General features: G+C 61.3%; 52 protein-coding genes and 2 tRNA genes (1 of these 54 cut by a window edge). 36 read left to right on the top strand and 18 right to left on the bottom strand.

Annotated features, from left to right (window positions below; translation table 11 throughout):
• The 3 genes in view from carB to ACF8FG_RS06480 are tightly spaced (at most 2 nt apart) and all read left to right on the top strand, a layout consistent with a single transcriptional unit that may run on beyond the window.
• Positions 1-926 carry the 3' portion of a carbamoyl-phosphate synthase large subunit gene (gene carB, locus ACF8FG_RS06490; RefSeq protein WP_010955363.1) on the top strand. It extends 2296 nt beyond the left edge of the window, so only the last 926 of its 3222 coding nucleotides appear in the window; its start codon lies off the left edge, out of view; it ends in the stop codon at positions 924-926.
• 2 nt (positions 927-928) lie between these two features.
• Positions 929-1405: a transcription elongation factor GreA gene (gene greA / locus ACF8FG_RS06485; protein WP_024717413.1), complete on the top strand. Its 477-nt coding sequence runs from the start codon at positions 929-931 to the stop codon at positions 1403-1405.
• Positions 1383-1832 carry a hypothetical protein gene (locus ACF8FG_RS06480; RefSeq protein WP_012053750.1) on the top strand — a complete coding sequence of 150 codons (450 nt, stop codon included), beginning with the start codon at positions 1383-1385 and terminating at the stop codon, positions 1830-1832. The genes greA and ACF8FG_RS06480 overlap by 23 nt, the downstream gene beginning before the upstream one ends.
• A gap of 12 nt (positions 1833-1844) precedes the next feature.
• On the opposite strand, the gene yhbY is transcribed toward ACF8FG_RS06480, so the two are convergent.
• Positions 1845-2153, bottom strand: a complete 309-nt coding sequence (yhbY, locus tag ACF8FG_RS06475) for a ribosome assembly RNA-binding protein YhbY (RefSeq protein ID WP_119713283.1) — start codon at positions 2151-2153, stop codon at positions 1845-1847.
• A 102-nt stretch (positions 2154-2255) separates the two neighbouring features.
• Between yhbY and rlmE the strand changes: the two genes are divergently transcribed.
• From rlmE to ACF8FG_RS06395, 16 genes are all read left to right on the top strand, one after another.
• On the top strand, positions 2256-2879 hold the full coding sequence (gene rlmE / locus ACF8FG_RS06470; protein WP_003249947.1) for a 23S rRNA (uridine(2552)-2'-O)-methyltransferase RlmE: 624 nt from the start codon (positions 2256-2258) through the stop codon (positions 2877-2879).
• Positions 2880-3085: 206 nt separating this feature from the next.
• Positions 3086-4990: an ATP-dependent zinc metalloprotease FtsH gene (gene ftsH / locus ACF8FG_RS06465; RefSeq protein ID WP_012053749.1), complete on the top strand. Its 1905-nt coding sequence runs from the start codon at positions 3086-3088 to the stop codon at positions 4988-4990.
• A gap of 8 nt (positions 4991-4998) precedes the next feature.
• Positions 4999-5850 carry a dihydropteroate synthase gene (gene folP, locus ACF8FG_RS06460; RefSeq protein ID WP_019438969.1) on the top strand — a complete coding sequence of 284 codons (852 nt, stop codon included), beginning with the start codon at positions 4999-5001 and terminating at the stop codon, positions 5848-5850.
• A gap of 16 nt (positions 5851-5866) precedes the next feature.
• Entirely contained in the window at positions 5867-7207 is a 1341-nt protein-coding gene (glmM, locus tag ACF8FG_RS06455; RefSeq protein ID WP_014592408.1) for a phosphoglucosamine mutase, read from the top strand.
• A 65-nt stretch (positions 7208-7272) separates the two neighbouring features.
• Entirely contained in the window at positions 7273-8028 is a 756-nt protein-coding gene (gene tpiA / locus ACF8FG_RS06450) for a triose-phosphate isomerase (RefSeq protein WP_019438970.1), read from the top strand.
• 4 nt (positions 8029-8032) lie between these two features.
• Positions 8033-8431 (top strand): preprotein translocase subunit SecG, encoded by a 399-nt coding sequence (gene secG / locus ACF8FG_RS06445; protein WP_020193781.1) that lies wholly within the window; start codon positions 8033-8035, stop codon positions 8429-8431.
• A 21-nt stretch (positions 8432-8452) separates the two neighbouring features.
• A tRNA-Leu gene (locus ACF8FG_RS06440) sits at positions 8453-8538 on the top strand.
• A gap of 100 nt (positions 8539-8638) precedes the next feature.
• Positions 8639-8715, top strand: a tRNA-Met gene (locus ACF8FG_RS06435).
• Between the two features lie 129 nt (positions 8716-8844).
• On the top strand, positions 8845-9303 hold the full coding sequence (rimP, locus tag ACF8FG_RS06430) for a ribosome maturation factor RimP (RefSeq protein WP_003249960.1): 459 nt from the start codon (positions 8845-8847) through the stop codon (positions 9301-9303).
• 59 nt (positions 9304-9362) lie between these two features.
• Positions 9363-10844, top strand: a complete 1482-nt coding sequence (nusA, locus tag ACF8FG_RS06425) for a transcription termination factor NusA (protein WP_003249963.1) — start codon at positions 9363-9365, stop codon at positions 10842-10844.
• 27 nt (positions 10845-10871) lie between these two features.
• Complete coding sequence (infB, locus tag ACF8FG_RS06420; protein ID WP_014592405.1) at positions 10872-13400, top strand: translation initiation factor IF-2; 2529 nt, start codon at positions 10872-10874, stop codon at positions 13398-13400.
• A gap of 116 nt (positions 13401-13516) precedes the next feature.
• Complete coding sequence (gene rbfA / locus ACF8FG_RS06415; protein ID WP_003249967.1) at positions 13517-13915, top strand: 30S ribosome-binding factor RbfA; 399 nt, start codon at positions 13517-13519, stop codon at positions 13913-13915.
• A 3-nt stretch (positions 13916-13918) separates the two neighbouring features.
• On the top strand, positions 13919-14836 hold the full coding sequence (gene truB / locus ACF8FG_RS06410) for a tRNA pseudouridine(55) synthase TruB (RefSeq protein ID WP_003249968.1): 918 nt from the start codon (positions 13919-13921) through the stop codon (positions 14834-14836).
• A 147-nt stretch (positions 14837-14983) separates the two neighbouring features.
• Positions 14984-15253: a 30S ribosomal protein S15 gene (gene rpsO / locus ACF8FG_RS06405; RefSeq protein ID WP_003249971.1), complete on the top strand. Its 270-nt coding sequence runs from the start codon at positions 14984-14986 to the stop codon at positions 15251-15253.
• A gap of 250 nt (positions 15254-15503) precedes the next feature.
• The gene (pnp, locus tag ACF8FG_RS06400; protein WP_004575780.1) at positions 15504-17609 is read left to right on the top strand and encodes a polyribonucleotide nucleotidyltransferase; all 2106 of its coding nucleotides are present in this window, start codon (positions 15504-15506) and stop codon (positions 17607-17609) included.
• Positions 17610-17870: 261 nt separating this feature from the next.
• Complete coding sequence (locus ACF8FG_RS06395; RefSeq protein WP_003249976.1) at positions 17871-18221, top strand: BON domain-containing protein; 351 nt, start codon at positions 17871-17873, stop codon at positions 18219-18221.
• A gap of 76 nt (positions 18222-18297) precedes the next feature.
• Here the strand turns inward: ACF8FG_RS06395 and ACF8FG_RS06390 are convergent, their stop codons facing one another.
• A complete protein-coding gene (locus ACF8FG_RS06390) occupies positions 18298-18600 on the bottom strand; it encodes a putative quinol monooxygenase (RefSeq protein WP_014592403.1) in 303 nt (100 codons plus the stop codon).
• 60 nt (positions 18601-18660) lie between these two features.
• On the opposite strand from ACF8FG_RS06390, the gene ACF8FG_RS06385 reads away from it, so the two are divergent.
• Positions 18661-19074: a VOC family protein gene (locus ACF8FG_RS06385; protein WP_010955354.1), complete on the top strand. Its 414-nt coding sequence runs from the start codon at positions 18661-18663 to the stop codon at positions 19072-19074.
• A 103-nt stretch (positions 19075-19177) separates the two neighbouring features.
• Here the strand turns inward: ACF8FG_RS06385 and ACF8FG_RS06380 are convergent, their stop codons facing one another.
• From ACF8FG_RS06380 to dksA, 13 genes are all read right to left on the bottom strand, one after another.
• Entirely contained in the window at positions 19178-22114 is a 2937-nt protein-coding gene (locus ACF8FG_RS06380; RefSeq protein ID WP_070384357.1) for a DUF748 domain-containing protein, read from the bottom strand.
• A 78-nt stretch (positions 22115-22192) separates the two neighbouring features.
• Positions 22193-23062, bottom strand: coding sequence for an oxygenase MpaB family protein (locus tag ACF8FG_RS06375; protein WP_318077633.1), 870 nt, complete (start codon positions 23060-23062; stop codon positions 22193-22195).
• 42 nt (positions 23063-23104) lie between these two features.
• Complete coding sequence (gene acs, locus ACF8FG_RS06370; RefSeq protein WP_014592400.1) at positions 23105-25039, bottom strand: acetate--CoA ligase; 1935 nt, start codon at positions 25037-25039, stop codon at positions 23105-23107.
• 180 nt (positions 25040-25219) lie between these two features.
• Positions 25220-26884: a glucose-6-phosphate isomerase gene (gene pgi, locus ACF8FG_RS06365; protein WP_014592399.1), complete on the bottom strand. Its 1665-nt coding sequence runs from the start codon at positions 26882-26884 to the stop codon at positions 25220-25222.
• 208 nt (positions 26885-27092) lie between these two features.
• Positions 27093-27956, bottom strand: a complete 864-nt coding sequence (gene panC, locus ACF8FG_RS06360; RefSeq protein WP_014592398.1) for a pantoate--beta-alanine ligase — start codon at positions 27954-27956, stop codon at positions 27093-27095.
• Entirely contained in the window at positions 27953-28753 is an 801-nt protein-coding gene (gene panB / locus ACF8FG_RS06355) for a 3-methyl-2-oxobutanoate hydroxymethyltransferase (protein WP_070384356.1), read from the bottom strand. The genes panC and panB overlap by 4 nt, the downstream gene beginning before the upstream one ends.
• Positions 28754-29015: 262 nt before the next feature.
• Positions 29016-29495, bottom strand: coding sequence for a 2-amino-4-hydroxy-6-hydroxymethyldihydropteridine diphosphokinase (folK, locus tag ACF8FG_RS06350; RefSeq protein WP_010955348.1), 480 nt, complete (start codon positions 29493-29495; stop codon positions 29016-29018).
• Positions 29492-30874 (bottom strand): polynucleotide adenylyltransferase PcnB, encoded by a 1383-nt coding sequence (locus ACF8FG_RS06345; RefSeq protein ID WP_014592396.1) that lies wholly within the window; start codon positions 30872-30874, stop codon positions 29492-29494. The genes folK and ACF8FG_RS06345 overlap by 4 nt, the downstream gene beginning before the upstream one ends.
• 968 nt (positions 30875-31842) lie before the next feature.
• Positions 31843-33285, bottom strand: a complete 1443-nt coding sequence (locus ACF8FG_RS06340; RefSeq protein ID WP_003249998.1) for a sigma-54 dependent transcriptional regulator — start codon at positions 33283-33285, stop codon at positions 31843-31845.
• Positions 33286-33289: 4 nt separating this feature from the next.
• A complete protein-coding gene (locus tag ACF8FG_RS06335; RefSeq protein ID WP_019437283.1) occupies positions 33290-36265 on the bottom strand; it encodes a sensor histidine kinase in 2976 nt (991 codons plus the stop codon).
• Positions 36249-36425, bottom strand: coding sequence for a hypothetical protein (locus ACF8FG_RS06330; RefSeq protein ID WP_003250005.1), 177 nt, complete (start codon positions 36423-36425; stop codon positions 36249-36251). The genes ACF8FG_RS06335 and ACF8FG_RS06330 overlap by 17 nt, the downstream gene beginning before the upstream one ends.
• Before the next feature lie 245 nt (positions 36426-36670).
• A complete protein-coding gene (gluQRS, locus tag ACF8FG_RS06325) occupies positions 36671-37558 on the bottom strand; it encodes a tRNA glutamyl-Q(34) synthetase GluQRS (protein ID WP_162912024.1) in 888 nt (295 codons plus the stop codon).
• Positions 37559-37621: 63 nt separating this feature from the next.
• Positions 37622-38068 carry an RNA polymerase-binding protein DksA gene (dksA, locus tag ACF8FG_RS06320; protein ID WP_003250009.1) on the bottom strand — a complete coding sequence of 149 codons (447 nt, stop codon included), beginning with the start codon at positions 38066-38068 and terminating at the stop codon, positions 37622-37624.
• A 210-nt stretch (positions 38069-38278) separates the two neighbouring features.
• Between dksA and ACF8FG_RS06315 the strand changes: the two genes are divergently transcribed.
• Both ACF8FG_RS06315 and sfsA read left to right on the top strand, forming a co-directional pair.
• Positions 38279-39451 carry a pyridoxal phosphate-dependent aminotransferase gene (locus tag ACF8FG_RS06315; protein ID WP_119713285.1) on the top strand — a complete coding sequence of 391 codons (1173 nt, stop codon included), beginning with the start codon at positions 38279-38281 and terminating at the stop codon, positions 39449-39451.
• Positions 39451-40164, top strand: coding sequence for a DNA/RNA nuclease SfsA (gene sfsA / locus ACF8FG_RS06310; RefSeq protein WP_014592392.1), 714 nt, complete (start codon positions 39451-39453; stop codon positions 40162-40164). Before ACF8FG_RS06315 ends, sfsA begins: the two co-directional genes overlap by 1 nt.
• Here sfsA and ACF8FG_RS06305 read toward each other — a convergent pair.
• Positions 40154-40471 (bottom strand): Rieske (2Fe-2S) protein, encoded by a 318-nt coding sequence (locus tag ACF8FG_RS06305; RefSeq protein ID WP_110159875.1) that lies wholly within the window; start codon positions 40469-40471, stop codon positions 40154-40156. The genes sfsA and ACF8FG_RS06305 overlap by 11 nt on opposite strands.
• A 148-nt stretch (positions 40472-40619) precedes the next feature.
• Here ACF8FG_RS06305 and ACF8FG_RS06300 point away from each other — a divergent pair, with 148 nt between their 5' ends.
• From ACF8FG_RS06300 to ACF8FG_RS06285, 4 genes are all read left to right on the top strand, one after another.
• On the top strand, positions 40620-41504 hold the full coding sequence (locus ACF8FG_RS06300) for a hemin ABC transporter substrate-binding protein (RefSeq protein ID WP_070384353.1): 885 nt from the start codon (positions 40620-40622) through the stop codon (positions 41502-41504).
• A gap of 50 nt (positions 41505-41554) precedes the next feature.
• Positions 41555-42538 (top strand): iron ABC transporter permease, encoded by a 984-nt coding sequence (locus ACF8FG_RS06295; protein WP_318079968.1) that lies wholly within the window; start codon positions 41555-41557, stop codon positions 42536-42538.
• Complete coding sequence (locus ACF8FG_RS06290; protein ID WP_014592388.1) at positions 42538-43305, top strand: heme ABC transporter ATP-binding protein; 768 nt, start codon at positions 42538-42540, stop codon at positions 43303-43305. The genes ACF8FG_RS06295 and ACF8FG_RS06290 overlap by 1 nt, the downstream gene beginning before the upstream one ends.
• A 102-nt stretch (positions 43306-43407) precedes the next feature.
• Positions 43408-44292, top strand: a complete 885-nt coding sequence (locus tag ACF8FG_RS06285; RefSeq protein WP_318079956.1) for a ChaN family lipoprotein — start codon at positions 43408-43410, stop codon at positions 44290-44292.
• Positions 44293-44472: 180 nt separating this feature from the next.
• On the opposite strand, the gene ACF8FG_RS06280 is transcribed toward ACF8FG_RS06285, so the two are convergent.
• Both ACF8FG_RS06280 and ACF8FG_RS06275 read right to left on the bottom strand, forming a co-directional pair.
• Entirely contained in the window at positions 44473-44751 is a 279-nt protein-coding gene (locus tag ACF8FG_RS06280; RefSeq protein ID WP_010955337.1) for a TfoX/Sxy family protein, read from the bottom strand.
• A 157-nt stretch (positions 44752-44908) separates the two neighbouring features.
• Entirely contained in the window at positions 44909-46471 is a 1563-nt protein-coding gene (locus ACF8FG_RS06275) for a bifunctional aminoglycoside phosphotransferase/ATP-binding protein (protein WP_076402267.1), read from the bottom strand.
• A 115-nt stretch (positions 46472-46586) separates the two neighbouring features.
• Here ACF8FG_RS06275 and mrcB point away from each other — a divergent pair, with 115 nt between their 5' ends.
• The 10 genes from mrcB to ACF8FG_RS06225 form a co-directional block, all read left to right on the top strand.
• Positions 46587-48908 carry a penicillin-binding protein 1B gene (gene mrcB, locus ACF8FG_RS06270; protein WP_010955335.1) on the top strand — a complete coding sequence of 774 codons (2322 nt, stop codon included), beginning with the start codon at positions 46587-46589 and terminating at the stop codon, positions 48906-48908.
• Positions 48909-48923: 15 nt separating this feature from the next.
• Positions 48924-49709 carry a M48 family metallopeptidase gene (locus ACF8FG_RS06265; RefSeq protein ID WP_019437276.1) on the top strand — a complete coding sequence of 262 codons (786 nt, stop codon included), beginning with the start codon at positions 48924-48926 and terminating at the stop codon, positions 49707-49709.
• Positions 49709-50041 (top strand): YqcC family protein, encoded by a 333-nt coding sequence (locus ACF8FG_RS06260; RefSeq protein ID WP_003250034.1) that lies wholly within the window; start codon positions 49709-49711, stop codon positions 50039-50041. The genes ACF8FG_RS06265 and ACF8FG_RS06260 overlap by 1 nt, the downstream gene beginning before the upstream one ends.
• A 408-nt stretch (positions 50042-50449) precedes the next feature.
• Entirely contained in the window at positions 50450-52174 is a 1725-nt protein-coding gene (locus ACF8FG_RS06255; RefSeq protein ID WP_318079953.1) for an acetolactate synthase 3 large subunit, read from the top strand.
• Position 52175: 1 nt separating this feature from the next.
• Positions 52176-52667, top strand: coding sequence for an acetolactate synthase small subunit (gene ilvN, locus ACF8FG_RS06250; RefSeq protein ID WP_003250040.1), 492 nt, complete (start codon positions 52176-52178; stop codon positions 52665-52667).
• A 56-nt stretch (positions 52668-52723) separates the two neighbouring features.
• Positions 52724-53740, top strand: coding sequence for a ketol-acid reductoisomerase (ilvC, locus tag ACF8FG_RS06245; protein ID WP_003250043.1), 1017 nt, complete (start codon positions 52724-52726; stop codon positions 53738-53740).
• 150 nt (positions 53741-53890) lie between these two features.
• Positions 53891-54742 carry a CDP-diacylglycerol--serine O-phosphatidyltransferase gene (gene pssA / locus ACF8FG_RS06240; RefSeq protein WP_003250045.1) on the top strand — a complete coding sequence of 284 codons (852 nt, stop codon included), beginning with the start codon at positions 53891-53893 and terminating at the stop codon, positions 54740-54742.
• 79 nt (positions 54743-54821) lie between these two features.
• Positions 54822-55835, top strand: coding sequence for a protein-methionine-sulfoxide reductase catalytic subunit MsrP (gene msrP / locus ACF8FG_RS06235; protein WP_014592381.1), 1014 nt, complete (start codon positions 54822-54824; stop codon positions 55833-55835).
• Entirely contained in the window at positions 55835-56446 is a 612-nt protein-coding gene (gene msrQ / locus ACF8FG_RS06230) for a protein-methionine-sulfoxide reductase heme-binding subunit MsrQ (RefSeq protein ID WP_392518639.1), read from the top strand. The genes msrP and msrQ overlap by 1 nt, the downstream gene beginning before the upstream one ends.
• 575 nt (positions 56447-57021) lie before the next feature.
• The coding region (locus tag ACF8FG_RS06225; RefSeq protein ID WP_392518638.1) for a hypothetical protein at positions 57022-57289 on the top strand (268 nt) is incomplete at its 3' end.

The raw sequence follows: 57289 nt of genomic DNA, 5'->3' as shown, positions 1-57289 counted from the left end.
TGTGCGACGGCACCGACGTGGTCATCGGCGCGATCATGCAGCACATCGAGCAGGCTGGCGTACACTCCGGCGACTCGGCGTGCTCGCTGCCACCTTACTCGCTGAGCAAGGAAGTGCAGGACGAAGTCCGCGTTCAGGTCAAGAAAATGGCGCTGGAGCTGGGCGTAGTCGGCCTGATGAACGTGCAGCTGGCCCTGCAGGGCGACAAGATCTACGTGATCGAAGTCAATCCGCGTGCCTCGCGTACCGTACCGTTCGTGTCCAAGTGCATCGGCACGTCCCTGGCGATGATCGCAGCCCGTGTCATGGCGGGTAAAACCCTGAAAGAGCTGGGCTTCACCCAGGAAATCATCCCGAACTTCTACAGCGTGAAGGAAGCCGTCTTCCCGTTCGCCAAGTTCCCAGGGGTTGACCCGATCCTCGGCCCTGAGATGAAATCGACCGGTGAAGTGATGGGTGTCGGTGACAGCTTCGGTGAAGCCTTCGCCAAAGCCCAGATGGGTGCCAGCGAAGTGCTGCCGACGGGCGGTACCGCGTTCATCAGCGTACGCGACGACGACAAGCCACAAGTGGCCGGCGTTGCCCGCGACCTGATCGCCCTGGGCTTCGAAGTGGTTGCCACTGCCGGCACCGCCAAGGTTATCGAGGCGGCTGGCCTGAAAGTGCGCCGTGTGAACAAAGTGACCGAAGGTCGCCCTCACGTGGTCGACATGATCAAGAACGACGAAGTGTCGCTGATCATCAATACCACCGAAGGTCGCCAGTCGATCGCCGACTCCTACTCGATTCGTCGCAATGCGCTGCAGCACAAGATTTACTGCACCACTACCATTGCGGCTGGTGAAGCCATCTGCGAAGCGCTGAAATTCGGTCCGGAAAAGACCGTTCGTCGCTTGCAGGATCTGCATGCAGGACTGAAAGCATGAGCATTACCAAATACCCGATGACCGTCCAGGGCGCTCGCGCCCTGGAAGAAGAGCACCTGTTCCTGAGCAAGACCGAGCGTCCGCGCCTGAGTCAGGCCATTGGTGAAGCGCGTGAGCTGGGTGACCTCAAGGAAAACGCCGAATACCATGCCGCCCGTGAGGAGCAGGGCATGGTCGAAGCGCGTATCCGTGATATCGAAGGCCGCCTGCAGAATTCGGTGGTCATCGATGTGACCACCATTCCTCACACCGGCAAGGTGATTTTCGGTACCACCGTGGTACTGGCCAACACCGAAACCGATGAAGAGGTGACCTACCAGATCGTTGGCGAGGATGAAGCTGACGTGAAGCAGGGCAAGCTGTCGAGCGGCGCACCCATTGCCCGTGCCATCATCGGCAAGGAAGAAGGTGATACTGTCGTCGTCAAGACGCCTAGTGGCACGGTCGAGTACGAGATTGTCGAAGTCAAGCACATCTGACCGACGCCTGCGGGCGCCGTCCCTCGAGGGGATCCTCTGGCAACTGGCCCAGGTTTTCTGGGTCGGTGGCCTGTGGGTGTTCCATGTCGGGCTGGTGCCTGCGCTCAAGGTCAGTGGCCTGGCCCCGCTGCTGGTACAGGATATCGCCGGGCAGATCGACCGCTGGTTGATCGGCGTGGCGTTGCTTGGCTTGTTGACCCAGCTGGCAGTGCTGGCGAGGGTGGACGGCCTGGCGGCCTGGTGGCGGCAGTTCCGCGGCCAGATGCTGTTGCTCGGCTTCGGGGCCTGCGTGGGGTATTACACCTTGCGCTACGGTATTTCCGTGGGCGAGCGCTGGCAGATGTTCTGCTTCCTGGTGCTGGGCTTTTCCGGCATCGTGCTGGTGGCCCAGCCGGTACCGGTCAGGGCGCGTTCACCGCGCCACTGATCGGAGCTACCGTTACTTGTAACGGTGGATGTTGGACAGCTGCTTGTTCGGCTGTGGGTTCTTGCGGTAGATCAGGGCTTTCTTGCCGATGGTCTGCACCAGCTCGGCGCGGCCGGCCTTGCACAGCTCGGCGATGGTCTCGGCGCGTTCTTCGCGGTCTTCCGAGCGAATTTCGACCTTGATCAGCTCATGGTCGAGCAGAGCGCGCTCCAGTTCGGCGATCACGCCTTCATTCAAACCGTTGCCAGCAACGATCAGGACCGGCTTCAGGTCATGACCAATGGACTTGTATTGCTTCTTCTGCTCGTTATTGAGCGGCATAATCTGACCCTTTCCGTCTGATTCTGTAAAATTGACCGGCATTTTACCCGAGGGCCACCGGCTCCGCCCAGTCAATCACGACGCATATCATCGAGGTGCCCCGTGGTACAACGTTCCAAAAGCAGCGCAAACTGGCTGCGAGAGCATTTCAACGACCCTTTTGTGAAGCAGGCGCAGAAGGATGGGTATCGCTCGCGTGCGAGCTACAAACTGCTGGAGATCCAGGAGAAGGACCGCCTTATCCGCCCAGGCATGAGCGTGATCGACCTCGGCGCGGCCCCTGGTGGCTGGTCTCAGGTGACCAGTCGTCTGATTGGTGGCCAGGGTCGCCTGATCGCTTCCGACATTCTGGAAATGGACTCGATCGCCGACGTGACCTTCATTCAGGGTGACTTCACCCACGACGAAGTGCTGCAGCGCATTCTCGAAGCGGTGGGCGATTCGCATGTAGACCTTGTGATTTCCGACATGGCCCCCAATATGAGTGGTACGCCCGCGGTGGACATTCCGCGTGCCATGTTCCTCTGCGAGCTGGCCCTCGATCTGGCGACCCGCGTACTCAAGCCCGGGGGCGACTTCCTGATCAAGATTTTCCAGGGCGAAGGTTTTGACGTGTACCTGAAGGACGTGCGCAGCAAGTTCGACAAGGTACAAATGCGCAAGCCATCGTCGTCACGGGACCGTTCCCGCGAGCAATACCTGTTGGGCAGGGGCTTCAAAGGGTAATGAAAGGTGTGAAGCGGGGTGGTCGATAGTTAATTCCAATCGGCCACTGCGTCAGGATCGTCCGAACTTCGTGTAGTCTAGCTTTCACAAAGGGTTACAGACGGTGCCTGCGGCTGCGTAGGTAATGTAGTAAGTTAGGGCGATGAATATCATGCGAGGCACGGCTGCGTCGTGCGCCGGCCTCAGAGGGTAGCTAATTGAACGACATGGCAAAGAATCTGATCCTGTGGTTGATCATCGCAGCTGTCCTGGTGACAGTGATGAACAACTTCTCCAGCCCTAACGAGCCGCAGACCCTCAACTACTCCGACTTCATCCAGCAGGTCAAGGATGGCAAGGTCGAGCGTGTGACCGTCGATGGCTACATCATTACCGGCAAGCGCACCGACGGCGACAACTTCAAGACTGTGCGCCCGGCCATTACCGACAATGGCCTGATCGGCGACCTGGTCGACAACCACGTGGTCGTCGAAGGCAAGCAGCCTGAGCAGCAGAGCATCTGGACGCAGTTGCTGGTGGCGAGCTTCCCGATCCTGGTGATCATTGCCGTGTTCATGTTCTTCATGCGCCAGATGCAAGGGGGCGCGGGCGGCAAGGGCGGGCCGATGAGCTTCGGCAAGAGCAAGGCACGCCTGTTGTCCGAAGACCAGGTCAAGACCACGCTGGCTGACGTTGCGGGCTGCGACGAGGCCAAGGAAGAGGTTGGTGAGCTGGTCGAGTTCCTGCGCGATCCGGGCAAGTTCCAGCGCCTGGGCGGCCGTATCCCGCGCGGTGTGCTGATGGTTGGCCCGCCCGGTACCGGTAAGACCCTGCTGGCCAAGGCCATTGCGGGCGAAGCGAAAGTACCGTTCTTCACCATTTCCGGTTCGGACTTCGTGGAAATGTTCGTGGGTGTCGGTGCCAGCCGTGTGCGCGACATGTTCGAGCAGGCCAAGAAGCACGCCCCGTGCATCATCTTCATCGACGAGATCGACGCCGTTGGTCGCCATCGTGGCGCCGGCATGGGCGGCGGTCACGACGAGCGTGAGCAAACCCTCAACCAGTTGCTGGTGGAGATGGACGGCTTCGAGATGAACGATGGCATCATCGTCATCGCCGCCACCAACCGTCCGGATGTGCTCGACCCTGCGCTGCTGCGCCCCGGCCGCTTCGACCGCCAGGTGGTGGTGGGCCTGCCGGACATTCGTGGTCGCGAGCAGATCCTCAAGGTGCACATGCGCAAGGTGCCGATCGGCGAGAACGTCAACCCGGCGGTCATCGCGCGTGGTACCCCAGGCTTCTCCGGCGCCGACCTGGCCAACCTGGTCAACGAGGCTTCGCTGTTTGCCGCGCGTTCCAACAAGCGCCTGGTCGAAATGAAAGAGTTCGAGCTGGCCAAGGACAAGATCATGATGGGCGCTGAGCGCAAGACCATGGTCATGTCCGAAAAGGAAAAGAGAAACACTGCCTATCACGAGGCTGGCCACGCCATTGTCGGTCGCCTGGTGCCTGAGCACGACCCGGTCTACAAGGTTTCGATCATCCCGCGTGGTCGTGCCTTGGGTGTGACCATGTTCCTGCCGGAAGAAGACCGCTACAGCCTCTCCAAGCGTGCGCTGATCAGCCAGATCTGCTCGCTGTATGGCGGCCGTATCGCCGAGGAGATGACCTTGGGCTTCGATGGCGTGACCACTGGCGCGTCCAACGACATCATGCGCGCCAGCCAGCTCGCTCGTAACATGGTGACCAAATGGGGCCTGTCCGAGAAGCTCGGCCCGCTGATGTATGCAGAGGAAGAGGGCGAGGTGTTCCTCGGCCGCAGTGCCGGTAGCCAGCATGCCAGCGTGTCCGGCGAGACTGCCAAATTGATCGACTCCGAGGTGCGCAGCATCATCGATCAGTGCTATGCCACTGCCAAGCAGTTGCTGATCGACAACCGCGACAAGCTCGAGGCGATGACCGAAGCGCTGATGAAGTACGAGACCATCGATGCCGATCAGATTGACGACATCATGGCTGGGCGCACACCACGTGAGCCACGTGATTGGGACGATGACAAGCACTCGGGCACGCCTGCGGCCCAGGATGAGCGTCCGGAATCGCCAATCGGCGGCCCAGCGGCTGAACACTAAGGGCATCTATGAGCTCAGTGCAGTACCCCACCCGGTTGCCTTGCGGCAACCGGGTTCTTGATTTGTCGCATACCCATGTCATGGGTATTCTCAATATCACCCCCGATTCCTTCTCCGATGGCGGTCGTTTCAGTCAGCGCGACGAGGCCCTGCGCCACGCCGAAGCGATGGTTGCCGCCGGCGCAACGCTGATCGACATCGGTGGCGAGTCCACGCGCCCGGGTGCGCGTGCAGTCTCGGTGACCGAGGAGCTGGAGCGTGTGGCGCCAATGGTCGAGGCCATCAACAGTCGCCTCGACGTGGTCATTTCGGTCGATACCTCCACGCCTGCTGTCATGCGTGAAGCAGCACGCCTGGGTGCCGGGCTGATCAACGACGTGCGGGCCCTGGAGCGCGACGGCGCCCTGGACGCTGCGGCGGATACCGGTCTGCCGGTGTGCCTCATGCACATGCGTGGCGAGCCAGGCAACATGCAGGACGATCCGCAGTACCAGGACGTGACCGCCGACGTCACCCGTTATCTTGAACAGCGGATGGCCGCCTGCGCAGCAGCGGGCATCGACGCTGATAGAATCATCCTTGACCCGGGCTTCGGTTTCGCCAAGACACTGGCGCACAACCTGAGCCTGTTCAAGCACATGGAAGCGCTCTATCGCCTTGGGCGCCCACTGCTGGTGGGCGTTTCACGAAAGAGCATGATCGGCCTGACGCTGGAACGTCCGGTCGGCGAGCGCTTGTACGGCAGCCTTGCGCTGGCGGCGTTGGCCATGACCAAAGGGGCGAGCATCCTTCGGGTACATGACGTGGCCGAAACCGTTGATGTGGTACGCATGATCGCTGCGGTGCAAAACGCCGAATAAGAACATTGGAGTCCCTATGAGCAGAAAATACTTTGGTACCGACGGCATTCGTGGCCGCGTCGGCGAATACCCGATCACGCCTGACTTCATGCTGAAGCTTGGCTGGGCGGCCGGCATGGCCTTCCGCAAGCAAGGCCATTGCCGCGTGCTGGTGGGCAAGGACACGCGCATCTCCGGCTACATGTTCGAGTCCGCACTCGAAGCCGGCCTGTCCGCGGCAGGTGCCGATGTGATGCTGCTCGGGCCGATGCCGACACCGGCCATCGCTTACCTCACGCGTACCTTCCACGCCGAAGCCGGCATCGTCATCAGTGCCTCGCACAACCCGCACGATGACAACGGCATCAAGTTCTTCTCGGGCCAGGGCACCAAGCTGCCGGACGAGGTCGAGCTGATGATCGAAGAGCTGCTCGACCAACCGATGACCGTTGTCGAGTCGGGCAAGCTGGGCAAGGTTTCGCGTATCAACGATGCCGCCGGCCGCTACATCGAATTCTGCAAGAGCAGCGTGCCGAGCAGCACCAGCTTCGACGGCCTCAAGCTGGTGGTCGACTGCGCCCATGGTGCTACCTACAAGGTTGCGCCCAGCGTATTCCGTGAGCTGGGTGCCGACGTGACCGTGCTGCATGCGCAACCGGACGGCCTGAACATCAACGAAGGTTGCGGCTCGACACACATCGAATCGCTGCAGGCCGCTGTACTGGTCGGGCATGCCGATCTCGGCATTGCCTTTGACGGTGACGGCGATCGCGTGCTGATGGTCGACCACACGGGCGCCATCGTCGACGGTGACGAGCTGCTGTTCATCATCGCTCGCGACCTGCAGGAGCATGGCAAGCTGCAAGGCGGGGTGGTCGGTACGCTGATGAGTAACCTGGGCCTGGAGCTGGCGCTCAAGGACCTGGACATCCCGTTTGTGCGGGCCAAGGTCGGCGACCGTTACGTCATGGCCGAGCTGTTGGAGCGTGAATGGCTGGTCGGCGGTGAAAACTCCGGTCACGTCGTGTGCTGCAACCACACCACAACGGGCGATGCGATCATTGCCGCGCTGCAGGTGCTGATGGCGCTCAAGCGCCGGGGCGAAACCCTGGCCCAGGCCCGTCAGGCCCTGCGCAAGTGCCCGCAGGTGCTGATCAATGTGCGCTTTGGCGCCAGCAAGGTCGACCCGCTGGAGCACCCCGCCGTCAAGGAAGCCAGTGCCAAGGTTACCGAAGCGCTGGCGGGGCGGGGTCGTGTGCTGTTGCGCAAGTCCGGTACCGAGCCGTTGGTGCGGGTCATGGTTGAGGGCGAGGACGAAAGCCAGGTGCGGGCCCATGCTGAAGCGCTGGCCAAACTGGTCGGCGAAGTTTGTGTCTGAAGGCGCTTGCCAGCGCAGATCTGGTTGGGTAAGATCTGCGCCCACTTTGACCGACGAGGTAAAGCATGCGTCGCCCTATGGTAGCTGGTAACTGGAAAATGCACGGTACCCGCGCTAGCGTCGCTGAGCTGACCAAAGGCTTGAGTAATCTCGCCTTGCCGAGCGAAGTGGAAGTCGCCGTATTTCCACCGGCCTTGTTCATCAATCAGGTGATTGATGGCCTGGCAGGTAAAGAAATTACTGTCGGCGCACAGAATTCTGCTGTACAACCCGAACAGGGTGCGCTGACCGGGGAAGTTGCTCCCGAGCAGCTGGTTGAAGCAGGTTGCAAGTTGGTGTTGATTGGCCATTCGGAGCGTCGCCAGATTATTGGTGAAACCGACGAAGTGCTCAATCGCAAGTTTGCAGCAGCCCAGGCCAAAGGCTTGAAGCCAGTGCTTTGCATAGGGGAAACCCTTGAGGAGCGCGAGGCTGGCAAGACGCTCGAAGTTGTCGGGCGTCAACTAAGCAGTATCATCGAAGCATTCGGTGTTAAGGCTTTTGCCGATGCAGTAATTGCCTATGAGCCTGTATGGGCCATCGGTACAGGCCTTACGGCCACGCCACAGCAGGCCCAGGATGTGCACGCCGCCATCCGCGGCCAGTTGGCGGCAGAAGATGCTGAAGTGGCTGCGAAGGTGCAGTTGCTATACGGCGGCAGCGTGAAGGCGGCCAATGCGGCCGAACTGTTCGGCATGCCGGATATCGATGGGGGTCTCATTGGTGGGGCTTCCCTGAACGCAGACGAATTCGGTGCAATTTGTCGCGCCGCAGGAAACTGAACAAATGCTGGAAACAGTCATCGTTGTTTTTCATCTGTTGGCAGCGCTGTCGCTTGTAGTGCTGGTTCTGTTGCAACAGGGTAAAGGTGCTGAAGCAGGTGCATCTTTCGGCGCGGGGGCCTCAAACACCGTGTTCGGGAGCCAAGGCTCTGCAACGTTCCTAAGTAAATTAACTGCTATACTCGCTGCCACTTTCTTTTTGACAGCACTTGGGTTAGGATACTTCGCGAAGCAACAAGCTCACCAGCTTAGCCAAGCAGGTCTTCCAGATCCAGCAGTGCTAGAAGTGAAAGAGCCGCAAAAACCGGCAGTTAATGATGATGTACCGGTGCTCCAACAGCAGAAGAGCGAAACCACCAATAATACGGGTGATGTACCTCCTCCGGCTCAAGAGCAGAAGTAACGGGTTTCAAGTAGTAGTATTGCCGAGGTGGTGGAATTGGTAGACACGCAACCTTGAGGTGGTTGTGCCCATAGGGTGTAGGGGTTCGAGTCCCCTTCTCGGTACCAATTAAAGCTTGAGAGCCCGCTTTAGCGGGCTTTCTTGTAGGTGAATGTTTGGATTTGACCCTCAACAGGGTTCGGTCTTATACTTTTGCCCCAGCTTTGTCGCGGGGTGGAGCAGCTTGGTAGCTCGTCGGGCTCATAACCCGAAGGTCGTTGGTTCAAATCCAGCCCCCGCAACCAGCTTCAGCGGAGCCCCTTTTCAGGGGCTTTTTGCTAACCGAACAGTTTCGGCGTCGTTGTCCTACGGCGCTTTCAGGGATGGGCGCTTCGCCCATTTTTTATTTGCACAGCATGCACGAGGGGGTTCAGGTGTCGAGCAAGCTAGAACAGTTGCAGGCCTTGTTGGCCCCGGTTGTCGAGGGTCTGGGCTATCAGTGCTGGGGGATCGAATACGTTTCCCAGGGTAAGCATTCGGTACTGCGCATCTACATCGACAAGGAAGGCGGTATTCTGGTGGACGACTGCGAAGCAGTCAGCCGTCAGGCCAGCGCAATCCTCGATGTGGAGGATCCAATCAGCAGTGAGTACACCCTCGAGGTGTCTTCTCCAGGCATGGATCGCCCACTGTTCACGCTGGAACAGTTTGCCTCGCATGCCGGCGAACAAGTGAAGATCAAGCTGCGCTCACCCTTCGAGGGTCGTCGTAACTTCCAGGGCCTTCTCCGCGGTGTGGAGGAGCAGGATGTGGTGGTCCAGGTGGACAACCAGGAGTTCCTGTTACCGATCGACTCGATCGACAAGGCCAATATTATTCCCAGTTTTGACTGAGACGTGCCGGGCCCGGCGGACTATCCGGGCCCAATGGCTTGCGCAAGGCGAGGCGTACGATGAGCAAAGAAGTACTGCTGGTTGTTGAATCGGTATCCAACGAAAAAGGTGTACCGCCCGGCGTCATTTTCGAAGCGCTGGAAGTGGCCCTGGCCACTGCAACCAAAAAACGTTTTGAAGACGAAGTCGACCTACGTGTGGAAATCAACCGCCACACCGGTAGCTACGAGACTTTCCGTCGCTGGACCGTGGTCGACGAAGCCGATCTTGATGATCCGGCGATCGAGACCTGGCTGGACAAGATCAAGGACACCCACCCTGAAGCCAAGGTCGGTGACGTGATCGAAGAGAAGATCGAGTCCATCGAGTTCGGTCGTATTGCCGCCCAGACCGCCAAGCAGGTCATCGTGCAGAAGGTCCGTGAGGCCGAGCGTGCCCAGGTGGTCGATGCCTACCGTGAGCGCGTTGGCGAGATCATCTCCGGTACCGTAAAAAAGGTTACCCGCGACAACGTCATCGTTGACCTGGGCAACAACGCCGAGGCCTTGCTGGCTCGCGAAGACATCATTCCGCGCGAAACCTTCCGTGTTGGCGTGCGCCTGCGTGCGCTGCTCAAGGAAATTCGCACCGAAAACCGTGGCCCACAGCTGATTCTGTCGCGCACCGCGCCGCAGATGCTGATCGAGCTTTTCCGCATTGAAGTGCCGGAAATTGCCGAGGGCCTCATCGAAGTCATGGCTGCTTCCCGTGATCCGGGTTCGCGAGCCAAGATTGCCGTCCGCTCCAAGGACAAGCGTATCGATCCGCAAGGTGCCTGTATCGGCATGCGTGGTTCGCGCGTCCAGGCCGTATCCGGGGAGCTGGGTGGTGAGCGTGTGGATATCGTCCTGTGGGACGATAACCCGGCGCAGTTCGTCATCAACGCCATGTCGCCGGCTGAAGTCGCGGCGATCATCGTTGATGAAGATGCCCATGCAATGGACATCGCCGTCGCCGAGGACAACCTGGCCCAGGCCATTGGCCGTGGCGGTCAGAACGTTCGCCTGGCCAGTCAGTTGACCGGCTGGACCCTGAACGTGATGACCGAGAAGGACATCCAGGCCAAGCAACAGGCCGAAACCGGTGACATCCTGCGCAATTTCATCGAGGAACTGGAAGTCGACGAGGAGCTGGCCCAAGTGCTGGTCGACGAAGGCTTCACCAGCCTTGAAGAAATTGCCTACGTACCGTTGGAAGAAATGCTCAACATCGATGGCTTTGACGAAGACATCGTCAATGAGCTCCGCGCTCGAGCCAAGGACCGTTTGTTGACCAAGGCCATCGCTACCGAAGAAAAACTGGCAGACGCCCACCCGGCCGAAGACCTGCTCTCCCTTGAGGGCATGGACAAAGACCTGGCGGCTGAACTGGCGGTGCGCGGCGTGGTTAACCGCGAAGACCTGGCCGAGCAGTCGATCGACGATCTGCTCGACATCGACGGCATCGACGAAGAGCGTGCCGGCAAGTTGATCATGGCCGCCCGAGCCCACTGGTTCGAGTAATTAGGCGCGGCCTGAGGAGAGAAGTGCATGACGCAAGTCACGGTGAAAGAACTGGCCCAAGAGGTCGAGGCACCGGTAGAGCGCCTGCTGCAGCAGATGCGTGAGGCAGGTCTGCCGCACACCGACGCCGGTCAGGTAGTGACCGACAATGAGAAGCAGACCCTGCTGACTCATTTGAAAAGCAGCCACAAAAGCAAGGCGGAAGAGCCGCGCAAGATTACCTTGCAGCGCAAAACCACCAGCACCCTGCGTGTCGCCGGTAGCAAGAGCATCAGCGTAGAAGTACGCAAGAAGAAAGTTTTCGTGCAGCGCAGCCCTGAAGAAATCCAGGCTGAGCAGAAGCGTGAGCTGGAAGAGCGCCGCGCGGCTGAAAATGCCGCTCGCGACAAGGTCGAGGCCGAAGTTCGCCAGCGCAACGAAGAGCAGGCTCGCCGTCAGGCGGCCGGCTCCACCGCCGCCGCCCCTGCGCCTGCTGCCAAGCCAGAGCCGGCTCCTGCCGCTGCTCCGGCCCCGGTAGTCGCAGACGCCCCGGCCTCTGAAGACGCCGCAGCCCGTGCTGCCGAGCGCAAGAAAGACGAGACCCGTCGCAACGAAAGCCGTACCCGTGATGACGACCGTCGTCGTGGCGAGGCGCCTCGTGTGTCGATCAAGGTCAAGGTCAAGGAGAAGGAAAAGGCGCCGACTCCGCGTGCTGCTCCGCGCACTACCGACGAAGAGAGCGATGGCGCTCGTCGTGGTCGTGGTGGCAAGAGCAAGCTGAAAAAGCGTAATCAGCACGGCTTCCAGAACCCGACCGGCCCCGTCATCCGTGACGTGACCATCGGCGAGACCATCACCGTCTCCGAGCTGGCCAACCAGATGTCCGTCAAGGGCGCTGAAGTGGTCAAGTTCATGTTCAAGATGGGGACCCCGGTCACCATCAACCAGGTGCTCGATCAGGAAACCGCTCAGCTGATCGCCGAAGAGCTGGGCCACAAGGTCACGCTGGTCAGCGACACCGCCCTGGAAGACTCCCTGGCCGAATCGCTGAAGTTCGAAGGCCAGACCGAATCGCGTGCGCCGGTGGTTACCGTCATGGGTCACGTTGACCATGGTAAGACCTCGCTGCTCGACTACATCCGTCGTGCCAAGGTTGCCGCTGGCGAAGCCGGTGGTATCACCCAGCACATCGGTGCCTACCACGTGGAAACCGACCGCGGCATGGTCACCTTCCTCGATACCCCAGGTCACGCTGCGTTTACCCAGATGCGTGCCCGTGGTGCCAAGGCGACCGACATCGTCATCCTGGTGGTGGCGGCGGACGACGGTGTGATGCCACAAACCCGCGAAGCCGTTCAGCATGCCAAGGCAGCCGGTGTTCCGCTGGTCGTTGCGGTGAACAAGATCGACAAGCCAGGTGCTGACCTCGATCGCATCCGTAACGAGCTGTCCGTCGAAGGCGTTACCTCCGAGGACTGGGGTGGTGACACGCCGTTCGTCAAGGTTTCGGCGAAGATGGGTACCGGTGTCGACGAACTGCTCGAAGCCGTTCTGCTGCAGGCCGAGATCCTCGAACTGACCGCTACCCCAACCGCGCCAGGTCGTGGTGTGGTCGTCGAATCGCGCCTGGACAAGGGCCGTGGCCCGGTGGCGACCATCCTGGTTCAGGACGGTACCCTGCGTCAGGGCGACATGGTCCTGTGCGGTTCCAACTATGGCCGCGTTCGCGCCATGCTCGACGAGAACGGCAAGCCTGTGAAGGAAGCTGGCCCGTCGATCCCGGTCGAAATCCTCGGCCTGGACGGTACTCCGGAAGCCGGTGACGAGCTGTCCGTGGTTGCCGACGAGAAGAAAGCCCGTGAAGTTGCCCTGTTCCGTCAAGGCAAGTATCGCGAGGTCAAGCTGGCCCGTGCTCACGCCGGCAAGCTGGAAAACATCTTCGAGACCATGGGTCAGGAAGAGAAGAAAACCCTCAACATCGTTCTCAAGACCGATGTGCGTGGTTCTCTGGAAGCGCTGCAGGGTTCGCTCGGCGGCCTGGGCAACGACGAAGTGCAAGTACGCGTGATAGGTGGTGGCGTCGGTGGTATCACCGAGAGCGACGCCAACCTGGCGCTGGCTTCGAATGCTGTACTGTTCGGCTTCAACGTGCGTGCCGATGCCGGTGCGCGCAAGATCGTCGAGCAGGAAGGTCTGGATATGCGTTATTACAACGTGATCTACGACATCATCGAAGACGTCAAGAAGGCCCTGACCGGCATGCTCGGCAGCGATGTTCGCGAGAACATCCTGGGTGTCGCCGAAGTACGTGACGTGTTCCGTTCGCCGAAGTTCGGCGCCATCGCTGGCTGTATGGTCATCGAGGGTACCGTGTACCGCAACCGTCCGATTCGCGTACTGCGTGATGACGTTGTGATCTTCGAAGGCGAACTGGAATCGCTGCGTCGCTTCAAGGACGATGCTTCCGAAGTCCGTTCGGGCATGGAGTGCGGTATTGGCGTCAAGAGCTACAACGACGTCAAGGTCGGCGACAAGATCGAAGTCTTCGAGAAAGTCCAGGTGGCTCGTACCCTTTAAGGGCGAGCGAGCCGCAAGCGCCTGCTACAGGGCGGCTTGCGGTACCTCTTCAGGTAGCGCCCGGTCAGGCATTCGTCTGTCCGGGCGTTTGCCGCTTTAAGTTACAGGTAGCAAGAATGGCCAAAGAATATAGCCGTACCCAACGTATTGGCGATCAGATGCAGCGCGAGCTGGCCGAGCTGATCCGTCGCGAAGTCAAGGACCCGCGTGTCGGTCTGGTGACTATCACCGCCGTGGACGTGAGCCGTGACCTGGGCCATGCCAAGGTGTTCATCACCGTCATGGGCGAGGAAACCCCGGATGCTGTGCAGCAATCGCTCAAGGCATTGAATAGCGCTGCCAGCTTCCTGCGTCTGCACCTGGGGCGTTCGATGCAACTGCGCAGCGTGCCGCAGCTGCACTTCCATTTCGATGAAAGTGTCAGCCGTGGTGTGCACCTGTCGGCGCTGATCGAGCGTGCAGTGGCCGAAGACCGCCTGCACAAGGATGCCGACGAGTCGGACACCAAGGAGTAAGCGGTGGCCCAGGTCAAACGTATCCGCCGCAATGTCAGCGGCATCATCCTGCTCGACAAGCCGCTGGGCTTCACGTCCAATGCCGCCTTGCAGAAAGTGCGTTGGCTGCTGAACGCGGAAAAGGCCGGCCATACCGGTAGCCTCGACCCACTGGCAACCGGCGTGTTGCCGCTGTGCTTCGGTGAAGCGACCAAGTTTTCGCAGTACTTGCTGGATTCCGACAAGGGCTACGAAACCGTCATGCAGATGGGGCAGACTACCAACACCGGCGATGCCGAGGGTGAGGTGCTGCAGACCCGCGACGTGACCGTTGGTCGCGCCGACATCGAAGCACTGCTGCCACGTTTTCGCGGCCCGATCAGCCAGATACCGCCTATGTACTCGGCGCTCAAGCGTGACGGCCAGCCGTTGTACAAGCTGGCACGTGCAGGAGAGGTAGTGGAGCGCGAGGCGCGTTCTGTTACTATTAACCGCTTGGAGTTGCTCGAGTGCGAAGGCACCCGTGCCCGGCTGAGCGTAGGATGCAGCAAAGGCACCTATATCCGCACGCTGGTGGAGGATATCGGTGAAGCCCTTGGTTGCGGCGCCTATGTCGCCGAGCTGCGCAGGACCCAGGCAGGGCCCTTTGCGCTGGCACAGACGGTCACCCTCGAGGAACTCGAACAGGCCCATGCCGAAGGTGGCAACGAAGCGCTCGACCGCTTCCTGATGCCATCGGACAGCGGGCTGCAGGACTGGCCGTTGGTCAGCCTGTCGGAACACAGTGCGTTCTACTGGCTGCATGGCCAGGCGGTACGCGCGCCGGACGCGCCACAATTTGGCATGGTTCGGGTACAGGATCACAATGCACGCTTCATCGGTATCGGTGAAGTGAGCGAAGACGGGCGCATTGCGCCGCGTCGGCTAATTCGGTCGGAATGACCGAAACCGCGGGGTCAGGCAGTTGCCGAGCCCCACGGCATCAAGGGTGGCTGTCAGTAGGCACGGTCACACCTTTTTTATTAATACAGGGATTTGTCCCTGGCCTATTGGACCCCGCATGCGGGATCCGTTATCAGGAGAAGCCAAATGGCCCTCAGCGTTGAAGAAAAAGCTCAGATCGTTGCCGAATATCAGCAAGCCGCCGGCGATACCGGTAGCCCGGAAGTGCAGGTTGCTCTGCTGACCGCCAACATCAACAAGCTGCAAGGCCACTTCAAGGCCAACGACAAAGACCACCACTCCCGTCGTGGTCTGATCCGTATGGTCAACCAGCGTCGTAAGCTGCTGGATTACCTGAAGGGCAAAGACACCACTCGTTACAGCGCCCTGATCGGTCGCCTGGGCCTGCGTCGCTAATAGCGGCCTGGTCAGTGGTGTGCGTGGGGTGTCGCAGGCTTCGGCAGGGCTGTTTTGCAGCGCTGCCGTTGGGCACTTCACGCGTATCTCCGAGGTTGGCAGCCTGGCAATGCTGAGCGGTTTTTCCGCTTGGTGCCAGGCTCCCAGCCTCGTGTTGTATCTGGACGGTCAATGGGGCCGATTCCCCGTTCTGCCCAAGAATTCGCAAGAAACCAGTTCCCCCAAGAGCCACTGAAAAAGGTAGGAAACCGTGAACCCGGTAATCAAGACTTTCCAGTTCGGTCAATCGACCGTCACTCTCGAAACGGGCCGTATTGCCCGTCAGGCAACCGGCGCCGTGCTGGTTACCGTCGACAACGACGTCACCGTGCTGGTGACTGTGGTAGGTGCCAAACAGGCTGATCCAGGCAAGGGTTTCTTCCCGCTGTCGGTTCACTACCAGGAAAAGACCTACGCCGCTGGCAAGATCCCAGGTGGCTTCTTCAAGCGTGAAGGCCGTCCTTCCGAGAAAGAGACGCTGACCTCTCGCCTGATCGACCGTCCGATCCGTCCGCTGTTCCCGGAAGGCTTCATGAACGAAGTGCAGGTCGTCTGCACCGTGGTTTCCACCAGCAAGAAGACCGACCCGGACATCGCTGCGATGATCGGTACCTCGGCTGCCCTGGCCATTTCCGGTATTCCGTTCGAAGGCCCGATCGGCGCTGCCCGCGTTGCCTTCCACGAAAGCACTGGCTACCTGCTGAACCCGACCTATGAGCAACTGGCTGCCTCGAGCCTGGACATGGTCGTTGCCGGTACCTCCGACGCTGTCCTGATGGTTGAATCGGAAGCTCAAGAGCTGACTGAAGACCAGATGCTGGGTGCCGTACTTTTCGCCCACGACGAATTCCAGGCTGTTATCCAGGCTGTCAAAGAGCTGGCTGCCGAAGCTGGCAAGCCGACTTGGGACTGGAAACCTGCCGTTGCCAACACCGAGCTGTTCAATGCTATCCGCGCCGAGTTCGGCGAAGCGGTTTCGCAGGGTTACACCATCACCGTCAAGGCCGACCGCTACGCGCGTCTGGGCGAGCTGCGTGACCAGGCGGTTGCCAAGTTCTCCGGTGAAGAAGGCCAGCCTTCGGCTTCCGAAGTAAAAGACATCTTCGGCGAAATCGAATACCGCACCGTTCGCGAAAACATCGTCAACGGCAAGCCACGTATCGACGGCCGCGACACCAAGACTGTACGCCCGCTGAACATCGAAGTGGGTGTGCTGCCGAAAACTCACGGTTCGGCACTGTTCACCCGTGGCGAAACCCAGGCCCTGGTCGTTGCGACCCTGGGTACTGCCCGTGATGCCCAGCTGCTGGACACCCTCGAAGGCGAGAAGAAAGACCCCTTCATGCTGCACTACAACTTCCCACCGTTCTCGGTAGGTGAGTGTGGCCGCATGGGCGGTGCTGGCCGTCGCGAAATCGGCCACGGCCGTCTGGCCCGCCGTTCGGTTCAGGCCATGCTGCCTGCTGCTGACGTGTTCCCGTACACCATCCGCGTGGTTTCGGAAATCACCGAATCCAACGGTTCCAGCTCCATGGCTTCGGTCTGCGGTGCATCCCTGGCCCTGATGGACGCTGGTGTGCCGATGAAGGCGCCAGTTGCCGGTATCGCCATGGGCCTGGTCAAGGAAGGCGACAAGTTCGCAGTCCTGACTGACATCCTGGGTGACGAAGACCACCTGGGCGACATGGACTTCAAGGTAGCCGGTACCGCCAAAGGCGTCACCGCGCTGCAGATGGACATCAAGATCAACGGCATCACCGAAGAGATCATGGAAATCGCCCTGGGCCAAGCCCTGGAAGCGCGCCTGAACATCCTCGGCCAGATGAACCAGGTCATTGGCCAGTCGCGTACCGAACTGTCGGCCAACGCCCCAACCATGATCGCGATGAAGATCGACACCGACAAGATCCGCGACGTCATCGGTAAAGGCGGCGCCACCATTCGCGCCATCTGCGAAGAGACCAAGGCTTCGATCGACATCGAAGACGACGGCTCGATCAAGATCTTCGGCGAAACCAAGGAAGCGGCAGATGCTGCCAAGCAGCGCATCCTGGGCATCACCGCTGAGGCCGAGATCGGCAAGATCTACGTCGGCAAGGTCGAGCGCATTGTCGATTTCGGCGCCTTCGTCAACATCCTGCCTGGCAAGGACGGCCTGGTGCACATCTCCATGCTGAGCGATGCTCGCGTCGAGAAAGTCACCGACATCCTCAAGGAAGGCCAGGAAGTCGAAGTGCTGGTACTGGACGTGGATAACCGCGGCCGTATCAAGCTGTCGATCAAGGACGTCGCTGCGGCCAAGGCCTCGGGCGTCTAAGCGACCGTCACGCAATAGAGAAAGGGCCCTTCGGGGCCCTTTTTTCATGGGGACGGGAACCTTTTGCGGACTTGCATCTTGCATGCAGGTTTACCGCGCAGATTGCAAAATGCACGACCCCAACTGCGATTGTGTTTTGCTAACTGTTTGATTTAAAAGGAAATAAAATGGGAGGCTAAGCTGGCACAGCCCATGCAACTACCTTCATACCTGACGCCAGGACATACGGCGCAGACCCTTCGAAAAACAGGAGTGACCCACATGAAGAAGTTCGCCATTGCTGCCGCTACTGCTACCGCTCTGACCCTGACCATGGCTAACGGTGCATTCGCCGCTGAGCCAACCCAGGCTCCAGTCATGTTGGCGGCCAACACCGTCGACAACGCCAAGCAAGAAGGCTCCGACACTTGGATCACTACCAAGGTCAAAGCTGATCTGCTGACTGAAAAAGGCATCCCAGGCAGCGACATCAAAGTCGAGACCAGCCAAGGTGTTGTTTCGCTGTCTTCTGATGTGAAGGTTACCGAATCGCAGAAAGCAGAAGCGGTGCGCATCACCAAGAACATCAAAGGCGTCAAGAGCGTAATGTCTGACGGCCTGAAAGCCGAGTAAAGGAATGTCCCGTCGGCCAAATGGATTTGGCCACTTTCACCAAAGCCCTGGCCCGTGCCAGGGCTTTTTCTTGCGCTCAATACACTGGGTTGCGCGCGATCACATCGCTTTCGAAGCATTCCTGCTCAAGGATCAGAGGCTCCACCAATGGGCGGCTGTCGCGAAAATGCGCGGTCTGGGTATGCGCTTCATACGCAGCATCATCGCGGTAGATTTCGTACAAGTAGATCACCTCCGGATCGACCCGGTCCTGCGACACATCGAACACCAGGCAGCCTGGCTCACTCGCCACGGAAGCTGCAGCATTGACCTTGATTGCACTGAGGAAAGCTTCGGCGCATCCAGGCTTCACTCGGGTCTTGATGAACAGGCTATACACAAATCTCTCCTTTTGTTTTAAATTCAATAATGAATTGTATACAAAAATGGAGTTTCGCCAATGTCCGAATTGCCTGCACGCCCTGGCCGCCTGAATGGCTTGCGCCACATTGCCCTGCTGGTGCCTAACCTGGAGGAGTGTGAACGCTTCTACGTCGATGTGCTGGGCATGGAAGTGCTGAATCGTGCCAATGAGGACCTGGTGTACCTCACCTGCGGTAACGACAACCTTTCATTGGGGCGTGGGGCAGGGGCGGCCAACGGGTTGCAGACCCTGGATCACTACGGGTTCATTGTCGACAGCGTGGAGGAGTTGGAAGCCTGGTACCAGTACTTCAAGGCTCATGGCGTGACCTTGCTCGACCGGCCGTTCAACCATGGTGACGGCGCACGCAGCTTCCACCTGCTGGACCCGGCCGGGAACAAGGTTCAACCGTTGTATCACCCGGCGGTGTCGGGGCAGCGGTTGGTTTGAAGCCCGTACTGGCCTCTTCGCGGGCACGCCCGCTCCCACAGGTAGTGCGCAGGTCTGTGGGGGCGGGCGTGCCTGCGAAAGAGGTCAGGCCTGCCGGAGGGGATTACTCGGCATCCAGATGCATCGGCGTAATCACCCGCCCATCGCTTTCAGGCTGCCCCAGGCTGGTGTCGATGAAGTACACCCGGTCATCTTCAAGCTTGCCCTTGTCCACGAGGTAGTCCTTGATGCTGCTGGCCCGCTCCTGGCCCAGTGTACGCAGCAAGGCGGTACTCTCAGCCCAAGACTTGATCACCGCGGCGCGCAGCTTGGCGGTACGCTCGTCACGGCTCAGTTGCTCCCATTCTGCTGGCGGCTGCTGTTTCAGGCGGGTGCGGTAAATGCCTTCGAGCATCGCGGGCTTGTCGCTGTCGTCCACCACCAGCATCGAGGCATTGGCCGGCACCTTGTCACCCCGTCGCTGCAGGATCTTGTACCAGGTGGCCTGGTACTCACGCTCAAGGCGCTGTTGGGCAATCAGCGGGCCATCGCTGGCCTGGGCGCTGGTGCCTTCGATTTCCAGGCGCAGTTCCGGGCGCTCTTTCAGCGCGGATGCCAGCTTGTCCAGGGACGACTGCGCCTCGCCGCTGAGTTCGCTGGAGCCGGGGGCGAACGCCACATTGCCAAGGTCTTCCGAGCTGCCGCCGCTGATCAGTCCGCCAATGAATTTGAATGGCGCCTGCGCCGCGCGCAGCACCAGGTTGCGCAGGGTTTGCCAAACAATCGGCATCACGCTGAATTGCGGGTTGTTGAGGTCGCCAGACACCGGCAGCTCAATCGAGATCTTGCCCTCGGTATCCTTCAGCAATGCCACCGCCAGGCGGATCGGAAGGTCGACTGCATCCGGACTGTCGACTTTCTCGCCCAGCTGCAGTTGTTCCACTACTACCTTGTTCTCGGCCTTGAGTTGGCCGTTGGTGATCAGATAGTGCAGGTCCAGGTTCAGCCGCCCTTTGCGGATGCGGAAGCCGGCGAACTTGCCGGAGTAGGGCGTCAACGTGGTCAGTTCGACGCGCTTGAAGCTGGTGGCAATGTCCAGGCTGGCCAGTGGGTTGAACGGGTTGAGGGCGCCCTTGATGGTAACCGGTGCGTAGCGGTCTACCTTACCCTTGACTTCGACCTTGGCCGGCAGCGGCTTGCGGTTGTCGATGGTGCCGATCTGGCCGTTGAGTTGCTGGATGGCCGTGGCGAAGTTGGGGGTAAGCGACAGGTCGGCAAAGTTGGCCGAGCCGTCGTTGATGTCGATCTGCCCGATATGGATGCCAAGCGGCTTGTTGTTGCTGGCCGTGGTCGGCTTGGGCTGGCTGCTCGCCGGGGCGTCGGCCGGTTGCGGGATCAGCAGGTCATTGACATTGGTGGTGCGGTCTTCGTTGATGATGAAGCGTGCATAGGGCTGCAGCAGGGTCACCTTGTCGATCGACAGTGCATCGCCGTGCACGTAGGACAAGCCGTCGACGTTCACCTGCTGCCATTTGACGAAGTCGCGGCTCTTGATGGTGTCGAGGGTGTGCAACTGGCTGACCTGCGCCTTGCCGGTCACATTGAAGGCCAGCGGCGCGGTGTTCTTCAGGTCGACCTTGAGGTCGCTCGAGAGCATGCCGCTGCGCAGCTCCAGCAGGATGAACGGGCTAATGTAGGCCTGGGCCACACGCAGGTCGATGTCGCGGGTGCTCACATCCAGCTTTGCCCATATCGGTGCCAGGTTGACCTGGCCTGCGGCCTGCAGCTTGCCTTGCTTGCCCACACCGGTATCGAGTTTGAGGGTGAAGGGCGACTGGTTGAGGCTGTCGAAACCTTGCAGGTCGGCGTTGAGGGGGCCAATGTCCAAGGCTACCGGTTCCTTCTGGCTGCGATCTGCCAGGTGCACCAGGTAGTTGCGCAACTGCACGTCCTTGAGCAGCACTTGCCAAGGCTTGCTTGGCTCCTTGGCAGCTTTCTCTTCAGGCGTAGGTTCTGCGGCAGCCGGCTCGGCTTTTTCCTTCGGCGTAGCCTTGGCGGGTTGGCTGGCGAACAGCTTCTGCCAGTCGAGCTGGCCATCTTTTTCCAGCGCCGCCCAGGTTTCGAGCTTTTCGCTGCGAACCTTGCCCACGGTGACCTGCTGTTTGACCAGATCAATGGTGGTTTCGCTAACCTCCAGGCTGGCCAGGCGTGCCAACGGTCGGCCATCCGGCGCCTTGATGGCGAATGGCGCGATGCGCACGGAGACCTTATCCAGCAGCAGCTCGGTCTGTTTGGCGAGGTTGAGCTTGTAGTGCGTATCGAGGCTTACCACGCCGTCTTCCAGCACCAGTGGCACGGCATCGCGCACGTAGGGCCAGAACAGCTTCATCTTGCCGTCAGTGACCTTCAGTGTGCCTTCGGAGGCGATCGGCGACAGGCTCAGCGTGCCCTTCCAGTCGATGCGTCCGCCATTGGGGCCGCTGGCCACCAAGGTCATGTCGGCGTTGTCGTTGGGCAGGGTGCTGAGGTTTTTCAGCTCCAGATTCATGTTGTCGTAGAGGAACTCGATCGGCTCGCTGGGGCGCAGGTCCTCGAAGTGCAGGTAGCCGTCGACGAGCTTGATGCTGCCAATACGCAGCGGGAACGGGTCGCTGGGCGGCTCTTCGGGTTTGGCTTCGCTGGCCGGTAGTTTGAACAACCCGGTCAGGTTGAGGGTACCGTCCTTGGCGAACAGCACTTCGTTGCGCGGTTTGTCGAGTTCCACCGCTTCCAGATGCAGGGCTTTGGTCCACAGGCTGTCGAGCGAGGCGTTAGCGTAAAGACGCTCGAAGCCGACCTGCTCCTTGCCCGGCTCGCCGATCTGCAGGCCCCACAGCGTCAACTCGAGGCTGAAGGGGTTGAGTTCGATCCGTTCGAGGTGGGCCGGCACGGTGGCGTATTGGGCCAACTGCTGGTTGGCAATGCGCAGTGCGACACCAGGAAGAATGAGAAAGCCAAGCAGGCTATACAGGGCTACCAAGGCCACGATTGCGCCAGCGGCGCGAGTCAATCCTTTGTACATGTGTCGCTTCGTCAGTCTAAGCAGGAGTGCTTGGAGTATGGCACGTTAAATCAGTTCCGCAGGGGCCACCCTTTGCGCTCAATCAATGCCCATGCGCCGTTTGGCTCGGTGTGCCGAGCCGTCGCGCATTGCCCAGCGCAGTACCGGCGCAGTGCGTTGCAGGCCCAGGCGGATCAGGCGCTGCTGCAGGGGCCCGTGCTGCAGGCCGAGCAGTGCCTGGGCCCAGCCGGGCAGCAAGTCGATACCCGCGTGCAGCATCAGTTTGCCAACCGGCTGTGCCAGGCGGCTGGGAGCAGGGGCGTCGAGCAGGATTCGTATCACCTCATGGCTGCGCGCATCACAATGCAGCTGCGGGCGTATGTGTTGCAGATAGTCTTCAACTTGCTGGCACGAGCGCGGCACGTCACGGGCGCCAAGGCGCTCGGCGATCAGGGCGATTTCGTTGTAATAGGCATCCTGCTCGGCGCGTGGCAGGCGTGGGTTGCGGTAACGCAGGTGGGCAGCGAGGAAACGGCTGACCTCCGCTACATGCACCCAGGTCAACAGATCCGGGTCGCTGGCCGCATAGGGGCGGCCATCTGGTGCCGTGCCGGTGACCTGCAGGTGAATGGTGCGCACTTTGTCGATCAGCCACTCGGCATCGCCAGTGGCGCCGAAGGTGGTGCCGGAAATGAACTGGCTGGTGCGGCGCAAGCGGCCGAGCAGGTCTTCACGAAAATTGGAGTGGTCCCACACACCGGCCAAGGCCAGGGGATGCAACAACTGCAGCATCAGCGCGCTGATGCCACCGACCAGCATGCTCGGGAAGTCGCCATGTACCCGCCAGCTGATGCTGTGCGGGCCGAACAGGCCGGGGTCGCCCTTGGGCGATTCCAGGTCGAGCTGGCCGAGGGCCAGCCCGGTGAGGCTCATGACCTGGGTTTCGATGCGGCGACGAAGGGCTTCCATGGCGACCTGCTGTGCAGGGCGGCCATGATTGCTGGCCGCCGGTTACTGGTTGAGGCGTTTGTCGATCAGGCCCTGTACCACGCTTGGGTCGGCCAGGGTCGAGGTATCGCCCAGGTTTTCCAGCTCATTGCAGGCGATTTTGCGCAGTATACGCCGCATGATCTTGCCTGAGCGCGTCTTGGGTAGCGCTGGCGCCCACTGAATCAGCTCAGGCTTGGCGAAGCTGCCGATTTCCTTGCTGACCAGGGCCAGCAGCTCGGCCTTTAGCGTGTCATCTGGCGTCACGCCATTCATGGTCGTGACGAAGGCGTAGACGCCTTGGCCCTTGAGGTCGTGGGGGTAGCCGACCACTGCGGCTTCGGCCACGCTGTCATGCAGCACCAGTGCGCTTTCCACTTCAGCGGTGCCGATGCGGTGCCCGGACACGTTGATCACATCGTCGATGCGCCCGGTGATCCAGTAGTCGCCATCGGCATCGCGGCGGGCACCGTCGCCAGTGAAGTAGTAGCCGGGCAAGGGCTTGAAGTAGGTGTCGACCATCCGCTGATGGTCGCCGTAGACGCTGCGGATCTGCCCGGGCCAGCTGGCTTTGATCGCCAGCACGCCGGCGCCGGGGCCTTCGATCAGTTTGCCTTTTTCGTCCAGAAGCACCGGTTGCACGCCGAACATTGGCTGGGTGGCGCAGCCGGGTTTGAGTGACTGTGTGCCGGGCAGTGGGGTGAGCATGATGCCGCCGGTTTCGGTCTGCCACCAGGTATCCACAATCGGGCAGCGCTTTTGCCCGACCTCCTCGAAATACCATTCCCAGGCTTCCGGGTTGATCGGCTCGCCGACGCTGCCCAGCAGGCGCAGGCTTTTGCGTGAGGTGCTCTGCAGTGGCGCAGAGCCCTCACGCATCAGCGCTCGCAGGGCGGTCGGAGCGGTGTAGAAGATGTTCACCTGGTGCTTGTCTACCACTTGCCAGAAGCGCGAGGTGTCCGGGTAGTTCGGTACGCCTTCGAACATCAGCGAGATTGCGCCATTCGCCAGCGGGCCATAGACGATGTAGCTGTGGCCGGTCACCCAGCCGACATCGGCGGTGCACCAGAACACTTCTCTGTCACGGTAATCGAACACTACCTTGAAGGTCATTGCCGCCTGTAGCAGGTAGCCGCCGGTGGTATGCAATACCCCTTTGGGTTTGCCGGTGCTGCCAGAGGTGTAGAGGATGAACAGCGGGTCTTCGGCCTCCATCGGTTCAGGGGGGCAGTCGTCGCCGGCGTCCTGCGTAGCTTCGTGGTACCAGAGGTCGCGGCCTTGGGCCCAGGCAACATCGCCGCCAGTGCGGCGCACCACCAACACGCTGCTGACCGCCGGGCAGTTGGCCAGGGCCTTGTCGACGTTCTGTTTCAGCGGGATGCGTTTGCCGCCACGCACGCCTTCATCGGCGGTGATCACGGTGCGGCAGTCGGCATCGAGAATACGGTCTCGCAAGGCATCGGGGGAGAAACCGCCGAACACCACCGAGTGGATGGCGCCGATGCGGGTGCACGCGAGCATGGCGAAGGCGGCCTCGGGAATCATTGGCATATAGATGCACACCCGGTCGCCTTTCTTCACGCCGCGCGCTTTCATTGCATTGGCCAGTCGGCAGACCTGACGGTGCAGTTCGCGGTAGGTGATGGCCTTGGAGTCCTTGGGGTCGTCGCCTTCCCACAGCAGGGCCGTTTGCTCGCCGCGCTGGGCCAGATGACGGTCGATGCAGTTGTAGCTGACGTTGAGTTGCGCACCGTCGAACCAGCGGGCCTTGCCGGTATGCAGGTCGCATTGCTGCACGCTTGACCAAGGCTTGATCCAGTCCAGGCGTTTGGCCTGTTCGGCCCAGAAGGTGTCTGGGTCTTCGACCGACTGGCGGTAGAGGTGGCGGTAGTCTTCGGGGGTGAGGGCGGCGGACTGGCTGACGGCCCGGGCCTGGGGGTATTTGCGGATATCGAACATGGCGGGTGGTCCTGCTCTTGTAAGGGGCGATGGACTGCAACGGCTATTCGATAAGACAGTGTAGCTGGGAGCGGTGTTCAACCTGGGCCGGCCTCTTCGCGGGTAAACCCGCTGCTACGAGGTAATGCGTTGCCTCGTAGGAGCGGGTTTACCCGCGAAGAGGCCGGCACAAGCTTCGGATCAACCGCGGTGACGGCCGCGGAAGTAGTTGATCAGGCCTTGGGTGGAGCCGTCTTCGGCGCTGTCTTCCAGGCTGCCGACCAAGCGCTGGTAAACGCCCTTGCCCAGTTCCTTGCCCAGCTCGACGCCCCACTGGTCGAAGGCGTTGATACCCCAGACAACGCTCTGTACGAACACCTTGTGCTCGTACATCGCCACCAACGCGCCCAGGCGGCGCGGGCTGATGCGCTCGACCACCAACGTGTTGCTCGGGCGGTTACCCGGGATTACCTTGTGCGGGGCCAGCTTTTCGATGTCCGCTTCGTTGAGGCCTTTAGCGCGCAATTCGGCTTCGGCTTCCTCGCGGGTTTTGCCCAGCATCAGCGCCTGGCTCTGCGACAGGCAGTTGGCGTACAGCCACTGATGGTGGTCGGCCACCGGGTTGAAGCTCACCACCGGCACGATGAAGTCGGCCGGAATCAACTGGGTGCCCTGGTGCAGCAACTGGTGGTAGGCATGCTGGCCGTTGCAGCCCACGCCGCCCCAGATTACCGGCCCGGTGTCGGTCTTCACCGGGGTACCGTCTTGCAATACGCTCTTGCCGTTGGATTCCATGTCCAGCTGCTGCAAGTGCTTGGTGATGTTGCGCAGGTAGTGGTCGTACGGCAGGATCGCGTGGCTGTTCGCATCCCAGAAGTTGCCATACCACACGCCCAGCAGGGCCAGTAGCACCGGCATGTTCTTGTCGAACGGTGCGGTCTGGAAGTGCTGGTCCATGGTGTAGGCGCCGGACAGCAGTTCCTTGAAGTTGGCAGTGCCGATGGCCAGGGCGATCGGCAGGCCGATGGCCGACCACAGCGAGTAGCGCCCGCCCACCCAGTCCCACATCGGGAAGATGTTTTCTTCGCGGATACCGAACGCTACAGCAGCGGCCTTGTTGCTGGATACGGCAATGAAGTGGCGGTACAGCTCGGCTTCCGAGCCGCCTTGGGCCAGGTACCAGGTACGCGCGGCCATGGCGTTTTTCAGCGTCTCGAGGGTGTTGAACGACTTCGACGAGACGATGAACAGGGTGGTTTCGGCGCGCAGGTTGGCCGACAGCTCGTGGAACTCGCTGCCGTCGATGTTGGCCAGGTAGTGGCAGCGCACGCCGCGCTGGGCGTAGGGTAGCAGCGCTTCGGAAACCAGCTCGGGGCCGAGGAACGAACCGCCAATGCCGATGTTGACCACGTCGGTGATCGGTTTTTCGCTGTAGCCGCGCCACAGGCCATCGTGAATGCGGCCAACCAGTTCGGTAATCTGGTTGAGCACCTTGTGCACTTCCGGCATTACGTTCACGCCGTTGACGCTGAGTTTGTCACCTACGGGCCGGCGCAAGGCGGTGTGAAGCACCGGGCGGCCTTCGGAGGCGTTGATGATCTCACCACCGAACATCGACTTGATGGCGTCCTGCAGGCCCACTTCATTGGCCAGGTTGACCAGCAGATCGCGGCTTTGCTCGGTGATCAGGTTTTTTGAGTAGTCGAGGAACAGGCCGCAAGCGCTAAGGGAAAACTGGTCGAAGCGCTTGGCATCGGCGGCGAAGGCTTCGCGCATGCTGAAGCTTTGCATGGCGTCGCGGTGTTTCTGAAGCGCCTGCCAGGCGGGCAGGGCCGTCACATCGTGGGGTGTACGGTAATACGCCATTGCGCGGGGTTCCCTTGGTGCGTGGTGAGGGCTTGGACACGGCAGTCGTTGCCGGGTTCAGGCTGGCACCATTATAGGCAAAGGCCACGTGCTGGGAATGGGTATGGCAGGGGGATTTTGGTGGGGCATTGCAAGCAAGCCCGCCCCTACAGATAAACGTGCAGGAGCGGGCTTGCCCGCGAATGGGCTGCAAGGGAGCCCAAGACCGTTATGCAGTCTTCTCTTCCAAATGCAGGTAGAGGTTGTCGATCAACCGTGTGTTACCCAGGTAAGCCGCCGCAATCACCACCAGGTCTCGATCATCGATCACTGCCGGGCGCAAGCTTACGGCATGGCGTACTTCCAGGTAATCCGGACGGAAACCTGCTGCGCTCAGTTGCGCCTGGCCTTCAGCGACCAGTGCGGCAAAATCCCGCTGGCCACGGCCGATGCCCGCTGCGATGTGCTGCAGTGTGCGGTACAGCGCTGGCGCAGCAGTACGCTGCTCTGGCGTGAGGTAGCCATTGCGCGACGACAGCGCCAAGCCATCTTCGGCACGCACGGTGGGTTCGCCGATGATCTGGATCGGCATGTTCAGATCGCGCACCATGGCGCGGATCACCGCCAGCTGCTGATAGTCCTTCTCGCCGAACACGGCAAGGTCTGGCTGGACCATGTTGAACAGCTTGTTCACCACGGTGGCCACGCCCTCGAAATGCCCAGGCCGGCTGGCGCCGCACAGGCCTTCGGAAAGCTGGGGCACGCTGACGCGTGTCTGCACGCTCATGCCGTCGGGGTACATCTCTTCCACGGTGGGCGCGAACAGCAGGTTGCAGCCGGCTTGTACCAAGCGCTCCTGGTCGGCTGCCAGGGTACGAGGGTATTTGTCGAGGTCTTCGTTGGCGCCGAACTGCAGCGGGTTGACGAAGATACTGGCGACCACGAAATCGGCGCGCTGGGCAGCCTTGGTCACCAAGGCCGCATGGCCGCTGTGCAGGTTGCCCATGGTCGGTACGAAACCGATGCGTTTGCCCTCACCGCGCGCGCGGGCCACTGCCGCGCGCAGTTCGCGGACGGTCTTGACTGTATTCATGCACTGAACCCGTGTTCGCTGCCTGGGAAACTGACTTGCTTGACCGCCTCGACGTAAGCGACGAGGGCGCTATGGATATCCGGTTGGTCCTGCATGAAGTTCTTCACGAACTTCGGTACCCGGCCGCTCAGCGACAGGCCGAGCATGTCGTGCAGTACCAGTACCTGGCCATCGGTGGCGCTGCCGGCGCCAATGCCGATTACCGGGATGCCAACGGCATTGGTGATTTCCGCCGCCAGTTCGCTGGGTACGCACTCGAGCAGCAGCATGGCCGCACCGGCCTGTTCCAGGGCAATGGCGTCGGCGCGCATCTGCCGGGCCTGGGCCTCCTGGCGGCCCTGCACTTTGTAGCCGCCCAGCACGTTGACGGTTTGCGGGGTCAGGCCCATGTGCGCGCACACCGGCACACCACGTTCGGCCAGCAAGCGGATGGTTTCGGCCAGCCAGGCTGCGCCTTCGATCTTGACCATGTGGGCGCCTGCCTGCATCAGCATGGCGCTGTTGGCAAAGGCCTGCTCCGGGGTGGCGTGGGCCATGAACGGCAGGTCGGTGAGGATCAGCGCGCCGTCGTTGCCGCGTTTGACGCTGGCGGTGTGGTAGGCCATCTCCGCCGTGGTGACCGGCAAGGTGCTGTCGTGGCCCTGCAGGACCATCCCCAGCGAGTCGCCCACCAGCAACACTTCAACGCCGGCCTGGCTGGCGGCCTTGGCGAAGGTCGCGTCGTAGCAGGTCAGCATGGTGATTTTTTCACCCTTGGCCTTGAGGCCGTTAAGGGTGGTAAGAGTTACTTCAGGCATGTAGGAAATTCCTCGTTCAGGCGCTGTAAAAAACGACTGCATTCAACGCGTGTAGTCATCTTCCGGAGCGGCACATCATCGCGCGTGATGTTCGGGCACAGGTCCGTCCGGGCCTAAATACGGGTATGCGGCACTTTGGTGCCACACGGGACGCCTATAGTCGTGAGCGAGGTGTGGGAAGTCAATCACCCTGTTACCGCATTGTTACGATCAGGGTGTTACTGGCGTTACCGAGGTGGCGATGCAGGCTGGAACGCCCGGTCTACAGGCGTTCCAGGCCGACGAACGGGCATTCGTCGAGCAGTTGCGCGAGGGCGCGGCCATCGGCCAGGCGGAAATCCCCCGGTACCAGTTCGGCCAACGGGTACAGCACGAACGGGCGGGCATGCATGTGGTAATGCGGCACTTTCAGGCGTGGCTGGTCGAGCACCTGGTCACCGAACAGCAGGATGTCCAGGTCCAGCGTACGTGGGCCCCAGCGTTCCTTGCGTACGCGGCCCTGGTCGTTTTCGATGGCCTGCAGCGCATCGAGCAATGCCAGTGGTGCCAGGGCGGTGTCCAGGGCGGCGACAGCATTGGTGTAGCGTGGTTGGCCGGGCAGCAGCGAATCGCTGGTGTACAGGGCCGAGGCGGCTACCAGGCGCGTGGCTTCGACCTGGTCCAGCGCCTGCAAGGCGCTACGCAGCTGCTCGGCAGGTGCGTCCAGGTTGCTGCCCAAACCTACGTAGGCGCGAATGGTCACTCGAACGCCTCGTCGCCACTGCGCTTGCGTTTGCTGCTGCTGCGCTTGCGCTTGCGCGGGCCGGCGCTTTCGTCGCGGCTACCAAGCTCGCGGATCATCTCGCGGCGCTCGCTGTCGTTTGCCTCCTGGTAATCGGTCCACCACTGGCCCAGGTCGTCGGTTTCTTCCCCGGCGCTCTCACGCAGCAGCAGGAAGTCGTAACCGGCGCGGAAACGCGGGTTGTCCAGCAGCATGTCGGCGCGCTTGCCGCTGCGGCGCGGCAGGCGCTCCTGCATGTCCCAGATCTCGCGGATCGGCAGGGTAAAACGCTTGGGGATGGCAATGCGCGCGCATTGCTCGGCGATCAGGTCGTGGGCCGCACCGTTCATGGCCGGGATCGGCGGCACGCCCTGGTTCTGCAGGTGCAGCACACGGGCCGGCAGAGCTGGCCAGAGCAGAGCAGCGAACAGGAAGGCTGGCGTCACCGGCTTGCCCTGCTTCACGCGCAGGTCGGTGTTGTTCAGTGCCTGGCTGATCAGCGTGTGGGTGTAGGTCGGCCGCTCGTCCAGCGCGTGGGCACTGGCCGGGAACAGCGGTTCGAACAACTCCAGGTCAACCAGCATTTCGAAGGCGATGGCACCTTGGCCGCTGAGGAACAGCTTGAGGCATTCCTCGAACAGGCGCGCGGGTGGAATCTCGCGCAGCATTGGGGCCAGGCCGCGAATCGGCAGGTAGGTGTGCTTTTCGATGCCAAAGTCGAGCTTGGCGGCAAAGCGCACCGCGCGCAGCATGCGCACCGGGTCTTCCTGGTAGCGCTGGGTCGGGTCCCCGATCAGCCGCAGCAGGCGATTGCGCACGTCGTGCACACCGTTGGCGTAATCGAGAATGCGCTCGCTGACCGGATCGTAATACAGGGCGTTGATGGTGAAGTCGCGGCGTTGCGCGTCCTCTTCCAGGGTGCCGTACACGTTGTCTCGCAGAATGCGGCCACTGGCGTTATGCGACGAACGGTGGGTATCGCCCTGATCGTCCTCGGAGTGATGGGCGCGGAAGGTGGCAACTTCAATGATCTCACGGCCGAAATGCACATGGACCAATTTGAAGCGACGACCAATGATACGGGCGTTGCGGAACTCGGCACGGACCTGTTCGGGGGTGGCACTGGTGGCGACGTCGAAGTCCTTCGGCGTGATGCCCAGCATCAGGTCGCGGACACAGCCACCGACCAGGTAAGCCTGGTAGCCGGCGCTTTGCAAGCGCTCCACGATGTTCACCGCATGACGGCTGAACTGGTGGCGCTGCAGCGAGTGCTGGCTCTTGTTGATCACCTCGGGCGTGGTGCGCCTGTGGTGCGGGCCCGGTACGGGCGGGCGGAAAGACTGGAACAGCTTCTTCAGCATGGGATGCACTGTGTGAAGGAATGTTCGGCCAAGAATAGGAGAATGGCCGCATGATGGGCGGGGATTCTAGCATTTACTCGGGGAATGGTGTAGGCGGGTAGCAGGATGCCTGCCAGAAGGGTAGAAACGACAAGGGGAGCCTAAGCTCCCCAAGAAGTCGTTACGTGCTCTTATTGTTTTTTTGCTGGGCTTCTTGTTTTTGTTGAGTGCCCTGCCCACAAATCTCGAAGCTTGTGGACGACCCCCAAATCGGGGGTAAAGAGCAAACGGATTGCTTTGGCCGCTGATGACACGTTGATCTGTCGATCCAACCAGTTCAGGCGCTGCTTTTAGTGCAGTTTTTGTTGTTCTCTGCCTGGTTGTGGGGCAAGCCCCAAACACGCATCCTCTCCAAAAGAATCAGTTAGCTGCGCCTCCGCCATCTTGTTTTTATTGTGCGTGAGCCGTTTCGTCTTGTTCTTATTCTGAGTTGCAGTGCTTGTTATTGTTCTTGTACCAAACATATAGCAGGTGCCGTGCCAACTTTTCAAAACTCAATAAAATCAATGGGTTGAGCGGGTTCTGCAGTTTTTGGCAGGTCCAAAATGTCGCAATTTCGTTACCGTACGCCTCGGGGACTGTTACGGCGGAAAGCTTGGGTAACAGATTTTTACGGGAGGTAAGGTGTTACCTGGGGTGTTCGCCGTGACACGTTCAGCGCCTGTGAGACCGAGCGCCGCCCGCGCGGCGCTTCGCGGCCAAAGCCGCTCCTACATTTGTTTGGGCCAATTTTTTCTGTGGGATTTGAGCGCAAACGCCTTGGCGCATGGCTCGAGATTGCGTCATACAACAAGGCGGTCGCGCGCGTGTGGCACAGGAGGGGCTGGCCCGAAACAAATGTAGCAGCGGCTTTAGCCGCGAAGCGCCGCGCGGGCGGCGCTCGGTCTCACCGACGCCGCATAGGCTACGGCGTACGGTGCGCAGGTCGGTTATTCGCTGGTAGCGTTGCTCTTGCGCCGTGGGATGCCCAGGCGCTGGCGGCGTTCCCACAGGCACTTGCGGCTGACGCCGAGCTTGCGTGCCAGTTCGGTCTCGGTCATGTGGTCCTGGTGTTCAAGCACGAAGTGCTGGAAGTAGTCTTCCAGCGACAGGTCTTCGGTCGGCTCGTGGCTGGCATTGCCCGCGTTGGCCACCACCAGGGCATTGTCGAGGATGTCATCCTCTTCCAGGTCGCTCAGCTCGATGTCGATGCCCAGCAGCTCGGCGGAAATTTCTGCGCTCTCGCTGAGAATCACCGCGCGCTCCACGGCGTTTTCCAGTTCACGCACGTTACCGGGCCAGCTGTAGTGACGAATGGCTTGCTCGGCCTCGGCCGAGAAGTGCAGGTCGTCGCGGCCGATGCGAGCGCTCTGGCGGGCGAGGAAGACGTTGGCGATCTCGTTGACGTCGCTGCCCCGCTCACGCAGGGCCGGCAGCTTCAGGGCGATGACGTGCAGTCGGTAATACAAGTCTTCACGGAACTGGCCGGCCTTGGCCAGGTTTTTCAGGTCGCGGTGGGTCGCGGCGATCAGGCGCACATCGACCTTTTGCGACTGCACCGAACCTACGCGGCGTATCTCGCCTTCCTGCAGCACACGCAGCAGTCGAGCCTGGGCTTCCAGCGGCAGTTCGCCAATTTCATCGAGGAACAGCGTACCGCCATCGGCGGCCTCCACCAAGCCGGCGCGCCCGGCGCTGGCGCCGGTGAACGCGCCTTTTTCGTGGCCGAACAGTTCGGATTCGATCAGCGTTTCGGGGATGGCCGCGCAGTTCACCGAGATCATCGGTGCCTTGGCCCGGCGAGACAGGTTGTGCAGGGCGCGGGCCACCAGCTCTTTACCGGTGCCCGACTCGCCCTGGATCAGCACATTGGAGTCGGTAGGCGCGACCTTGCGGATCTTGCTGTACATGTCCTGCATGGGCTGGCACGAGCCGATGATGCCGATTTCGCCATTGGCCGTTGCCGCGCTGCCTTTGTCGGGCGCTGTAGCCTTGCCATTGCTGGCGCGTGGCTCGGCAGGCGGTGCAGCAGCGGGGGCGTTCTGCCGGTCACGCAGAATACGCGCTACTGCCTGCAGCATCTCGTCGTGGTCGAAGGGCTTGGCGATGTAGTCCACCGCGCCCATTTTCATCGAGTCCACCGCTGAGCGCAGGCTGGCGTAACTGGTCATGATCAGTACCGGGGTGCCCTGGCCGAGCTTGATCAGCTCGGTGCCGGGCGCGCCTGGCAGGCGCAGGTCGCTGACGATGAGGTCGAAAGTGGCAATGCTGAAGCGTTCCTGGGCTTCCTGCACCGAGCCGGCCTCGCTGACCTGGTACTGGTTCCGCTCAAGCAGGCGGCGCAGGGCCGAGCGGATGATGGTTTCGTCTTCGACGATCAGAATGTGCGGCATTGATTCAATTCTCTCGACGGTCTCGAATTTCAGGGGACGTCGCTACGACATGCCGGGGCAGGGTCACGCGGATCCGGGTGCCACGTTGCCGTTCGATATCGGCCGGGCTGTCGATGGTGATTTGCCCATAATGCTCTTCCACGATGGAATAGACCAGAGCGAGCCCCAGTCCGGTTCCTTCGCCCGGGTCCTTGGTGGTGAAGAAGGGTTCGAACAGGCGGTCCATGATGTTCTTCGGAATCCCGCTGCCTTCGTCTTCGACGATCAGGTCGACGGTGTGCTCGTTAACCTCGCTGCGCACGCGCACGGCGCTGCCGGGCGGCGAGGCATCGCGGGCGTTGGAGAGCAGGTTGATCAGCACCTGGGCCAGGCGCTGCGGGTCACCTTCGGCCCAATGGTCCGGGTCGCAAAGGTTGAAGAACTGTACTTCGAAATTGCGCCGGTTCAACGCCAGCAGACCGATGGCATCTTGTGCCACTTCGGCCAGGCACACCGGCTCCTCACTGTTCTGGTGGCTGCCACCGGCATGGGCGAAGCTCATCAGCGACTGGACGATGCGCGATACGCGCTTGGTCTGGTCAAGGATCTGGCTGGACAACTCGATGATTTCGCCATCGTCTTCGCGTTCCTCGCGCAGGTTTTGCGCCAGGCAGGCGATGCCGGTGATCGGGTTGCCGATCTCGTGGGCCACGCCGGCGGCCAGGCGGCCGATGCTGGCCAGGCGCTCGGAGTGCACCAGCTTGTCTTCCAGTGCCTGGGTTTCGGTAAGGTCTTCCACCAGCAGTACCAGCCCGCTGTTACCGGGGGCCAATGGCTCGTCGATGGCTGCCTTGTGCAGGTTCAGCCAGCGCGGCTGACCGTCCAGCGCCAGGCGCTGCTTGTGCAGGTGCTCGTCGGGCACGTTGATGAAGCCTTGCAGCAGGCCGCGCCAAGGCTCGTCGATGGTGACCAGGCGCGAGCCGACCACATGCTTGGCGGCGATGCCGGTGAGCTCTTCCATGGCCTTGTTCCACATCAGGATTTCCTGGTCCTTGGCCAGTGAGCAGACGCCCATGGGCAATTCCTGCAGGGTCTGGCGATGGTAGCGGCGCAAGGCATCGAGTTCGGCGGCCAGCCCGGTCAGGCGCGAGTGGTAGTCTTCCAGGCGGCTTTCGATGAAGTGGATGTCTTCGGTCACGTAGTTTTCGTTACCGGACTTGTACGGCAGGAAAGTCTCGACCATGTCCTGAGCCACGCTCGGTCCCATCAGGCCGGACAGGTTGGCTTCAATGCGGTCGCGCAGGCGGCGCAGGGCATAGGGGCGGCGTTCGTCGAACGGCAGGTAGAGGTCGCGCAGTGCTTGCTCGACTTCCTTTTGCGCGGCCTTGGCGCCCAGCGGCTTGGCCAGCTGGGTGGCGAATTCCTGCGGCGAGGCAGCGTGCAGCTCGCGGCGCTGCGGGCGGCGCACGTTATCCACGGCACAGGCTTCGGCCGCGCTGACCTCTTCGGTGCTGGCGTTGGTGAACAGTGAGATCAGGGTGAACAGCAGCACGTTGGCTGCCAACGAGGCGATGGCTGCCATGTGCCAGCTGGTGTCGTCCAGCACATAGATCATGTCCACCAGCGGAATGTAGAAGCCCTGCAAGTTGCCGAGAAGTGGCAGCAGCATGGTCACCATCCACACCAGGGTGCCGGCCAGCAGCCCGGCGATGAAACCGCGGCGGTTGGCGGTTGGCCAGTAGAGCACCGACAGCACCCCAGGCAGGAACTGCAAGGTGGCGACGAAGGCGACGATGCCCAGGTTGGCCAGGCTCTGGTGGTAGTTCTGGCTCAGGTAGAACATGAAGCCGGCGGTGATGATGGCGACGATCAGTGCACGGCGGGTCCACTTCAGCCAACGGTAGATGTTGCCCTCGGCCGGTGGCTGGTAAAGCGGCAGCACCAGGTGGTTCAGGGCCATGCCCGATAGCGCCAGGGTGGTGACGATGATCAGGCCGCTGGCTGCCGACAGGCCGCCAATGTAGGCCAGCAGTGCCAATGCCTGGTTGTTGGCGGCGATGCCCAGGCCCAGGGTGAAGTACTCGGGGTTGGTGCTGGCGCCCAGGCGCAGGCCGGCCCACAGCACCAGCGGCACGGCAAGACTCATCAGCAGCAGGAACAACGGCAGGCCCCAGCTGGCGCTGACCAGCGAGCGCGGGTTGAGGTTTTCGGTAAAGGCCATGTGGTACATGTGCGGCATGACGATGGCCGAGGCGAAGAACACCAGCAGCAGGGTGCGCCATGGGCCTTCCTGCAGGGGGGTGTGCAGGGCGGCAAGGGCGGTCTGGTTCTGCAGCAGCCAGACTTCCAGCTCGTGCGGGCCGCCGAATACGCCATATAAGGCATACAGGCCGATACCGCCCAGGGCCAGCAGCTTGATCACCGACTCGAAGGCGATGGCGAATACCAACCCCTCATGCTTCTCGCGCGTGGCGATGTGCCGCGAGCCGAAGAAGATGGTGAACAGAATGATCAGTGTGCAAAAGGCAAAGGCCACCCGGGCCTTGACCGGTTCACCGGTAAGGATGCTGATCGAATCGGCCACCGCCTGGATCTGCAAGGCCAGCAATGGCAGCACGCCAATCAGCATGATGATGGTGGTCAAGGCCCCGGCCCAGGTACTGCGGAAGCGGAAGGCCAACAGGTCGGCCAGCGATGACAGCTGATAGGTGCGGGTGATCTTGAGGATCGGGTAGAGCAGCACCGGCGCCAGCAGGAATGCGCCAGAAACCCCCAGGTAACAGGCAAGGAAGCCGTAGCCGTACTGGTAGGCCAGGCCAACCGAGCCATAGAAGGCCCAGGCACTGGCGTAGACGCCCAGCGACAGGGTGTAGGTAAGTGGGTGGCGAATGATCGAACGCGGGATCAGCCCGCGCTCGCTGATCCAGGCCACGCCGAACAGCACCATGAGGTACCCGGCGCTGATCAGGATCATCTGGGTCAGGCTAAAGCTCATCGGCATCTCTTTGGCTCTGCAGGATGAAGGTGACGACGATCAGGATCAGCCAGAGCAGGTAGGGGCGGTACCAGGCTCCGGTCGGTTCGATCCACCAGTCCATGATGGCCGGGGAGAACAGGTAGATCCCCACGACCAGAAGCAGGACCAAACGATAGATGTACATGCTGGCCTCGATGGTTGGGCGCTGCGGGCTTGAACTTATTATTGGCGCAAATGGCAGGGGGGATGCTAGCGGGAATCCACAGCGTTCGCCAAGGGTTTGAATTTACTGGGCTTTTGTTTTTGAGAGGTGGAATGAATGTGCCGACCTCTTCGCGGGTGAACCCGCTCCTACAGGTAAAGCGTTGCCTCTAGGTTTACTGGGGACCCTGTGGGAGCGGGCGCGCCCGCGAAGAGGCCGGTAAAGGTTCAGCGCAGATCAGCCTCTGGCACCGTGGTCCGCTGCGCGATCGCATCCGGCCGCCATTGCGTGCGCGCGACTGCCAGCACCTCTGCCGGTGTCGCCAACAGCAGTTCCGGGGCTGTCTCCTGCCCCAGCGCCCGCAATGCCCGCAGCAGCAGGGGGGTAGCATGCTCCGCCTGCAGTGGCGGCGAACGGTACGACTTGCCCAGCTTGTGCCCATCCGGCTGCACGATCAGCGGAATATGCAGGTAACGCGGCTGTGAGAAGCCCAGCAACTCCTGCAGGTACAGCTGGCGCGGGGTGTTGTCGAGCAGGTCGGCGCCACGCACGATGTCGGTAACACCCTGCCAGGCATCGTCCAGCACCACGGCCAGCTGGTAGGCGTACAACCCATCACGACGCTGGATGACGAAATCGCCCACCTCACGCCCCAGGTGTTGCTGGTATTCACCCTGCACTCGGTCGGTAAAGCGGTAGATCAGCTCTGGCACCCGCAAGCGGATGGCTGCCCCTTCACGGGCATGCCCGGCGTTGCGGCAAAAGCCCGGGTAGATGCCGTTGTAGCGTTCCAGCTGCTTGCGCGAGCAGGTGCATGCGTACGCCAGGCCCATGTTGAACAGGCGGTCTACCACGGCAGCATAGGCATCGTGGCGCTGGCTCTGGAATACCACCTCGCCATCCCATTGCAGGCCGTAACGTTCCAGCGTCTGGAGGATGGCATCGCGGGCGCCGGGCATCTCCCGGGGCGGGTCGGTGTCTTCCATGCGCAGCAGCCAGCGGCCGTTGACGGCGCGGGCATCGAGCCACGAGGCGAGGGCGGCGACCAGCGAGCCGAAGTGCAGGAAGCCGCTGGGGGTGGGGGCGAAGCGCCCGATGTAGCTGGAGTCGGTCATGGTCAGGCTGGGCATATAAATGAAACGGGGCGCATGATGCGCCCCGTTCAGGTGGAAGAAAGATCAGCCTTTGCCGACCGTTTTTTCCTTTTTCTCGGCAATTTCCTTGCAGTCGAAGCACAGGTCGGCGGTAGGGCGGGCTTCCAGGCGGCGCAGGCCGATCTCGATGCCGCACGACTCGCACCAGCCGTACTCTTCGTCCTGAATCTTCTGCAGGGTTTTATCGATTTTCTTGATCAACTTGCGCTCGCGGTCGCGGTTGCGCAGTTCGAGGGCGAATTCCTCTTCCTGGGATGCGCGGTCTGCGGGATCTGCAAAGTTGGCTGCTTCTTCTTTCATATGGTCAACGGTCTTGTCGACGCCGACCATCAGCTCTTGCTTCCAGCCAGTGAGGATCTTGGTGAAGTGCTTGCGCATGGGCTCACCCATGTACTCCTCACCCTTGGTCTCCTGATAGGGTGCAACCCCATAAAGATTCTGGTTGGCTTTTTGCTTTTCTAGGGTGGACATGAATAGACCGCCTCTCACTCATCTGATCCAATGCGCAGGATGCTCCATCTCCGGCGACCGCCGGCCCTGCGACTGCGAGCCGCCGAACTTACCAGATAGATCGGGGGTGCGCTACCCCGCCCGATCCTGCTAGTTGACACCGGCCTGAGCGGTACGTTCGGTGGTGTGCAGAGGTAGAATCTCCAGTTTAGACCCAATTGAGAGAAGGTCATGGCCCAACCCTACAGTGCGCGCAGCCGCGCCATCGAACCTTTCCACGTCATGGCGCTGCTGGCCCGGGCCAACGAGCTGCAGGCGGCCGGGCACGACGTGATCCACCTGGAAATCGGCGAGCCGGACTTCACCACGGCCGCACCCATCGTCGCGGCCGGCCAGGCCGCGCTGGCCGCCGGGCACACGCGCTACACCGCCGCACGCGGTCTGCCGGCACTGCGTGAGGCAATTGCCGGCTTTTATGGGCAGCGCTATGGCCTGAACATCGACCCGGAACGCATCCTTATTACCCCAGGTGGCTCCGGCGCGCTGCTGCTGGCCAGCAGCCTGCTGGTGGACCCGGGCAAGCATTGGCTGCTGGCCGATCCGGGTTACCCGTGCAATCGCCACTTCCTGCGCCTGGTCGAGGGCGGGGCCCAATTGGTACCGGTGGGCCCGGATGTGAACTACCAACTGACTGCCGACCTGGTTGAGCGCTACTGGGACAAGGACACCGTCGGTGCCCTGGTCGCTTCGCCGGCCAACCCCACCGGTACCGTGCTGGGGCGCGAAGCGTTGGCCTGCCTGGCCAAAACCACCCATGAGCGGCATGGCCATCTGGTGGTGGACGAGATCTACCATGGCCTCACCTATGGCATGGACGCGCCGAGCGTGCTGGAAGTCGATGACTCGGCATTCGTCCTGAATAGTTTTTCCAAGTATTTCGGCATGACTGGTTGGCGCCTTGGCTGGCTGGTGGCTCCGCCCGGTGCGGTCGCCGACCTGGAGAAACTGGCGCAGAACCTGTACATCAGTGCGCCGAGCATGGCTCAGCATGCCGCGCTGGCCTGTTTCCAGCCCGAGGCGCTGGCCATTTTCGAAGAGCGCCGCACCGAATTCGCCCGCCGTCGCGATTACCTGCTGCCCGCTCTGCGTGAACTGGGCTTCCGCATCGCCGTCGAGCCGCAAGGCGCGTTCTACCTGTACGCCGATATCAGCGCTTTTGGCGGGGACGCGTTCGCATTCTGCCGACACTTCCTGGAAACCGAGCACGTGGCATTCACGCCGGGCCTGGACTTTGGTCGGCACCTGGCCGGGCACCATGTGCGCTTCGCTTATACCCAGAGCCTGCCGCGCCTGGAAGAAGCGGTGCAACGTATTGCCCGTGGCCTGCAGAGCTGGCAAGGCTGATGCGTTTCTCTCCTTCACTCGAGCAGGGCCGCCTGCTGCGTCGCTACAAGCGCTTTCTGGCCGATATCGAACTGGCCAGCGGCGAGCAGATGACTATCCACTGCCCGAATACCGGCTCCATGCTCAACTGCATGCGTGAAGGTGGGCAGGTGTGGTTCAGCCGCTCCAACGACCCCAAGCGCAAGCTGCCAGGGACCTGGGAAATCAGCGAAACCCCCCAGGGGCGGTTGGCCTGCGTGAATACCGGGCGGGCCAATGCGTTGGTCGAAGAGGCCCTGCGCGCTGGCATGATCACTGAACTGGCCGGTTTCACTGCACTCAAGCGCGAAGTGGCCTATGGCGAAGAAGGCAGCCGTATCGACTTTCGCCTGGAGTTCGAGGGTGCCCCGGCCTATGTCGAGGTCAAGAGCGTGACGCTGGGCTACCCCGACACTGCAGTTGCGGCCTTCCCTGATGCGGTGACTCAACGCGGTGCGAAACACCTGCGTGAGCTGGCAAAGCTGGCCCGGCAGGGCGTGCGGGCCGTGCAACTGTATTGCGTGAACCTGACCGGTATCGACGCTGTGCGCCCGGCTGAAGAAATCGATACGGCCTACGCCCAGGCGCTGCGCGCTGCCGTAGCGGACGGGGTGGAGGTGCTGGCCTATGGCACTCGGCTGGACGCCGAGGGTATCGTCATCGATCGCCGCTTACCGGTGCTGCTTACCCCTTGAACCAGATGCCCCGGCTGTCTTCGTGGCAGCCCAGGGGCTGCAGCTGCTCACCCTCACAGGGGCCTGCCACGCATTCGCCGCTTTCTATCAGGAACAGGGCTCCGTGATGGGCGCAGTGGATGAGGCTGGCGCTGTCATCCAGAAACGCGTCCTCTGCCCAGTTCAGCGGGATGTCCCGGTGCGGGCAGCGGTTGCGGTACAGGTACACCTGGCCTTGGCGACGCACGCCGAACAGTTCGAGGCCGTCTACGCTGAAGGCGCGGCTTTGGCCCTCGGCGAGGCCGAGGGATGTACAAAGGAAGTGCATGGCAAGGATGACCCGTGAAACACGTGATGGCTTGACGCTCCAATGCGAATAATTATCAAATTGATCGCATTCGCTGCGCCCGGCTGCCTATGGTGCGTAGTTCCGCCGCTCGCCACAAGGCGTGTAGCCCGTCTTCAGAAGGAACCCGATGATGCGCCGTCCAGCTGCTTTTCTCGCTCTGTGTGCAAGCCTTGTGCTCTCTACCCAAGCCTTGGCAGCCGAGCTGCCGCAACGCTGGGTCAGCGCGGGTGGCGCCTTGAGCGAGTGGATAACCGCATTGGGAGGTGAAGCGCGCCTGGTCGGTGTGGACACTACCAGTCAGCACCCGGCCTCGTTGAAAGCCTTGCCCAGTGTGGGTTATCAGCGACAACTGTCGGCCGAAGGCATTCTGAGCCTGCGCCCGGATGTGCTGGTGGGCACCGAGGAGATGGGGCCGCCACCGGTACTGGCGCAAATCCGCAAGGCCGGCGTGCGGGTCGAGTTGTTCTCCAGCAAGGCCGAGCTGCCGGCGGTAGATGAAAACCTCAGGCACCTGGGGCAGTTGCTCGGTGCAGAGCAGCAAGCGTCCGTGCTTGCAGCGGACTACCGCCAACGGCTCGATGCGTTGCATGCCAACGTCAAGCTGGCCCAGGCCGGGCAGCAGGCTCCTGGGGTGTTGCTGCTGGTCGGCCATGCCGGGGCCAAGCCGCTGATCGCCGGGCAAGGTACTGCCGGTGACTGGCTGCTGGGCCAAGCGGGTGGGCGTAACCTGGCCGCGCACCCAGGCTACAAGAACTTCTCCAACGAAGCCTTGGCGGCGCTTGACCCGGATGTGATCGTGTTTTCCGACCGGGCGCTGGCCGATGAACAGGCCTTGCAGGCGCTGTTGAAAGAAAACCCCGCGCTGGCTGCCTCGCGGGCCGTGCGTGAGAAACGCCTGGTCTCATTGGACCCGACGCTGCTGGTCGGCGGGCTCGGGCCTCGGCTACCGGCGACCTTGCAGTCGCTGGCAGCCGCCTTCTACCCGGCTGCTCAGGCCAGCTTCGCACAATGAAACAAAGGGTTTCGCCACGCACGTTGTTCATTAGCCTGAGCCTGTTGTGCCTGTTGGCGACCTGGCTGTCACTGGCGCTGGGGCCAGTCAGCCTGCCAATGTTCGATACGCTGCGCGCTGGCCTGCGCCTGTTGGGGCTGCCCGTTTCCGAAGATGGCCTGCAGCAGGCCGAGATGATCCTTGGCCAGATCCGTCTGCCCCGTACCCTGTTGGGGTTGGCGGTGGGCGCGGTGTTGGCTCTGTCCGGGGTGGCCATGCAGGGGCTGTTCCGCAACCCGCTGGCCGACCCCGGGCTGGTAGGGGTTGCTGCCGGCGCCGCAGTGGGAGCAGCGGTTGCCATTGTCGGCGGCGCCTGGTTTGGCGGCATGCCGGATGCTTTCGCACCTTATCTGCTGTCGTTCTGCGCTTTTGTCGGCGGGCTTGGGGTAACTGCGCTGGTCTACCGCCTGGGGCGCCACGATGGCCAGACCAACGTCGCCACGATGTTATTGGCTGGCGTGGCCATGACCGCGCTAGGTGGCGCGGCCGTGGGGCTGTTCTCTTACCTGGCCGATGACGCCACCTTGCGCACGCTGACGTTCTGGAACCTTGGCAGCCTCAATGGCGCCAGCTATGAGCGGCTGTGGCCATTATTGCTGGTGGCGACAGGGGTGGCGGTGTGGTTGCCGCGCCGGGCCAAGGCACTGAATGCCCTGTTGCTGGGTGAGTCGGAGGCGCGCCACCTGGGCGTTGACGTGGAGCGGCTCAAGCGTGAACTGGTGTTCTGCACGGCGCTGGGGGTGGGGGCGGCAGTGGCTGCAGCCGGGTTGATCGGCTTTATCGGCCTGGTAGTGCCGCACCTGGTACGCCTGCTGGCCGGGCCCGATCACCGTGTGGTGCTGCCAGCCTCGCTGCTGGCCGGCGGGGTGCTGATGTTGTTTGCCGACCTGGCGGCGCGGCTGCTGCTGGCGCCTGCCGAGCTGCCGATTGGTATCGTCACGGCCTTCATCGGTGCGCCGTTCTTCCTGTTCCTGCTGATGCGAGGGCGCGGCTGATGTTGCAAGTTGAGGGCCTGTATCTGTGCAGGGGCAGCAATGAGGTGCTGCACGACATTCACTTGCAGTTGCCTGCGGGGCAGGTCGTGGGTGTGCTTGGCCCCAACGGTGCCGGCAAGAGCAGCCTGCTGAGTGTGCTGTGCGGTGAGCTGGCCCCCGGCCGTGGGCGGGTAACGCTTCAGGGCCGCCCGCTGGCCGATTGGGCCGGACAGGAACGGGCAAGGCGCCTGGCAGTGTTGCCGCAGGTGTCCAGCCTGGGTTTCTCGTTTCGGGTGGAGGAAGTGGTAGGCATGGGGCGCATGCCTCATGGCACCGGTCAGCGGCGCGATGCGGAAATTGTCGAAGCGGCGTTGCGGGCGGCAGATGCCTGGCACCTGGTGGAGCGCAGCTACTTGGCACTTTCCGGTGGCGAGCGGCAACGGGTACACCTGGCCCGCGTGCTGGCGCAGCTATGGCCGGGGGAGGAGGGCAGCACGTTGTTGCTCGATGAACCAACCTCGATGCTCGACCCGCTGCATCAGCACACCACCCTGGAAGCCGTACGCCGCTTCGCCGACTGCGGTGCTGCAGTGTTGGTGATTCTGCATGACCTGAACCTGGCGGCGCGTTACTGTGACCGTATCCTGTTGCTGGAGCAGGGGCGCTGCCATGCGTTTGCCACGCCCGAAGCGGCACTGACCCCAGCGGCCCTGAAGGCGGTGTACGGTATCGACGTATTGGTGCAGGCGCACCCCGAGCGCGGGCATCCGCTGATCATCACCCGTTGATTCTCGAATCGTGCACGGCCTTTGTGGAAGCGGTCTTGTCTCGCGACAGGTCCGCCCCCGGAGCAGGCCATTCAAATTGTGGATGACATGGAGTAACTGCCGATGCGACACCCGCTGCTGTCCGGTTTCTCGCTGAGCCTGGTACTGGCGATAGGCGGCTGTCAGGCCAGCCTGCCGCCGTTGCCCGCCTGGCAGAGCAGTGAAGGTCGCACGCACGCCCAGCTGGGAAAAATTGTCGACCTGTCCAATGAGCAGGTCATAAGCCCTGAAACGCTGGTGCAGCGCCTGGCTGACGCACCCCGAGTGCTTGTCGGCGAGAAGCACGACAACCCTGACCATCACGCGCTGCAACTGTGGCTGCTGCGCGCCCTGCAAGGCCAGCGCACCCAGGGCAGCCTGCTGCTGGAGATGCTGCAGCCCGAACAGCAATCACGGGTGGACAAGCTGGCGGGGCAGCCTTTGCCGGAAGACTTGTCCAAGGCGCTGGCCTGGCAGGAGGGCTGGGATTGGCAGTTGTACGGGCCGATTGTCACTGAAGCCTTGCAGCATCGGGTGACGTTGCTGGCAGCCAACCTTTCGCCCGCCGAGATGCGTCAGGCCTATCGACAACCAGCTCCGGTGCAGGGTGAAAAGTCCAATGCACCCGCGGTAAAGGCTGCCTTGCTGGAACAGGTGCGCGCCGGGCATTGCGGGATGCTGCCGGAAAACCAGTTACCGGCGATGCTGGCCGTTCAGCAGCAGCGCGACCGGCGCATGGCCGAGCGTTTGCAGGCGGCACCGCAACCGGCGCTGCTGTTTGCCGGGGCTTACCATGTGCGCAAGGACCTGGGCATACCCTTGCATCTGGCTGACCTGGGGGCGTCGGGGGAGAGCGAGGTATTGCTGCTGGCTGAGGTGGGCGAGCGAATCGAGCCTGGCGAGGCTGATTATGTGTGGTACACGGCAGCGATGCCGGAGCAGGATTATTGCGCGCAGCTGCGGCGTTGATCCTGAAAAAGCACAGGCAAAAAAAGACCCGGCAAATTGCCGGGTCAATAACCGTGATTAGCCTGATGAGGAGATAATCTGAGAGTCCGAACCAGGGGCTCTTAGCTTATCCAACCAGTCTCGCGACCAGTTGTGATAATCATAACAATTCTCATTTAGACGTCAATCCCTTTACCCCGATTATTTTGGTTTTTTTTGCGTAGGGTTTTTCGCGTCCAATTGTTGATTGAGTGCTTCCTTGCGTTCGAGCGGCAAATCGTTCCAGTGCATGTCCAGCAGGGCGCCTTCAATGGCATACAACAGCACCTTCGATGCACGGAACCCTCGTGTCTTCACGGCCTGGTACGCACCCACCGCGCCCAGGCGGCGCAAATCCGATGCACTGTGGATGCCGGCTGCATGCAGCCACTGCGCAGAAGTCTTGCCAAGGTTCTTCAGATGCTGCAATTCATCGTTCATCGAGCCTCCTTGCGATGGCTGAACGGGAATGGGGGATAAATCGCGAGCAGGTCTGAGAGGAGTGTAGCGGGCGTTGGGAAATGTGCGGCTTTTTGCCATCGGGGGATGAGCGGCCTGTGCCTGCCCCTTGGCGGGCAGGCACAGGAAGATGACGAACTTACAGGCCAGGCAACTGCTGGCGAATCTGCTCGATCACCTGATCCATGCTGCCGGCAGCCTGGGTATCGACGCGGGTGCTGTGCACCAGCTCCTGCGCATCCAGCGCCTCACGGCTGGCCTGCTGGGCCTTGATCACCTCCAGCGTGGCATCCGACGGGTCGCTGTTTTCGGCCTGGCGCTGCTCCAGCCAACTGGCGATGACCGCCTCTGGCGCGTGACAGTCGAGGATGAGGAACGGCACGCCGGTCTGGCTGGCAACCTCTGCCGCAGCCTGGCGTTGCTCACGCTTGAGGTAGGTGGCGTCCAGCACCACCGGGAAACCGGCGCGCAGCACAGTCGCTGCCACCTCGTGCAGGCGCTGATAGGTCGCTGCGCTGGCGTCCTGGTCGTATATGCCCGTACTCAGCTGGCCGGCGTCGGCCTGCTGTTGTTCGCCGAACAGGCGCTTACGCTCTACGTCCGAACGCACGCGCACTGCACCCAGGGCCTCAACCAGGCGCATGGCCACGTGACTTTTGCCCACCGCCGAAACGCCATGGGTGATGGCCAGCAGGCGCGACGGGATGGCGCTGTAGCTTTCGGCCAGGTTGGCGTAGTTGCGGTAGGTGCGCAGGGTGGTGGCACGCTGCACGCCATCAGCGTCGGCCGGCATGCTGAACAGTGCGACCTTGGCCCGCACCAGCGCGCGGTAGGCTTTGTAGAAGTTGAGCAGTTCCAGGCCTTCGTAGTCTCCTGTCAGTTCCAGGTACTGGCTGATGAAGCGTCGGGCCAGGCACTTCAGGCCGCGGTCTTCAAGGTCCATGGCCAGGAAGGCGGTGTCGGCGTAGACGTCGGTCAGTCGGAAAGGCTCGTTGAACTCGATGCAATCGAAGATCACCACCTTGCCATCGATCAAGGTGGCATTGCCCAGGTGGATGTCACCGTGGCACTCACGGATGAAACCATTGGCCTTGCGCTTTTCCAGCAGGCCATGCAGGCGTTCGAAGCTGCTGCGGGCCCAGGCCTGCAGGGCGTCGAGTTGCTGCAGATCGGCTTTGTCGCTGAGGAATGGGCGAATCTGCTCGAAGTTCTGCTCCACCGGGGCCATCACGCTGTCTGGCGTGCCCAGCGGGTGCTCCATCGGCACACGCGGGGCTTGCAGGTGAAACTCGGCAATCTGCCGGGCCATCTGGTCTATGTGCGTGGCGTTCAGTTCGCCATTGGCCTGCAGGGTGTTGAGCATCTGGCCCTGGGGGAACTGGCGCATCTTCAGCACATATTCGATGGCTTCACCTTCGCCACCGATCTGCGGTGCGTCGACGCTACCGGTGATCGGCAACACTTGCAGGTACAGGCCTTCGGTCAGGCGTTGGTTCAGGCGCAATTCTTCATTACAGAAATGCTGGCGCTGGTCCAGTCCAGTGAAGTCCAGGAAGCCGAAATTCATCGGTTTCTTGATCTTGTAGGCATATTCGCCAGTGAGCAGGACCCAGGAGATATGCGTCTCGATGAGCTGAAACCCCTCCACGGGGTGAGGGTACAGGGCAGGGTTCTGCAACGCAGTAATAAGAGCTTGGCTCACGGCAAATCCTTCCGGGGCAAGGGAATTCGAATGCGCCATTATGGTCAATGGTGCCGTCCCTGCCTACCGCCGGGCCGTCTGCCCAGCCTTTATAAAGTGCGTATAATCCGCCGCCATGACCCGAACCCGAAATCCCCGCACCCCTCAGAAACGCCCGACCGGCCGCTCCCGCGCCTGGCTGGGCTGGGCTTTGAAGCTCAGCCTGGTTGGCCTGGTGATCGTTGCCGGCTTCGCGGTTTACCTCGATGCCGTCGTCCAGGAAAAGTTCTCCGGCAAGCGCTGGACCATCCCGGCCAAAGTGTATGCCCGACCGCTGGAGCTGTTCACCGGCCAGAAGTTGAGCAAGAACGACTTCCTCACCGAGCTCGATGCGCTCGGCTACCGTCGCGAAAGCGCGGCCAACGGCCCGGGCGCTGCGTCCGTCAACGGCAATACCGTCGACCTCAATACCCGTGGCTTCCAGTTCTACGAGGGTATGGAACCGGCGCAGTTCGTCCGCGTGCGCTTCTCTGGCGATTACGTTGCGGGCCTTTCCGGTGCCAACGGCAAGGCGCTTGACGTGGTGCGGCTGGAGCCGCTGATGATCGGCGGCATCTATCCGAAAAATCTCGAAGACCGCATCCTGATCAAGATCGATCAGGTACCCAAATATCTGCTCGAAACCCTGGTGGCAACGGAGGACCGCGAGTTCTACAGCCACTTCGGCGTGTCGCCAAAGTCCATCGTCCGGGCCATGTGGGTCAACACGTCGTCCGGCTCGATGCGCCAGGGTGGCAGTACCCTGACCCAGCAATTGGTGAAGAACTTCTACCTCAGCAGCGAGCGCAGCCTCAGCCGCAAGCTGACCGAGGCGATGATGGCGGTCCTGCTCGAACTGCACTACGACAAACGCGAAATCCTTGAGGCCTACCTCAACGAGGTGTTCGTCGGCCAGGACGGTCAACGCGCGGTGCACGGCTTTGGTCTGGCTAGCCAGTTCTTCTTCAGCCAGCCGCTGTCTGAGCTGAAACTGCATCAGATCGCCCTGCTGGTGGGCATGGTCAAAGGCCCGTCCTACTACAACCCGCGGCGTCATCCCGAGCGGGCCCTGGCTCGCCGCAACCTGGTGCTCGACCTGGTGGCCGAACAGGGCGTGGCCAGCCAGGCAGAAGTCGATGCGGCGAAGAAAATGCCGTTGGGCGTGACCAAGCGTGGCAGCCTGGCCGACAGCTCGTTCCCGGCCTTCCTCGACCTGGTCAAGCGACAGTTGCGCCAGGATTACCGCGACGAAGACTTGACCGAAGAAGGCCTGCGCATCTTTACCAGCTTCGACCCGATCCTGCAGATGAAGGCTGAAACCTCGATGAGCGAGACCTTCAAGCGCCTGGCGGGCCGCAAGGGGGCAGACGATGTGGAAGCGGCGATGGTCGTGACCAACCCTGAGACCGGTGAAGTACAGGCGCTGATCGGTAGCCGCCAGGCAGGCTTCGCCGGCTTCAACCGGGCCATCGATGCTGTGCGGCCGATCGGCTCGTTGGTCAAGCCGTCGGTATACCTGACTGCGCTGGAGCAGCCGAGCAAGTACACCCTGACCAGTTGGGTGCAGGACGAGCCATTTTCGGTCAAGGGCGCTGACGGCCAAGTCTGGCGCCCGCAAAACTATGACCGCCGCCCGCATGGCACGATCTACCTGTACCAGGGGCTGGCCAACTCCTACAACCTGTCGACCGCCAAGCTCGGCCTGGAAGTGGGTGTGCCGAATGTGATCAAGACCATTGGTCGCTTGGGCGTGAATGTCGACTGGCCTGCGTTCCCGGCCATGTTGCTGGGGGCAGGTGGCATGTCGCCGATGCAGGTGGCAACCATGTATCAGACCATCGCCAACGGCGGCTTCAACACGCCGATGCGCGGCATCCGCAGCGTGCTCACCGCCGAGGGCGAGCCGCTCAAGCGCTACCCGTTCCAGATCCAGCAAACCTTCGACCCAGGTGCCATTTACCTGGTGCAGAACGCCATGCAACGCGTAATGCGAGAAGGTACAGGGCGTTCGGTGTACAACACCTTGCCGCGCTCGCTGACCCTGGCGGGCAAGACCGGTACCAGTAACGACTCGCGTGACAGCTGGTTCTCCGGCTTCAGTCAGGATCTGCTGGCCGTGGTGTGGATGGGGCGTGACGATAACGGCAAGACACCGTTTACCGGCGCCACCGGCGCCTTGCAGGTGTGGACCAGCTTCATGAAGAAGGCCGACCCGCTGCCGCTGGATATGCCGCAACCGGACAACGTGGTGCAGGCCTGGATCGACCCCTACAGTGGCCATGGGTCTGATGCCAGCTGTCCGGGAGCGGTGCAGATGCCGTATATTCGCGGGAGTGAGCCGCCGGCCGGCGCAGCCTGTGGCGGCGAGCAGGACCCAGTAGAATCGGTAATGGACTGGGTCAAAGGCTGGATGAATTAAGCACAGGCTGCATTGATGAGGTGTGATGTGAACAAGTGGCTGTTTCCTGCCGTGACGGCGTTGGCTGTGCTCCAGGGGTGCTCCAGCGTCCCGCGTGGCAATATTCCGGTGGTCGATTCGAGCACCCGCGTGTCCAACAGCGAACGCGTGACGGCCAACCGCTCGGCGGGTGGCTATAACGCCGGCACCGCCCAGGCGCAGACGCTGCCGGAGGATTCCGGTGTCACCGTGATGATCCCGCAGGGCGCAGGCGCATCGGGCATCCAGACGTTCCCGGCGTCCAATGGCGCTGCGCCGATCAGTACCTCGCCGATCACTCCAGGGCCTGTCAGTTCGGCGCCGATGACCACCAATCCCAACCCGATTGCCGATGAACCCTTCGACATTGCAGCGATGAACAGCACCCCGCAAAGTGCCAGTGCGCCAACCGGTATTCCGCGCAGCGCCGCCGCCGGTGGCCTGTCGGCGGACGAGCAACTGGACGGTCCTGTGCTGGCACTGTTGACCACTGCGCAGACGCAGCAGGGCAGCGGCGACTTCAACGGTGCCGCTTCGAGCCTTGAGCGTGCCCAGCGCATTGCTCCGCGTGAGCCGCAGGTGCTGTATCGCCTGGCCCAGGTGCGCCTTTCGCAAGGTGATGCAGCGCAGGCCGAGCAGTTGGCGCGCCGCGCCCTGACTTACGCCAACGGCCGCCCCAGCCTGCAGGCAGAGCTTTGGAACACGATCGCCCAGGCCCGTGAAAAGCAGGGTGATAGCGCTGGGGCTGCGCTGGCCCGGCAAAAGGCGCGGGTCAATTCGTGATGATCGAGCAACGTGTGCTGGATATTGCCGACCACCTGCTCTTGATCGAGCGCGAGCTGCAGGTGCAAGGCTGGTGGGATGACGAGCCGCCAAGCGACGAGGCACTGGCCAGTACGGTGCCGTTCGCCGTGGATACCCTCAGTTTTGAGCAGTGGCTGCAATGGATCTTCCTGCCCCGCATGAAGATCATCATCGAGCTGGGCCACCCGCTGCCCAATGCATCGAGCATCCTTGTCATGGCCGAAACCGTGTTTACCGACCGGCCGGAGCAAAGTCGTGAGCTACGCCGCCTGTTGGCAGCTTTTGATCAATTGATCGCTCCTTCCGCCTGATTTCTTCAGTTTTTCCGTCAAGGGCCGCAGATTGTGGCCCTTTTTTTTGGAAATCTTCTTAATTCTGCTGCTGAAGCGATTTTTAGTGGTGGCAGGAATTCATCTTGAGGAAAAATTGGCAATAATTTTTCTTGACTTGTTGGCGCCGAATCACAAGAATCCAACTTCCGCTGTAGAGGGACTGCCAGAAGCAGACCCGCTAAGCAGATCATGAGGTGCACACCCGCGCCGACCTGTTACACCCCGCAACGCGTTACCTCGCGCTGGGTGGGAAACCCCCGCAACACTCTGGGGATCTCCCAATACTTGCTCAGTCAGTGCTGACGTTCGCTCATGCTCTGCTTGGCAGTAAACCTATTAAGACCCGTCCAGTGAGGGCGGTATTCTGGCGTTTTAGAGGTGAACAACGTGGAGCTTTTATCTGGCGCTGAGATGGTCGTCCGCTTCTTGCGTGACGAAGGCGTTAAGCACATCTACGGGTACCCTGGTGGTGCTCTCCTGCATGTTTACGACGCACTGTTCAAAGAACCGGAAGTGGAACACATCCTGGTTCGTCACGAGCAGGCGGCCACCCATATGGCGGACGGCTACGCTCGCGCCACCGGCAAGGCCGGTGTGGTGCTGGTAACCTCCGGTCCTGGCGCGACCAATGCCATTACCGGCATTGCCACCGCCTACATGGACTCGATTCCTATGGTCATCCTGTCCGGCCAGGTGCCTAGCACCATGGTGGGTACCGATGCCTTCCAGGAAACCGACATGATTGGTATCTCGCGGCCGATCGTGAAGCACAGCTTCATGATCAAGAATCCGACCGAGATCCCTGAAGTTCTGAAAAAAGCTTTCTACCTGGCGCAATCCGGTCGTCCAGGTCCGGTCGTGGTCGACATTCCAAAAGATATGACCAACCCGGCTGAGAAGTTTGAATACGTCTACCCGAAAAAGGTCAAGCTGCGCTCCTACAGCCCGGCGGTCCGCGGTCACTCCGGCCAGATCCGCAAAGCTGCCGAGATGCTTCTGGCGGCCAAGCGTCCGGTCGTCTACTCCGGTGGCGGTGTGATCCTCGGCGGTGGCTCCGAAGCCCTGACTGAAATCGCCAAGTCGCTGAACCTGCCGGTCACCAATACCCTGATGGGGCTGGGTGGCTTCCCGGGTACCGACCGCCAGTTCCTCGGCATGCTCGGCATGCATGGCAGCTACACCGCCAACATGGCCATGCACAATGCCGACGTCATCTTTGCCGTCGGTGCGCGTTTCGACGACCGCGTTGTAAACGGCCCGGCCAAGTTCTGCCCGAACGCCAAGATCATTCACATCGACATCGACCCGGCGTCGATCTCGAAGATGATCAAGGCCGACGTGCCAATCGTCGGCCCGGTCGACAGCGTGCTCAACGAAATGCTCGGCATCCTCAAGGAAATCGGCGAGCAGCCTGACAAGGCGGCGCTGGATGCCTGGTGGAAGCAGATTGACGAATGGCGTGGCAATGGCGAGTTGTTCCCTTACGACAAGGGCGATGGCAACGTCATCAAACCGCAAAAAGTCATCGAGACACTGTGCGAAGTGACCAATGGCGATGCCTTCGTCACTTCCGACGTCGGCCAGCACCAGATGTTTGCCGCGCAGTACTACCGCTTCAACAAGCCAAACCGCTGGATCAACTCCGGTGGCCTGGGCACCATGGGCTTCGGCTTCCCGGCGGCGATGGGCGTCAAGCTCAACTTCCCGGATCAGGACGTGGCCTGCGTGACCGGCGAAGGCAGCATCCAGATGAACATCCAGGAGCTGTCCACCTGCATGCAATACGGCCTGCCGGTGAAGATCGTCAACCTGAACAACGGTGTGTTGGGCATGGTCCGCCAATGGCAGGACATGGCCTACAACGGTCGTCACTCGCACTCGTACGTCGAGTCGCTGCCTGACTTCATCAAGCTGGCTGAGGCCTATGGCCATGTGGGTATCCGCATTACCAGCCTGAAGGAACTCAAGCCGAAGCTGGAAGAAGCGTTTGCGATGAAGGACCGTCTGGTGTTCATCGACATCGCGGTTGACCGCAGTGAGCACGTCTATCCGATGCAGATCAAGGATGGCTCGATGCGTGACATGTGGCTGAGCAAGACGGAGCGTACCTGATATGCGGCACATCATTTCCCTGCTGCTGGAAAACGAACCTGGTGCGTTGTCCCGTGTGGTCGGCCTGTTCTCCCAGCGCAACTACAACATTGAAAGCCTGACTGTAGCGCCGACCGAAGACCCGACCCTGTCGCGTCTGACGCTGACCACCGTTGGCCATGACGAAGTGATCGAACAGATCACCAAGAACCTGAACAAGCTGGTCGAAGTGGTCAAGCTTGTCGACCTGTCGGAAAGCGCTCACATCGAGCGTGAACTGATGCTGGTCAAGGTCAAGGCCACCGGTGCCCAGCGTGCCGAGATCAAGCGCACCACGGATATCTTCCGTGGCCAGATCGTCGACGTGACCGCCAGCGTGTACACCGTGCAGCTGAGCGGTACCAGCGACAAACTGGACAGCTTCATCCAGGCGATCGGCACTGCATCGATTCTGGAAACCGTGCGCAGCGGCGTTACCGGCATTGCCCGTGGCGACAAAGTGCTCAGCATCTAAATCCAAAAAATTAGCGATGGCTCCGCAGGGGCCGAGATATAACCAGGGGTATTTTCATGAAAGTTTTCTACGATAAAGACTGCGACCTTTCCATCATCCAGGGTAAGAAAGTCGCCATCATCGGTTACGGCTCCCAGGGCCACGCTCAGGCGTGCAACCTGAAAGACTCCGGTGTAGACGTTACCGTCGGTCTGCGTAAAGGTTCGGCTACCGTTGCCAAGGCTGAAGCCCACGGCCTGAAAGTTGCCGACGTTGCTACCGCTGTCGCTGCGGCTGACCTGGTCATGATCCTGACCCCGGACGAGTTCCAGGGCGCTCTGTACAAGAACGAAATCGAGCCGAACATCAAGAAGGGCGCTACCCTGGCCTTCTCTCACGGCTTCTCGATCCACTACAACCAGGTTGTTCCGCGTGCCGACCTCGACGTGATCATGATCGCGCCGAAAGCCCCGGGCCACACCGTTCGCTCCGAGTTCGTCAAAGGCGGCGGCATCCCTGACCTGATCGCTATCTACCAGGACGCTTCCGGCAACGCCAAGAACGTCGCACTGTCCTACGCTTCGGGCGTAGGTGGTGGCCGTACCGGTATCATCGAAACCACCTTCAAGGACGAAACCGAAACCGACCTGTTCGGTGAGCAGGCTGTTCTGTGTGGCGGTACCGTCGAGCTGGTCAAAGCCGGTTTCGAAACCCTGGTCGAAGCTGGCTACGCGCCGGAAATGGCCTACTTCGAGTGCCTGCACGAGCTGAAGCTGATCGTCGACCTCATGTACGAAGGCGGCATCGCCAACATGAACTACTCGATCTCCAACAACGCCGAGTACGGTGAGTACGTGACTGGCCCGGAAGTCATCAACGAAGAATCCCGCAAGGCCATGCGCAATGCCCTGAAGCGCATCCAGGACGGCGAGTACGCGAAGATGTTCATCTCCGAAGGTGCTACCAACTACCCATCGATGACCGCCAAGCGCCGCAACAACGCCGCTCACGGCATCGAAATCATCGGCGAGCAGCTGCGCTCGATGATGCCGTGGATCTCGGCTAACAAAATCGTCGACAAGACCAAGAACTAAGTCTTATCGATAGATGAAAAACGCGGCTTCGGCCGCGTTTTTTCGTTCTGGCATCCAGCTTCTGGTATAAAGCAGACCAGTGGCTCGCTGTCAGAACCTGTTTCGCGGGCCCGTGTCGAACATTTTCCATCCTGTTGCAAGGTACCCTCCATGAGCGAACGTCCCGAAGAGCCGAACAAGCCCTCCGACGCCGAAAGCCTGCTACCTGTCGATGAGCACGTTGAAGAAGGGCATGACGCCGAAGGCCGCAAGGTGCGCCACCGCGGCATCTACCTGTTGCCCAACCTGTTTACCACCGCCAACCTGTTTGCCGGTTTCTATTCCATCATCAGCTCGATGAGCGCACAGAGCGCCCTGAGTGCTGGCGACCCGCGCGAGGCGAGCAAGTACTTCGCTTTTGCCGCTATCGCCATCTTCGTGGCCATGGTGCTCGACGGCCTGGACGGCCGCGTTGCGCGCATGACCAATACCCAGAGTGCCTTCGGTGCCGAGTATGACTCGCTGTCGGATATGGTCGCCTTCGGCGTGGCCCCGGCTTTGCTGGCCTTCGGCTGGGCGCTGGGTGACATGGGCAAGGTCGGCTGGATGGTTGCCTTCATCTATGTGGCCGGTGCCGCGTTGCGCCTGGCGCGCTTCAATACCCAGGTCGGTACCGCCGACAAGCGCTACTTCATCGGCCTGGCCAGCCCGGCTGCCGCAGGTGTGGTGGCGGGCACCGTATGGGCGTTCAGCGACTATGGCATCCAGGGTTCCAAGCTGTCGTTCCTGGTCGCGCTGCTGGTGGCTGCTGCTGGCATGCTGATGGTCAGCAACATCAAGTACAACAGTTTCAAGGAGCTGGACCTCAAGGGGCGCGTGCCGTTCGTGGCGATCCTGGCGGTGGTGCTGGTATTTGCCGTCGTGTTCAGCGACCCACCGCGTATCCTTCTGTTGATCTTCCTCGCCTATGCAGCATCGGGGCCGATCCAGTTCCTGCTGAAGGCGCGCCGTCGCAAAGCGTGAAAATCACTTAACGCTGGAATAACCTCACGGCTCCATAGTCTTACTGGTACATCCGTTACTCAGTGCTATGGAGCCGTTCATGCTTATCAAGCTTCCCAGGTCTTCCGAGTGCAAAGCGTCGGAGATCACCCCCGAAGGCATTTACCTTTCCCGTCGTACCCTGCTGGGTGGCTCATTGGCTGGCTTGGCGCTAGGCGCATTGCCGGGCGGGGTGGGCGCGGCGCAAATGTCGCGTTATGCCGATGTGCAGGCTGGGGCCGCGCCGGCCTGGTTCACTGACAAGCTCGCGGCCACGCGCTGGCAGGCGGTGACGGTGAAGGGCGAGGCGATCACGCCGTTCAAGGATGCCACTCACTACAACAACTTCTACGAGTTCGGGCCCGACAAGGGCGACCCGGCGGCCAATGGCGACAGCCTGAAGACCGAACCGTGGTCCATTGTGGTGGATGGTGAGGTGGGCAAGCCCGGACGCTATGCACTGGAGGACTTCGTCAAACCCTATCAGCTCGAGGAGCGGATCTATCGGCTGCGCTGCGTCGAGGCGTGGTCGATGGTCATTCCGTGGCTGGGGTTCCCTTTGGCTCAGGTGCTCAAGCAGGTTGAGCCGACTTCCAGTGCGCGTTATGTGCGTTTCGAAACGCTGAAGGATCCGCAGCATATGCCTGGGCAGCGTTCTGGCTTCGCCTTGATCGACTGGCCTTATAGAGAAGGATTGCGCCTGGATGAGGCGATGCACCCGTTGGCAATTCTCGCGGTGGGTATGTACGGTCGGGAACTGCCCAACCAGAACGGTGCGCCGTTGCGTTTGGTGGTGCCTTGGAAGTATGGCTTCAAGAGCATCAAGTCGATTGTGCGCATCAGCCTGGTAGCGGAGCAGCCCGGCACTACCTGGGAAGGGCTGGCGCCGGATGAATATGGTTTCTATGCCAATGTGAACCCGACAGTCGACCACCCGCGCTGGAGCCAGGCGCGCGAACGTCGTTTGCCCAGCGGGTTGTTCAGCCCCAATGTGCGGGAGACGCAGATGTTCAATGGCTATGCTGATGAAGTGGCGTCGCTGTATACCGGGCTCGATCTGCGGAAGAACTACTGATGCGTTACCCCTGGTTTCGCTTGGCCATCTTCATCGTAGGCTGCCTGTTCCCGGTGTGGTGGCTATATGAAGCGGCGATGAACCTGCTGGGGCCTGATCCCGGGAAGATCATGATGGATCGCCTTGGGCTTGGGGCGCTTACCTTCCTGTTGGTGACCTTGAGCATGACCCCACTGCAGAAGCTGACGGGCTGGTCTGGCTGGATCGTGGTTCGCCGGCAGCTGGGGTTGTGGGTGTTCGCCTATATAGTGCTGCACATTCTGGCTTACCTGTTTTTCATTCTAGGGTTGGATTGGGGGCAGTTGGCGGTGGAGTTGCGCAAGCGACCCTACATTATTGTGGGGGCGCTGGGATTCTTGGGGTTGCTGGTGTTGGCGGTCACTTCGAACCGGTACAGCCAACGGCGGCTGGGGGCGCGGTGGAAGAGGCTGCACAGGTTGGTGTATGCGGTGCTTGGGTTGGGCTTGCTGCATTTCCTGTGGATCGTGCGTTCCGACCTTCGGGAATGGGCGATCTATGTATTTATTGGGGCTGTGTTGATGGTATTGCGGATACCTGCTGTTGCGCGGGCGCTTCCCAGGGTTGCCAGGAAGCAGGGTAGGGCGGTTTGAGAGTGGGGTGGGGCTGCCAAGGGCCTGTCTTGAGATAGCAATGGCTGTGGAGAGGGCCCGCCTTGGTTTCTCTGGTGTCTGTGAAATCGAGCGCCGCGCGCGTCCGGCTCGAGACATTCATCGCCTGTGAGACCGAGCGCCGCCCGCGCGGCGCTTCGCGGGTAAACCCGCTCCTACGTTTGTTTCGGGCCAATTATGCCTGTGGGATTCGCGCGCGAACGCTTTGGTGCCTGTCTCGATATCGCGTCGAACAAACAAGGCGGTTGCGCGCGCCAGGCACAGGAGGGACTGGCCCGAAACAAACGTAGGAGCGGGTTTACCCGCGAAGCGCCGCGCGGGCGGCGCTCGGTCTCACAGGCGCTGAAACTGTCGTGGCGAACACTTGGCAGCCCCGATACGGTCTTTTCCCCTTATATTTCACTTTCTTGAAATTAAAGGTTGACGCCCTCTCGAATCCCCTTATAATGCGCCCCACTTCCAGCAACAACGGAACGACAAACTCCTTGAAATTCAATGAGTTAGACGATTCGGAAGGTGCTGTAAGGGCTACGATCAAATGATCGAAAGCGGTTGAGATGATGGTTGACAGCGCTTCCAAGTGCTGTATGATTCGCCTCCCGCTACGAGAGATCGCAGCGAGCCAAGTGTTTGAAGCTAAACGAGTTTCTCGCAAAAAACTTCAAAATAAACGCTTGACAGGCTCTGAGGAAAGCGTAGAATGCGCGCCTCGGTTGAGACGAAAAGCTCTTAACCAAACGCTCTTTAACAAATCGAATCAAGCAATTCGTGTGGGTGCTTGTGAGTACGGACTGATAGTCAAAAAGATTATCAGCATCACAAGTG

The organism is Pseudomonas sp. YQ_6, from assembly GCF_043103245.1.
In the GTDB taxonomy this organism is placed as follows: Bacteria; Pseudomonadota; Gammaproteobacteria; order Pseudomonadales; family Pseudomonadaceae; genus Aquipseudomonas; species Aquipseudomonas alloputida.
The sequence above is the reverse complement of the archived record's forward strand: the minus strand, read 5'-3'. Positions and strand labels throughout refer to the sequence as shown.

What these genes read in the sequence shown, in the direction of transcription:
- yhbY (WP_119713283.1), bottom strand. Translation starts at nt 2,153, where the DNA reads ATGCCGCTCAATAACGAGCAGAAGAAGCAATACAAGTCCATTGGTCAT.
- ftsH (WP_012053749.1), top strand. Translation starts at nt 3,086, where the DNA reads ATGGCAAAGAATCTGATCCTGTGGTTGATCATCGCAGCTGTCCTGGTG.
- folP (WP_019438969.1), top strand. Translation starts at nt 4,999, where the DNA reads ATGAGCTCAGTGCAGTACCCCACCCGGTTGCCTTGCGGCAACCGGGTT.
- glmM (WP_014592408.1), top strand. Translation starts at nt 5,867, where the DNA reads ATGAGCAGAAAATACTTTGGTACCGACGGCATTCGTGGCCGCGTCGGC.
- tpiA (WP_019438970.1), top strand. Translation starts at nt 7,273, where the DNA reads ATGCGTCGCCCTATGGTAGCTGGTAACTGGAAAATGCACGGTACCCGC.
- secG (WP_020193781.1), top strand. Translation starts at nt 8,033, where the DNA reads ATGCTGGAAACAGTCATCGTTGTTTTTCATCTGTTGGCAGCGCTGTCG.
- nusA (WP_003249963.1), top strand. Translation starts at nt 9,363, where the DNA reads ATGAGCAAAGAAGTACTGCTGGTTGTTGAATCGGTATCCAACGAAAAA.
- infB (WP_014592405.1), top strand. Translation starts at nt 10,872, where the DNA reads ATGACGCAAGTCACGGTGAAAGAACTGGCCCAAGAGGTCGAGGCACCG.
- rbfA (WP_003249967.1), top strand. Translation starts at nt 13,517, where the DNA reads ATGGCCAAAGAATATAGCCGTACCCAACGTATTGGCGATCAGATGCAG.
- rpsO (WP_003249971.1), top strand. Translation starts at nt 14,984, where the DNA reads ATGGCCCTCAGCGTTGAAGAAAAAGCTCAGATCGTTGCCGAATATCAG.
- ACF8FG_RS06395 (WP_003249976.1), top strand. Translation starts at nt 17,871, where the DNA reads ATGAAGAAGTTCGCCATTGCTGCCGCTACTGCTACCGCTCTGACCCTG.
- ACF8FG_RS06385 (WP_010955354.1), top strand. Translation starts at nt 18,661, where the DNA reads ATGTCCGAATTGCCTGCACGCCCTGGCCGCCTGAATGGCTTGCGCCAC.
- ACF8FG_RS06380 (WP_070384357.1), bottom strand. Translation starts at nt 22,114, where the DNA reads ATGTACAAAGGATTGACTCGCGCCGCTGGCGCAATCGTGGCCTTGGTA.
- ACF8FG_RS06375 (WP_318077633.1), bottom strand. Translation starts at nt 23,062, where the DNA reads ATGGAAGCCCTTCGTCGCCGCATCGAAACCCAGGTCATGAGCCTCACC.
- acs (WP_014592400.1), bottom strand. Translation starts at nt 25,039, where the DNA reads ATGTTCGATATCCGCAAATACCCCCAGGCCCGGGCCGTCAGCCAGTCC.
- pgi (WP_014592399.1), bottom strand. Translation starts at nt 26,884, where the DNA reads ATGGCGTATTACCGTACACCCCACGATGTGACGGCCCTGCCCGCCTGG.
- panC (WP_014592398.1), bottom strand. Translation starts at nt 27,956, where the DNA reads ATGAATACAGTCAAGACCGTCCGCGAACTGCGCGCGGCAGTGGCCCGC.
- panB (WP_070384356.1), bottom strand. Translation starts at nt 28,753, where the DNA reads ATGCCTGAAGTAACTCTTACCACCCTTAACGGCCTCAAGGCCAAGGGT.
- ACF8FG_RS06345 (WP_014592396.1), bottom strand. Translation starts at nt 30,874, where the DNA reads ATGCTGAAGAAGCTGTTCCAGTCTTTCCGCCCGCCCGTACCGGGCCCG.
- ACF8FG_RS06340 (WP_003249998.1), bottom strand. Translation starts at nt 33,285, where the DNA reads ATGCCGCACATTCTGATCGTCGAAGACGAAACCATCATCCGCTCGGCC.
- ACF8FG_RS06335 (WP_019437283.1), bottom strand. Translation starts at nt 36,265, where the DNA reads ATGCCGATGAGCTTTAGCCTGACCCAGATGATCCTGATCAGCGCCGGG.
- ACF8FG_RS06330 (WP_003250005.1), bottom strand. Translation starts at nt 36,425, where the DNA reads ATGTACATCTATCGTTTGGTCCTGCTTCTGGTCGTGGGGATCTACCTG.
- gluQRS (WP_162912024.1), bottom strand. Translation starts at nt 37,558, where the DNA reads ATGACCGACTCCAGCTACATCGGGCGCTTCGCCCCCACCCCCAGCGGC.
- dksA (WP_003250009.1), bottom strand. Translation starts at nt 38,068, where the DNA reads ATGTCCACCCTAGAAAAGCAAAAAGCCAACCAGAATCTTTATGGGGTT.
- ACF8FG_RS06315 (WP_119713285.1), top strand. Translation starts at nt 38,279, where the DNA reads ATGGCCCAACCCTACAGTGCGCGCAGCCGCGCCATCGAACCTTTCCAC.
- sfsA (WP_014592392.1), top strand. Translation starts at nt 39,451, where the DNA reads ATGCGTTTCTCTCCTTCACTCGAGCAGGGCCGCCTGCTGCGTCGCTAC.
- ACF8FG_RS06305 (WP_110159875.1), bottom strand. Translation starts at nt 40,471, where the DNA reads ATGCACTTCCTTTGTACATCCCTCGGCCTCGCCGAGGGCCAAAGCCGC.
- ACF8FG_RS06300 (WP_070384353.1), top strand. Translation starts at nt 40,620, where the DNA reads ATGATGCGCCGTCCAGCTGCTTTTCTCGCTCTGTGTGCAAGCCTTGTG.
- ACF8FG_RS06290 (WP_014592388.1), top strand. Translation starts at nt 42,538, where the DNA reads ATGTTGCAAGTTGAGGGCCTGTATCTGTGCAGGGGCAGCAATGAGGTG.
- ACF8FG_RS06285 (WP_318079956.1), top strand. Translation starts at nt 43,408, where the DNA reads ATGCGACACCCGCTGCTGTCCGGTTTCTCGCTGAGCCTGGTACTGGCG.
- ACF8FG_RS06280 (WP_010955337.1), bottom strand. Translation starts at nt 44,751, where the DNA reads ATGAACGATGAATTGCAGCATCTGAAGAACCTTGGCAAGACTTCTGCG.
- mrcB (WP_010955335.1), top strand. Translation starts at nt 46,587, where the DNA reads ATGACCCGAACCCGAAATCCCCGCACCCCTCAGAAACGCCCGACCGGC.
- ACF8FG_RS06265 (WP_019437276.1), top strand. Translation starts at nt 48,924, where the DNA reads ATGAGGTGTGATGTGAACAAGTGGCTGTTTCCTGCCGTGACGGCGTTG.
- ACF8FG_RS06260 (WP_003250034.1), top strand. Translation starts at nt 49,709, where the DNA reads ATGATCGAGCAACGTGTGCTGGATATTGCCGACCACCTGCTCTTGATC.
- ilvN (WP_003250040.1), top strand. Translation starts at nt 52,176, where the DNA reads ATGCGGCACATCATTTCCCTGCTGCTGGAAAACGAACCTGGTGCGTTG.
- ilvC (WP_003250043.1), top strand. Translation starts at nt 52,724, where the DNA reads ATGAAAGTTTTCTACGATAAAGACTGCGACCTTTCCATCATCCAGGGT.
- pssA (WP_003250045.1), top strand. Translation starts at nt 53,891, where the DNA reads ATGAGCGAACGTCCCGAAGAGCCGAACAAGCCCTCCGACGCCGAAAGC.
- msrP (WP_014592381.1), top strand. Translation starts at nt 54,822, where the DNA reads ATGCTTATCAAGCTTCCCAGGTCTTCCGAGTGCAAAGCGTCGGAGATC.
- msrQ (WP_392518639.1), top strand. Translation starts at nt 55,835, where the DNA reads ATGCGTTACCCCTGGTTTCGCTTGGCCATCTTCATCGTAGGCTGCCTG.